The sequence below is a fragment of the Burkholderia sp. ABCPW 111 genome (assembly GCF_000773065.1).
Lineage (GTDB): Bacteria > Pseudomonadota > Gammaproteobacteria > Burkholderiales > Burkholderiaceae > Burkholderia > Burkholderia savannae.
This window is the reverse complement of sequence record NZ_JPWT01000064.1, coordinates 1-55,969: the sequence shown is the minus strand read 5'-3', so window position 1 is coordinate 55,969 and position 55,969 is coordinate 1. Positions and strand designations below refer to the sequence as shown.

The 55,969-nt window shown below is 66.5% G+C and carries 56 protein-coding genes and 1 pseudogene (1 of these 57 cut by a window edge); 16 read left to right on the top strand and 41 right to left on the bottom strand.

Features of this window, described 5'->3' with window-relative positions:
* Window positions 1–225, top strand: partial view of a winged helix-turn-helix domain-containing protein gene (locus X946_RS12870; protein WP_038748142.1) — the 3' portion only. 186 nt of this gene lie to the left of the window's left edge; the window shows 225 of its 411 coding nt (coding positions 187–411); the start codon falls outside the window, past its left edge; it ends in the stop codon at window positions 223–225.
* Between the two features lie 240 nt (window positions 226–465).
* On the opposite strand, the gene X946_RS12865 is transcribed toward X946_RS12870, so the two are convergent.
* Window positions 466–1,059 carry a LysE family translocator gene (locus X946_RS12865; RefSeq protein WP_038748140.1) on the bottom strand — a complete coding sequence of 198 codons (594 nt, stop codon included), beginning with the start codon at window positions 1,057–1,059 and terminating at the stop codon, window positions 466–468.
* Window positions 1,060–1,152: 93 nt separating this feature from the next.
* Between X946_RS12865 and X946_RS12860 the strand changes: the two genes are divergently transcribed.
* Window positions 1,153–2,007: an AraC family transcriptional regulator gene (locus X946_RS12860; RefSeq protein WP_038748103.1), complete on the top strand. Its 855-nt coding sequence runs from the start codon at window positions 1,153–1,155 to the stop codon at window positions 2,005–2,007.
* A gap of 752 nt (window positions 2,008–2,759) precedes the next feature.
* Window positions 2,760–3,791: a helix-turn-helix transcriptional regulator gene (locus X946_RS12855; protein WP_038748101.1), complete on the top strand. Its 1,032-nt coding sequence runs from the start codon at window positions 2,760–2,762 to the stop codon at window positions 3,789–3,791.
* Window positions 3,792–3,867: 76 nt separating this feature from the next.
* Here X946_RS12855 and X946_RS12850 read toward each other — a convergent pair whose 3' ends face one another.
* The 15 genes and pseudogenes from X946_RS12850 to X946_RS12780 form a co-directional block, all read right to left on the bottom strand.
* Window positions 3,868–4,470, bottom strand: coding sequence for a LysE family translocator (locus tag X946_RS12850; protein ID WP_038748099.1), 603 nt, complete (start codon window positions 4,468–4,470; stop codon window positions 3,868–3,870).
* Window positions 4,471–4,507: 37 nt separating this feature from the next.
* Window positions 4,508–4,915 (bottom strand): cupin domain-containing protein, encoded by a 408-nt coding sequence (locus tag X946_RS12845; RefSeq protein ID WP_038748097.1) that lies wholly within the window; start codon window positions 4,913–4,915, stop codon window positions 4,508–4,510.
* Window positions 4,916–4,963: 48 nt separating this feature from the next.
* Window positions 4,964–6,007, bottom strand: a complete 1,044-nt coding sequence (dmpG, locus tag X946_RS12840) for a 4-hydroxy-2-oxovalerate aldolase (RefSeq protein ID WP_038748096.1) — start codon at window positions 6,005–6,007, stop codon at window positions 4,964–4,966.
* The gene (locus X946_RS12835; RefSeq protein WP_038748095.1) at window positions 6,004–6,897 is read right to left on the bottom strand and encodes an acetaldehyde dehydrogenase (acetylating); all 894 of its coding nucleotides are present in this window, start codon (window positions 6,895–6,897) and stop codon (window positions 6,004–6,006) included. The genes dmpG and X946_RS12835 overlap by 4 nt, the downstream gene beginning before the upstream one ends.
* Window positions 6,894–7,736, bottom strand: coding sequence for a thioesterase II family protein (locus X946_RS12830; RefSeq protein ID WP_038748093.1), 843 nt, complete (start codon window positions 7,734–7,736; stop codon window positions 6,894–6,896). The genes X946_RS12835 and X946_RS12830 overlap by 4 nt, the downstream gene beginning before the upstream one ends.
* Window positions 7,733–8,677 carry a branched-chain amino acid transaminase gene (locus X946_RS12825; RefSeq protein WP_038748091.1) on the bottom strand — a complete coding sequence of 315 codons (945 nt, stop codon included), beginning with the start codon at window positions 8,675–8,677 and terminating at the stop codon, window positions 7,733–7,735. Before X946_RS12825 ends, X946_RS12830 begins: the two co-directional genes overlap by 4 nt.
* A 14-nt stretch (window positions 8,678–8,691) precedes the next feature.
* On the bottom strand, window positions 8,692–9,375 hold the full coding sequence (locus X946_RS12820; RefSeq protein WP_038748089.1) for an RraA family protein: 684 nt from the start codon (window positions 9,373–9,375) through the stop codon (window positions 8,692–8,694).
* 7 nt (window positions 9,376–9,382) lie between these two features.
* Window positions 9,383–10,165 (bottom strand): thioesterase II family protein, encoded by a 783-nt coding sequence (locus X946_RS12815; RefSeq protein ID WP_038748086.1) that lies wholly within the window; start codon window positions 10,163–10,165, stop codon window positions 9,383–9,385.
* An 18-nt stretch (window positions 10,166–10,183) separates the two neighbouring features.
* Window positions 10,184–11,089 carry a chlorinating enzyme gene (locus X946_RS12810; protein WP_038748083.1) on the bottom strand — a complete coding sequence of 302 codons (906 nt, stop codon included), beginning with the start codon at window positions 11,087–11,089 and terminating at the stop codon, window positions 10,184–10,186.
* Window positions 11,090–11,183: 94 nt separating this feature from the next.
* Entirely contained in the window at window positions 11,184–11,444 is a 261-nt protein-coding gene (locus X946_RS12805; RefSeq protein ID WP_038748080.1) for an acyl carrier protein, read from the bottom strand.
* Window positions 11,441–13,030 (bottom strand): amino acid adenylation domain-containing protein, encoded by a 1,590-nt coding sequence (locus X946_RS12800; protein WP_038748077.1) that lies wholly within the window; start codon window positions 13,028–13,030, stop codon window positions 11,441–11,443. The genes X946_RS12805 and X946_RS12800 overlap by 4 nt, the downstream gene beginning before the upstream one ends.
* Before the next feature lie 671 nt (window positions 13,031–13,701).
* Window positions 13,702–13,873: pseudogene (locus tag X946_RS36205) on the bottom strand (LysR family transcriptional regulator); the annotation flags it as partial.
* Window positions 13,874–14,128: 255 nt separating this feature from the next.
* Window positions 14,129–14,494, bottom strand: a complete 366-nt coding sequence (locus X946_RS12790; RefSeq protein ID WP_038748071.1) for an ArsR/SmtB family transcription factor — start codon at window positions 14,492–14,494, stop codon at window positions 14,129–14,131.
* A complete protein-coding gene (locus tag X946_RS12785) occupies window positions 14,478–14,939 on the bottom strand; it encodes an SRPBCC family protein (RefSeq protein ID WP_038748068.1) in 462 nt (153 codons plus the stop codon). The genes X946_RS12790 and X946_RS12785 overlap by 17 nt, the downstream gene beginning before the upstream one ends.
* 143 nt (window positions 14,940–15,082) lie before the next feature.
* The gene (locus X946_RS12780; protein WP_038748065.1) at window positions 15,083–15,736 is read right to left on the bottom strand and encodes a DUF1345 domain-containing protein; all 654 of its coding nucleotides are present in this window, start codon (window positions 15,734–15,736) and stop codon (window positions 15,083–15,085) included.
* Window positions 15,737–15,857: 121 nt separating this feature from the next.
* Between X946_RS12780 and X946_RS12775 the strand changes: the two genes are divergently transcribed.
* Window positions 15,858–16,592, top strand: coding sequence for a metallophosphoesterase (locus tag X946_RS12775; RefSeq protein WP_038748062.1), 735 nt, complete (start codon window positions 15,858–15,860; stop codon window positions 16,590–16,592).
* Window positions 16,593–16,679: 87 nt separating this feature from the next.
* Here the strand turns inward: X946_RS12775 and X946_RS12770 are convergent, their stop codons facing one another.
* The 3 genes from X946_RS12770 to X946_RS12760 all read right to left on the bottom strand — a co-directional run bounded on the left by X946_RS12770 (window position 16,680) and on the right by X946_RS12760 (window position 19,295).
* Window positions 16,680–17,387: an RES family NAD+ phosphorylase gene (locus X946_RS12770; RefSeq protein WP_038748060.1), complete on the bottom strand. Its 708-nt coding sequence runs from the start codon at window positions 17,385–17,387 to the stop codon at window positions 16,680–16,682.
* Window positions 17,378–17,797, bottom strand: coding sequence for an MbcA/ParS/Xre antitoxin family protein (locus tag X946_RS12765; RefSeq protein WP_038748057.1), 420 nt, complete (start codon window positions 17,795–17,797; stop codon window positions 17,378–17,380). The genes X946_RS12770 and X946_RS12765 overlap by 10 nt, the downstream gene beginning before the upstream one ends.
* A gap of 589 nt (window positions 17,798–18,386) precedes the next feature.
* Entirely contained in the window at window positions 18,387–19,295 is a 909-nt protein-coding gene (locus X946_RS12760; protein ID WP_038748054.1) for a metal-dependent hydrolase, read from the bottom strand.
* A gap of 2 nt (window positions 19,296–19,297) precedes the next feature.
* Here X946_RS12760 and X946_RS12755 point away from each other — a divergent pair, with 2 nt between their 5' ends.
* From X946_RS12755 to X946_RS12745, 3 genes are all read left to right on the top strand, one after another.
* Window positions 19,298–19,513, top strand: a complete 216-nt coding sequence (locus X946_RS12755; protein WP_038748052.1) for a hypothetical protein — start codon at window positions 19,298–19,300, stop codon at window positions 19,511–19,513.
* 279 nt (window positions 19,514–19,792) lie between these two features.
* Window positions 19,793–20,134, top strand: coding sequence for an FKBP-type peptidyl-prolyl cis-trans isomerase (locus X946_RS12750; RefSeq protein WP_038748049.1), 342 nt, complete (start codon window positions 19,793–19,795; stop codon window positions 20,132–20,134).
* A gap of 46 nt (window positions 20,135–20,180) precedes the next feature.
* Window positions 20,181–20,933 carry a helix-turn-helix domain-containing protein gene (locus X946_RS12745; protein WP_038748047.1) on the top strand — a complete coding sequence of 251 codons (753 nt, stop codon included), beginning with the start codon at window positions 20,181–20,183 and terminating at the stop codon, window positions 20,931–20,933.
* 327 nt (window positions 20,934–21,260) lie between these two features.
* On the opposite strand, the gene X946_RS12740 is transcribed toward X946_RS12745, so the two are convergent.
* From X946_RS12740 to X946_RS36550, 11 genes are all read right to left on the bottom strand, one after another.
* Complete coding sequence (locus X946_RS12740; protein ID WP_038748044.1) at window positions 21,261–22,427, bottom strand: glycosyltransferase family 4 protein; 1,167 nt, start codon at window positions 22,425–22,427, stop codon at window positions 21,261–21,263.
* Window positions 22,427–23,611, bottom strand: a complete 1,185-nt coding sequence (locus tag X946_RS12735; RefSeq protein WP_038748041.1) for a glycosyltransferase family 4 protein — start codon at window positions 23,609–23,611, stop codon at window positions 22,427–22,429. The genes X946_RS12740 and X946_RS12735 overlap by 1 nt, the downstream gene beginning before the upstream one ends.
* Entirely contained in the window at window positions 23,608–25,083 is a 1,476-nt protein-coding gene (locus tag X946_RS12730; RefSeq protein ID WP_038748138.1) for a glucose-6-phosphate isomerase, read from the bottom strand. The genes X946_RS12735 and X946_RS12730 overlap by 4 nt, the downstream gene beginning before the upstream one ends.
* Before the next feature lie 11 nt (window positions 25,084–25,094).
* A complete protein-coding gene (locus X946_RS12725) occupies window positions 25,095–26,234 on the bottom strand; it encodes a glycosyltransferase (RefSeq protein ID WP_038748038.1) in 1,140 nt (379 codons plus the stop codon).
* Between the two features lie 43 nt (window positions 26,235–26,277).
* On the bottom strand, window positions 26,278–27,225 hold the full coding sequence (locus X946_RS12720) for a glycosyltransferase family 2 protein (RefSeq protein WP_038748136.1): 948 nt from the start codon (window positions 27,223–27,225) through the stop codon (window positions 26,278–26,280).
* A 31-nt stretch (window positions 27,226–27,256) separates the two neighbouring features.
* A complete protein-coding gene (locus X946_RS12715; protein WP_038748036.1) occupies window positions 27,257–29,476 on the bottom strand; it encodes a polysaccharide biosynthesis tyrosine autokinase in 2,220 nt (739 codons plus the stop codon).
* A 50-nt stretch (window positions 29,477–29,526) separates the two neighbouring features.
* Window positions 29,527–30,702, bottom strand: a complete 1,176-nt coding sequence (locus tag X946_RS12710) for a polysaccharide biosynthesis/export family protein (RefSeq protein WP_038748033.1) — start codon at window positions 30,700–30,702, stop codon at window positions 29,527–29,529.
* Complete coding sequence (locus X946_RS12705) at window positions 30,696–31,130, bottom strand: low molecular weight protein-tyrosine-phosphatase (protein WP_038748030.1); 435 nt, start codon at window positions 31,128–31,130, stop codon at window positions 30,696–30,698. The genes X946_RS12710 and X946_RS12705 overlap by 7 nt, the downstream gene beginning before the upstream one ends.
* A 20-nt stretch (window positions 31,131–31,150) precedes the next feature.
* Window positions 31,151–32,572, bottom strand: a complete 1,422-nt coding sequence (locus tag X946_RS12700) for a UDP-glucose dehydrogenase family protein (RefSeq protein WP_038748027.1) — start codon at window positions 32,570–32,572, stop codon at window positions 31,151–31,153.
* 45 nt (window positions 32,573–32,617) lie between these two features.
* The gene (locus X946_RS12695; RefSeq protein ID WP_038748024.1) at window positions 32,618–34,000 is read right to left on the bottom strand and encodes an undecaprenyl-phosphate glucose phosphotransferase; all 1,383 of its coding nucleotides are present in this window, start codon (window positions 33,998–34,000) and stop codon (window positions 32,618–32,620) included.
* 160 nt (window positions 34,001–34,160) lie between these two features.
* Complete coding sequence (locus X946_RS36550; protein WP_257790889.1) at window positions 34,161–34,289, bottom strand: hypothetical protein; 129 nt, start codon at window positions 34,287–34,289, stop codon at window positions 34,161–34,163.
* Between the two features lie 139 nt (window positions 34,290–34,428).
* Here X946_RS36550 and X946_RS12690 point away from each other — a divergent pair, with 139 nt between their 5' ends.
* A complete protein-coding gene (locus tag X946_RS12690; RefSeq protein ID WP_038748021.1) occupies window positions 34,429–35,943 on the top strand; it encodes a mannose-1-phosphate guanylyltransferase/mannose-6-phosphate isomerase in 1,515 nt (504 codons plus the stop codon).
* Window positions 35,944–36,021: 78 nt separating this feature from the next.
* Here X946_RS12690 and X946_RS12685 read toward each other — a convergent pair whose 3' ends face one another.
* Window positions 36,022–37,026 carry a transposase gene (locus tag X946_RS12685; RefSeq protein ID WP_038748019.1) on the bottom strand — a complete coding sequence of 335 codons (1,005 nt, stop codon included), beginning with the start codon at window positions 37,024–37,026 and terminating at the stop codon, window positions 36,022–36,024.
* A gap of 196 nt (window positions 37,027–37,222) precedes the next feature.
* On the opposite strand from X946_RS12685, the gene X946_RS35095 reads away from it, so the two are divergent.
* Window positions 37,223–37,486, top strand: a complete 264-nt coding sequence (locus tag X946_RS35095) for a hypothetical protein (RefSeq protein WP_156432569.1) — start codon at window positions 37,223–37,225, stop codon at window positions 37,484–37,486.
* Window positions 37,487–37,609: 123 nt separating this feature from the next.
* On the opposite strand, the gene X946_RS12680 is transcribed toward X946_RS35095, so the two are convergent.
* The 8 genes from X946_RS12680 to X946_RS12640 form a co-directional block, all read right to left on the bottom strand.
* Window positions 37,610–38,191, bottom strand: a complete 582-nt coding sequence (locus tag X946_RS12680; RefSeq protein WP_038748016.1) for a DUF3501 family protein — start codon at window positions 38,189–38,191, stop codon at window positions 37,610–37,612.
* A gap of 28 nt (window positions 38,192–38,219) precedes the next feature.
* On the bottom strand, window positions 38,220–39,557 hold the full coding sequence (locus X946_RS12675; protein ID WP_038748014.1) for a heterodisulfide reductase-related iron-sulfur binding cluster: 1,338 nt from the start codon (window positions 39,555–39,557) through the stop codon (window positions 38,220–38,222).
* A 127-nt stretch (window positions 39,558–39,684) separates the two neighbouring features.
* On the bottom strand, window positions 39,685–40,107 hold the full coding sequence (locus tag X946_RS12670) for a rubrerythrin family protein (protein WP_038748009.1): 423 nt from the start codon (window positions 40,105–40,107) through the stop codon (window positions 39,685–39,687).
* A 281-nt stretch (window positions 40,108–40,388) separates the two neighbouring features.
* Complete coding sequence (locus X946_RS12665) at window positions 40,389–41,435, bottom strand: N-acetylmuramoyl-L-alanine amidase (RefSeq protein WP_038748006.1); 1,047 nt, start codon at window positions 41,433–41,435, stop codon at window positions 40,389–40,391.
* A gap of 632 nt (window positions 41,436–42,067) precedes the next feature.
* Entirely contained in the window at window positions 42,068–43,336 is a 1,269-nt protein-coding gene (locus tag X946_RS12655; RefSeq protein WP_038748004.1) for an RNA polymerase sigma factor, read from the bottom strand.
* On the bottom strand, window positions 43,333–43,872 hold the full coding sequence (locus X946_RS12650) for an SRPBCC family protein (protein ID WP_038748001.1): 540 nt from the start codon (window positions 43,870–43,872) through the stop codon (window positions 43,333–43,335). The genes X946_RS12655 and X946_RS12650 overlap by 4 nt, the downstream gene beginning before the upstream one ends.
* Window positions 43,873–43,893: 21 nt before the next feature.
* Window positions 43,894–44,307 (bottom strand): YciI family protein, encoded by a 414-nt coding sequence (locus X946_RS12645; RefSeq protein ID WP_038747998.1) that lies wholly within the window; start codon window positions 44,305–44,307, stop codon window positions 43,894–43,896.
* Between the two features lie 162 nt (window positions 44,308–44,469).
* On the bottom strand, window positions 44,470–44,823 hold the full coding sequence (locus X946_RS12640; RefSeq protein ID WP_038748132.1) for a YciI family protein: 354 nt from the start codon (window positions 44,821–44,823) through the stop codon (window positions 44,470–44,472).
* Between the two features lie 364 nt (window positions 44,824–45,187).
* On the opposite strand from X946_RS12640, the gene X946_RS12635 reads away from it, so the two are divergent.
* From X946_RS12635 to X946_RS12615, 4 genes are all read left to right on the top strand, one after another.
* The gene (locus X946_RS12635) at window positions 45,188–47,062 is read left to right on the top strand and encodes an ExeM/NucH family extracellular endonuclease (protein ID WP_038747995.1); all 1,875 of its coding nucleotides are present in this window, start codon (window positions 45,188–45,190) and stop codon (window positions 47,060–47,062) included.
* A gap of 834 nt (window positions 47,063–47,896) precedes the next feature.
* The gene (locus tag X946_RS12625) at window positions 47,897–48,277 is read left to right on the top strand and encodes a DUF883 family protein (protein ID WP_038747989.1); all 381 of its coding nucleotides are present in this window, start codon (window positions 47,897–47,899) and stop codon (window positions 48,275–48,277) included.
* A 48-nt stretch (window positions 48,278–48,325) separates the two neighbouring features.
* A complete protein-coding gene (locus X946_RS12620; protein ID WP_038747986.1) occupies window positions 48,326–48,910 on the top strand; it encodes a BPSL1445 family SYLF domain-containing lipoprotein in 585 nt (194 codons plus the stop codon).
* A 215-nt stretch (window positions 48,911–49,125) separates the two neighbouring features.
* A complete protein-coding gene (locus X946_RS12615) occupies window positions 49,126–50,184 on the top strand; it encodes an AI-2E family transporter (protein WP_038747983.1) in 1,059 nt (352 codons plus the stop codon).
* A 245-nt stretch (window positions 50,185–50,429) separates the two neighbouring features.
* Here X946_RS12615 and X946_RS12610 read toward each other — a convergent pair whose 3' ends face one another.
* Together X946_RS12610 and X946_RS12605 are read right to left on the bottom strand one after the other, a co-directional pair.
* Window positions 50,430–50,858, bottom strand: a complete 429-nt coding sequence (locus X946_RS12610; RefSeq protein WP_038747981.1) for a hypothetical protein — start codon at window positions 50,856–50,858, stop codon at window positions 50,430–50,432.
* A gap of 476 nt (window positions 50,859–51,334) precedes the next feature.
* Window positions 51,335–53,380, bottom strand: a complete 2,046-nt coding sequence (locus X946_RS12605; protein ID WP_038747978.1) for a TonB-dependent receptor — start codon at window positions 53,378–53,380, stop codon at window positions 51,335–51,337.
* A 235-nt stretch (window positions 53,381–53,615) separates the two neighbouring features.
* On the opposite strand from X946_RS12605, the gene X946_RS36545 reads away from it, so the two are divergent.
* From X946_RS36545 to X946_RS33720, 3 genes are all read left to right on the top strand, one after another.
* Complete coding sequence (locus X946_RS36545) at window positions 53,616–54,188, top strand: hypothetical protein (RefSeq protein WP_200886429.1); 573 nt, start codon at window positions 53,616–53,618, stop codon at window positions 54,186–54,188.
* 174 nt (window positions 54,189–54,362) lie between these two features.
* The gene (locus X946_RS12600) at window positions 54,363–55,568 is read left to right on the top strand and encodes an MFS transporter (RefSeq protein WP_038747975.1); all 1,206 of its coding nucleotides are present in this window, start codon (window positions 54,363–54,365) and stop codon (window positions 55,566–55,568) included.
* Window positions 55,569–55,575: 7 nt separating this feature from the next.
* Window positions 55,576–55,764: a hypothetical protein gene (locus tag X946_RS33720; protein ID WP_152611706.1), complete on the top strand. Its 189-nt coding sequence runs from the start codon at window positions 55,576–55,578 to the stop codon at window positions 55,762–55,764.
* Window positions 55,765–55,969 lie beyond the last annotated feature (205 nt).

Sequence of the window (55,969 nt, the reverse complement as noted above, 5' to 3'; positions counted from 1 at the left end):
CCAAGGCGATTGACTTCCGCAAAATGCGCGGTACTTCGCGCCATGCTCGACGACGGCGCGCTCGCGGCGGGTTTCACGAGCCCGCAGTGGACGGTCGCGCGAGTATGCATGTTGATCGAGCGAGAATTCGGCATCGCATATAGCAAAACCGGTGGATGGGAATTGTTGCGCACGCTAGGCATCTCGTTGCAACGAATGGAAAAACACCCGCGCGCCGCACGCTGATGCAAGGCCGAAGACGCTCCGCACCGATGCCCAAGCCGACGGGCATCGGCATCGCATCGCGATAGCGCCCGCACCCTTCCGATGCCAACGGGCCGCCTGATCGAATGCGCGCGCCGACGGCGCAAATCTCATACCGCCGACGGCGAACAGCGGATCGGCTCCAACGCCGAATCGGCCGCTCCAACCGAGCCGAGACGAAAACGAAGAGCCGCAATTAATAACGCCCCCAAGGCAATTACTTCATTCGAATAGCGCAATCAGCGAAACAAGCACCAATATCGCCGCCAAGGAAACATTGATGATGCGGGACGCAACCGGATCGTGCAGGAAACGGGACAACGACACGCCTGCCAGCAGCCAGCCGAGATGGATAACGATGATCATCACGCTCAGCAGGGCAATTTTGGCGGCAGCATCCAGGCCATAGTTGCTGGCAACGAGCGTCGTCCCTGCAAACACCGCGCCGATCGCGATGTACGCCTTCGGATTGGCGACGGCCAAAAGGAAGCCGCCCTTGAACGCGGGAGACGAGACGTCTCCTTTGCGCGCGTCGAGCGGTGGCGCAGTCGCAATCTTGTACGCAAGATAGAGAATGTAGACAGCGGAAATGATGTTGAGCATCCTCGCGCCGTTCGGCATCGACATCACGAAAGCCGTCACGCCCGTCGACACGAGAAGCAGCACGGCGACCGTGCCGGCAATGAGGCCCCAAGCATATTTGAGCGACCTGCGCACCCCGTAGGACGCGCCCATCGCCGTCGCACTGACCGTCGACGGCCCGGGGCTGCCCATCACCACGGTCGCCGCAAGGAGCAGGGCCAGAAGTGAGCGCAACATATCCGAAACTAGATCGACTTGGTTTACCATCGAGGCTCCAATGCACCATTTTTTGAACAGGTAGCTTATGGAAGCGCCACGGAGGCTGTCTTGAACGATTGTGCACGCGACACCGCGCCCGACAGGAACCACATTCGGATCGGCTCCGGCGCCACGGGCATCGAGCGCGCAGAGGCGCACTTCCTCGATCACGCGTTCACGCCCCATCGTCACGACACGTACGCGATCGGCATCACGCTCTCGGGCGTGCAGACCTTCCGCTATCTCGGCGAAACCCACCACTGCCTGCCGGGGCAGTGCCATATCCTTCACCCGGACGAACTGCACGACGGCCGCGCGGGAACCGACGAAGGCTTCGGCTACCGGATCGTCTACGTTGACCCCGCGCTCGTCCAGGAAGCCCTTGGCGGACGCATGCTTCCGTTCGTCCGCTCACCGATCGTTCAGGCGCCCGCCGTCGCCGAAGGACTCGCAGCCGGCGTCTGGAACCTGGACGAGGAAATCGACAACCTGTCCCGCTTCGACATCGCCGTCGCCGTCGCGAACCTGCTGACGGCCGCCGCCGCGAACAGCGGCGCGCCCAAGACCGGCACGCTCGCCGTGGCCGAATTGACGCGCATACGCGATATCATCGCGTCCCGCCCGCACACGGCGATCTCGATGGACGCGCTCGAACACGCCTCGGGGCTCGACCGCTGGACAATCGCCCGCCAGTTCCGCACGCTGTTCGGCACGAGCCCGAGCCGCTTTCGCACTCAACGGCAGCTCAATCTCGTGCGCAAACTGTTGATGGAAGGCGAATCGCTGTCGACCTCGTCCACCGACGCGGGCTTCTCCGATCAAAGCCATATGTCGCGGCACTTCAAGAGCACTTACGGCATCACGCCGGGTTCGTGGATTTCCGCGGTCCGCGGCCGGCGCTCGCAGCACCAGGCAGACCACTAAAGACATTCGACCACCCGGCGGCGGCCGAACACCCCTCGCCCCGCCTCTTCCGACCGCCGCATCCGCCCACCAGGTGGATGCGGACGTCCTCGTCCGAGCGCTTGCGCGCACGCGCGGCCCATCCGGCCGCGCTCGACATTCGGCGCGCCGTCGGCGGCATATCCGCCTGGCTTCGCATAAACCAACCAGCGAGACAAACGTTGCGAACCGCTCGTTACTCGACATCCATCGCGCTGGCGCATCTCGATGACGGCAGCCAACGCCGTTCGAGCTCACGCCATCGGAACGCATGGCCGGCGAAGTCGCGTGCCAGCACATATGGGGATCGTGTCGCCAGAGAGACGATAGGAACTCGTCCGTCGATGATTGAGTGCACAACCATCCATTCACGTCGAGACGGGAACCGCACGCATCGCCGGAAGAATCGCCTCGTCGAATCTCGATGTGCATCTGCGGATCGAATGGTCATCTAGGAATTTTCCGATTCGATTTCCATCGATTTTATTGGCCACCAAAAAAACTAAATTTACAAATCTCAAATTACTCATTCAGAGCGATACAAGTAATTAAAAGTTTGTATTGCCAACCAATCTATAGTCGCAGTAAGTTAAAGGACATAATTCGGCATATGCCTCCGACCCCGCACACCGCGAGCAATTTCCCGTCGCGCCCGTCGCCATCAGCTCGGCGCTCCGGTAGGTCGCGGCGAATCGTCATGAAGTTCGGAATCCTCGAAGCACGGCCTGGCGCGTATGGCTCGAAATCGCACCGTATTTCCTATCGAACACGCGCGAATGGACGTCACCCAGGAACGCAACGGCGTTGTCGGCGACAAACAGATATCGCTCAGGATATGTGGCGACGCGGCCCAAGGATACTTGCTCGAGCGACACCACGCGGCGCCGCGCCAGCCATCGTTCGTGCAACGTCTGGATTTATTCGACGGCGCGACCGTTACGTCGTTCATCGAACACGATCCTTATTCGGTGGAGCTCGAAAGTCTATATCGAGCAGTAGTTGGCGTTCCCGAAAACACCGTGGAATCCACCGAATACAAGGCGATTCAACCCGAATTCGCGTCTGAATGCGTCAGCGAAAGCGGCTTACTGACTGTAATGCGCAACACAGCCGCCGAATGTGGCGCAACAAACTGTTTTTACCATTACTTCAGAATCGACGAGAAAACCGGAAACTTGAAGAACCACGAATTATTAATCGGCGGAACGCCCGTTTGGGCACACCGTTATGTGCATCGCCATTGGTATTTGAACGATCCCGCCATCGCGCATGCACGCAACGACACGCGCCCGCTGCGTGCGTCAACGCTCGCAACGCTGCCGTCCGATCATTGGCTGAATCAGCAGACGCAATTGCTCGGCCTGGCCAGCAACGTGTTCTTTCCTGCACACCGCCGCGACGACGACACGATCGGTTTGTTGCACGTCAGTTCGTCGCTGCCGCCCGCGCAAGGCGAAGAAATCATCTGGCGCAACCGGCGAACGCTGCGCGGACTAGCGACCGAGATGCTCGAATGGAAAGTCACGGCGCAGCGCCAGATGCTTGCCCGAGAAATGTCGCTGAGCCGTCGCGAACTCGTCGCGTTGCGGCTCGTCGGCAGGGGCGGCAACGCGCGCCACGTCGCCGAGGAACTACAGCTCGACGAACATGCGGTCTATCAGCTGTTCACGTCGATCAACAAGAAGATGAATAGCAGCCACATCAAGACGAGCGCGAACAAGGCGAAGCAGCTCGGTTTCCTGGCGGAGGGCTACATCTCCGAATGAACGGGGCGCGGCGCACGGCCCGCCCGTCTCTCCTATCGTCGATGGCCGCTCGCGGGCCGCCCGCCCGCGAGCGGATTCAGCGCCCCAACACCGAATACGCGAGCGATCCAGAAAACGTCGCGAGCACGAGCGACGCGCAGCGCATGAACGTCGACGTATGCTCGGCCCACGAGCGCTGCGACGTCAGCAGCCCGCCCAGGCTCGACCAGCCGACGCCGATCGGCGCGAGCACGATCAGGAACACGACGACCGCCCATCCGAAGTAGCTGAGCGACCGGAACGCTTCTAGCGGAAACATCGTGCTCGCAAACAGCAGTGCCTTCGGGTTCATCAGCGTCGCGACGAACAGATCCGCGAAACTGATCGGCCCCGCGGTCAGCTCGTGCAGCGCGCGGCTCTTCGTCCACATCTTGACCGCGAGCCACAGGATGTACGCGGCGCTCAGCAGCTTGATCGCGCCGAAGAGCCAGGGCCGGCTCGCCGCCACCGACAGCAGGAAGAACCCCCATAGCGAGATCGCGACGACATAGCCCAGCGCCTCCGCGATCACGAGGTGCCAGGTGCCGCGCAGGCCGGCCTTCAGGCCCGACGACAGCAGCAGCGTGTTCGTCGGCCCCGGCACGATCAGCACGAGCGACACGTATAACGACATCTTGAGCAATGCATCCTGGATGAGCACGGCGCCTCCTCGGTTCGTCGGCTTCGATGGTGGTCGTTCATCGGCCGGCCGCCGGCGCGGACGAAGCCGCGGCCGGTGCGCCGGCGAAGTAGCGATTGCCGTCCGGCGCGAGCCAGTCGGCCCGCGGCGGCGTAAACACGTCGAGATCGACCGCGTCCTCGAGACACAACGCGTTGTGCGGCACGTTCGCCGGAAGATGCAGGATCTCGCCGGGCCCCACCTCGACCTCGTGCTCGAGGCGCTCGCCGTAACGGAACAGCAGGCGTCCTTCGAGGATGTAGGTGAACTGCTCGTTCGGATGCGAATGCGTTCCGACGAACGCGCCTTTCTTCAGGAACAGCTTCGCCAGCGTCAGCGCGTCGCCCGAGACGACCTGACGCTCGATCCGATCGGTCAGCACTTCGCGCTCGACTCGATCCCATGCACCAAAACCTCGTTCGCTCAAACCTGTCACGATTCCCTCCTCGTTCGATCGTGTGAAATGCGTCCGCGCTCACGCGGACAGCTCGCGAATCCGCACGCCGTCGCTCGCGCGCTGCACGTCCCGCTCGCGCGCGAGACGGCTCGCCTCCTCGATGATGATGTCCTCCTGGCCGGCGACGAGCTTGCGTTCCGCGAGCCGCTTGTACAGATCGAACTCGTTGACGCCGAACTCCTGCGCCGCCTTCTGGATGTGCGGCACATAGCCGGAAAAGAGGCCGTACAGGCCGCTCGCGATGTTCGCCGGCTGGATGTGCGGCGTCTTCGGATTCAGGAAAGCCTCGGTGCTGCGCGCGAGCGTCATCACGCGCTCGAACGTCGTTCGCGCGCCGTGCCCTTCGCGTTCCATCGCGGCGACGAGCGTCTCGAGCTGCGTGTTGCCCGCGCCCGCGCCGAAGCCTTTCACGCAGGCATCGACGATGCGCGCGCCTGCCTCGAGCGCGACGAGGCTGTTCGCGACCGCGAGCCCGAGATTGTTGTGCGCATGAAAGCCGACGTCGATATCGAGGCCGTCGACGAGGCGCTCGACCTTCGCGCGCACGAGCGACGGCGTCGAGTAGCCGGCGCTGTCCATCAGCACGACCGCCTGCGCGCCGTAACGCTCCATCAGCCTCGCTTGCGCGAGCAGCACGTCGGGCGGCGCCATGTGCGACATCATCAGCACACCGAACGCTGTGCGGCCCGCGTGTCGCGTCTGCTCGATGAAGCGCGCGGACACGTTCGCTTCGGTGCAATGCGTCGCGACGCGCACGACGTCGACGCCGATCTCGAGCGCGAGCGCGATGTCCGCCGCCTTGCCGAGCCCGGGAATGAAATGCACGCCGAGCCGGCTCGTGCGCAGCGCGGCGCGCGCGGTCTCGAGCATCAGGCGATCGCCGATGGGCGTCTGTCCGAGCAGGCACGACGAACCGCCGAGACCGTTGCCGTGCCCGACTTCGACGACGTCGATGCCGGCCTCGTCGGCCGCGCGCGCATACGCATGAATCTGCGCGGCGCTCAGTTGATGGCGAATCGCGTGATTGCCGTCGCGCAAGGTCGCATCGCTGATCAGTATCATTGTGTGGCTCCTTGTCTGGCGGTTGCATGCCGATGCGAGGCGACCGCGAGCGCCGCGCAATTGATGATGTCCAGATTGCCCGCGTACTCGGGCAGGTAGTCGCCGCGCCCGCGCACCGTCAGGCCGATCGTGATCCTGCCCTGGCTTTCGAGCGGTTCGACGACAAGCCGATAGCCGGGCACGTATTCGCGAACCTTCTCGACCATGCCGGCGACGCACGCACGCACCCGATCGAAATCGCGATAGCGCGCGTACGCATAGAGCGTGGTCTGCATCCGCACGCCGGGCTCGGCGGGATTGATGTTGAGGATCGCCTTCGTCTTCTTCGCACCGCTGAATTTCGCGAGCGCGTATTCGGTCGTCGTCATGTATTCGTCGATGTTCTCGCGCGTCGCGATGCCGGCGCTGCGCGACGCGATCGCCGACACCACCTCCAGGTATTCGATCTCGTCGACCGCCTGCTTCAGTGCGTACGCAAGCGGCAGGCTCGCCTGCCCGCCGCAGGTGATGAGGTTCACGTTCTGCTCGGCGCCCATGTCGTCCAGATTGATGCACGGCACGCACAGGCGGCCGAGCTTCGCGGGCGTCAGGTCGATCACGAACTTGCCCGCGTCCGAGAAGAAGCGATTGTTGATTTTGTGCGCGGCGGCCGACGTCGCGTCGAACACGAGGTCGTACGCCCCCTCGTTCTCCTTCAGGAAGTCGAGACCGTCGCTCGACGTCTCGACGTTGCAGCTGCGCGCGAGCTTGAGTCCGTCGCTCTGCGCATTACGCCCGACGACGAACCTCAGATCGAATTGTTCGGATGCCTTCACTTTGAACATCAGATCGAGCCCGATGCTGCCCGACCCGAGGATCGCCACGCGCGTGCGCGATGATTTGTTCTTCATATGCCGCTCTCCTCCGTCAAATGACGCATGCGCGCCGCCGAACCGCGCATGCCGCTTTGCACACCCGCCGCTTCGCGTGCGAGCACACGCTCCAGCTCGCGGCCGATTTCGCCGAGCACGCCCTCTTCTTCGCCGTGCATGAAGAAATGGCCGCCCGAAAAACCGACGTAGCGCGCGGCTCCGCTCGTCTCGGCGAGCCAGCCCGACAGCCCGGCGTCGCTCACGAGGCCGTCGTTCGAGCCGTGCAGCACGAGCAGCGGGCAATCGAGCGGCGGCGCTTCGACGTATCGGTACGTCGCGGAGATCGTCAGATCCGCCCGCAGCCGGGGCAGCCAGAGGTCGCGCAGCGCCGGATCGGCGATCAGCGCGTCGGGCGTGCCGTTGTAGTCGCGCACCGCGGCGATGAACGCATCGTCGGGCAGCGTCTGAATGCCCGCGTCCCGCCAGCGAAAACGCGGCGCGCTGCGGCCCGACGCGACGAACAGCGAAGGCTTGGCGAAGCCGCGCGCGCGCAGCAGGCGTGCGAGGTCGAACGCGATCAGCGCGCCCATGCTGTGGCCGAAGAACGCGTACGGCAGATCGAGCAGCGGCGGCACGACCTCCGCGAGCGCCGCGACGATCGGCTCGGCGTCCTCGATCAGCGGCTCGCCCAGCCGATACTCGCGGCCGGGCAGTTGCACCGCCACCACTTCGACCCAGTCGGGCAAGCCGCGCGGCCACGTCCGAAAGATCGACGCGGTCGCGCCCGCGTAGTGAAAGCAGAAGAGCCGTACGCGCGCATCCCGCGCCGCGTGGACGATCAGCCACGGCGAAGCGGCCGCCGATTCGCGCGCGCTCATGACCGCGCTCCGTCGCGCGCCGGCACCGGCACGGGCGTAAGCCAGTTCCATTTGTCCGCGTGCGTGCCGCGCACGATGCCGAAGTACTGATCCTGGATCGCCTTCGTCACGGGACCGCGCTTGCCGCCGCCGACGAACATCCTGTCGACCGAGCGCACCGGACAGATCTCGACCGCGGTGCCGGTGAAGAAGATCTCGTCGGCGAGATAAAGCATCTCGCGCGGAATGCTCGTCTCGGTCACGGTGTAGCCGAGGTCGCGCGCGATCCGAATCACGCAATTGCGCGTGATGCCGCTCAGGATGCTGCTGCCGATCGACGGCGTGAAGATCTCGTTCTTGTAGACGAGGAACACGTTCTCGCCGCTGCCTTCGCTCACGAAACCGTTCGCGTCGAGCGCGATGCCCTCGCTCATCCCGTTCTCGTGCGCCTCCATCACGATCGCCTGGCCGTTGACGTACTGGCCGCCGATCTTCGCGAGCGTGCTCGCCGCGCCCGCGCCGTTGCGCCGCCAGCTGCTGACCTGCACGTCGACGCCCTGCTCCAGCGCCTCGTCGCCGAGATACGCGCCCCACGGCATCGTCACGAGCAGCGCTTCGGCCGGGCATTGCCGCGCGTCGAGCCCGAGCGACTCGCCCGCGCCGCGATAGACGAGCGGCCGGATGTACGCGCTGCGCTGACCGTTCGCGCGCAGCGTCTCGACCGTCGCCTCCATCCACTGCCCGACGCTCATCGGCGATGGAATCCGCGCGACCTTGCAGCTGAACAGCAAGCGCTCGAAGTGCTCGCGGCCGCAGAGAATCGCCGCCTTCTCGCCGATCTCGTAGGCGCGCACGCCCTCGAACACGCTGGTTCCGTAATGCAGCGCATGGCTCATCACGTGCACCTGCGCACGCTCCCACGGCACCAGTTCGCCGTTCTTCCACACGTAGCTCGCTTTCATCGCTGTTGCGCTCCTCACATGACGTTGTATTGATTGAATGCGTCGACGACGCTGCGGCCTTCGACGATCGCGTCGCGAACCTTGCGTTCGAGCCGGTTCTTCGCGATCGCGCGGTTGATCACTTCCTGCTCCGCTTCGCGCGGAATCACGCAGACGCCGTCACCGTCGCCGAAGATCAGGTCGCCCGGCCGGATTCGCACGTGGCCAACGGTGATCGAACAGCGATAGTCGACGACGTTGTGGCGCCCCTGCAGCCCGTATGCGTACGTGCCGTGCGCGAACGCCGGCAGGTTCAGATCGGCAATCGCGTTCGCGTCGCGCACGTGCGCGTTCAACACGACACCCGCCGCACCGAGATTGCGCGCGCGCGTGACAAGCAGATCGCCGAGCCGCGCGACAGCCGTCGGGCCGCCGCTCGCGACGTAGACCTCGCCCGGACGCAACGCCTCGACCGATTCGAACAGCAGTCCAAACGGTTTCGCGTCGTAACGCTTGAGACCGCCGTGCGGCACGGGCGGCTCGTCCTGCACGGGCATCGCGCGGCCGATCATCACCATGTCCCGCCGCAGCGGGCGGATCTCCGGCGGCAGCATCGGGTACGCGAACCCGAGCTGCTCCATCACGTCGCTGACGGGGCAGGTCGAGAGCTCGGCGCGCATCAGCGCGAACAGCTCGTCATCTGAATTCCACTGCGCCATTTGTCTGTCATCCGATTAGAGTGGAGCTCGCATCGCTCAAGAGCGGCTCGAGCTCGCGGTTGATGTGGTCGAGTACCGACGCCTCTTCGTCGTGAATGAAGAAGTGGTCGCCGGCAAACCGGTAGCGTGCGAAGCTTTGCCGCGTCTCGCTCGCCCAGCGTGCGAGCCCGTCTTCGCGCACGAGGCCGTCGTGAACGCCGTGAAAGACGACGATCCGGCAATCGAGCGGCGCTTGTGGCTCGTAGCGGTACGTCTCGAACACGGCGCCGTCCGCGCGAATCCGCGGCAGCAGCAGCTCGAGCAGCGCCGGGTCCTGCAGAATCGCGTCGGGCGTGCCGTTGCAGCCGCGCAGCACTTCGACGAACTCGGCATCCGACAACCGATGCCGAATCACTTCCGGCTTCACGTCGGGCGCGTTCTGCGCGGACGCGATCAGAAGCCTCGGCTGCGGATATCCGCGAGCGCGCAGCACCCGCGCGACCTCGAAACCGATCAGCGCGCCCGTGCTGTGCCCGAAGAACGCAAACGGCCGGTCGAGCAGCGGAGCGAGCGCGTCGACGAGCGGAGACGCGACTTCGTCCATCGAGTGCAACAGCGGCTCGTTCAGCCGGTTCTCGCGGCCGGGCATCTGCACCGCGACAAGCTCGACGCCGTCCGGCAGCGACTCGACCCAGTGTCTGAAGATCGAGCCGCCGCTGCCCGCGTAGTGAAAGCAGAACAGCCGGATTCGTACATCGGGTTTCCGTTCGTCGGCGCCGAACAGGAACCAGCGGGCCTCGCATGCATTCATGTCGGCGCCTTCCTTCGCTTACGCGATCGCCGCAACTGCGGCGAGCGGCTTCGTCACGCGGTTATGGCCATAGCGGTCCTCGCCCGCCACCAGCACCGTCGAGTAGCGGTCGAGCGGCAGCACTTCGCCGAAGTGGTGGAACGACTCCTGGCCCGAATACACCTTCACGTGCGTCGGCACGAAGCGCGTCGCCCAGCCGAAACGCACCGAATCCTTGCTCGTGTTCGGATTCGAGCCATGCATGCAGCGCGACGTGAAGATGAAGAACTGGCCCGGCTTCACTTCCATGTGCACCGCGCGCGACTCGTCCGGCTTCCAGCTCGGATCGAGCTTCAGCTTCTCGTAGTCGTAGCCGTAGAAGCCTGATTTCTGGCCGTCGTCGAGCACGCGCTTGTTGAAGTTCTCCGGCTCGAACGGGATGTTGCGCTTCTCGTCGAAGAACCAGGTGCGGTGGCTGCCCGGCATCAGCTTCAGGCAGCCGTTCTCCTTCGTCGCCTCGCTCATCGCGATCCACGCGGTCAGCTCCCACGGCCGCCCTTCTTCCGCCGCCGTCGGCTCGAGCTTCTCGGTGCCTTCGAACTCCACGAAGCTCTCGGCCTGGTGCCAGTCGGTACCTTCGTCGCCCGGGTATTTCGGAAACCACTCGGTTCGCCAGCTCAGCACGTCCGGGCCGAGGATGCTCGAGATCCGATCGACGATCTTCGGATGACTAATGATCTGGTTCAGATCGGGCATGTCGAGATGACGGTCATAGTTGAGCCGGCTGTTCGGGAACGCCGCCTTCGTCGCATCGAGCAGGTCCATCCGCACTTCGTTCCAGACGCGGGTCATCTCCTCCGGTTCGTACAGCGTGAACGGGCCGGCGAAGCCGTTCTCGTAAAAAGAATTCTTTTCGGCTTCCGACATGTGAAAACGCTTTTGCATCTCAGTTCTCCTAAATATGGCGTAAAGAGCCATGTCTTGAAAAATCCGCTTGTCGCGGCCGCCGCTTTCGCGGCTCGTGAAACGCCCTCCGGAATCAGCCCGCGACCGGGGCCTCGGCGCCGCTGAGCTCGCGCAGTGCGTCGATTTCGCCGCTCAACGCCGCCACCGTCGAGCGCGTCTTGTCGAAAAACAGCCTCGGCGACGGCGCGACGCCCGTTTTCGCCTTGATCTGCTTCAGCACTTCGACGAGATTGAGCGAATTGCCGCCGATATCCAGAAAACGGGTATCGCCCGTCACCTTCTTGACGCCGATCACGCTCTCCAGAATCTGAATCAACATCGTTTCGGTCTTCATGGATTCACTTCCTCCTGGTTACTTTCATTGACGCGGTGTTGCAATATCGACAGAAGCGCTTTGCGATCCGTCTTTCCCGATGACAACTGCGGAAACTGCTCGAGAACCATGACGTGGCGAGGCACCATGTAGGCGGGAAGCTCCGCCGCGAGGCGCCGCCTGATTTCGTCGACCTTCGAATCGGCGTCGAGCGACGCGCCGCGCTCGAGCAGCACGCCCGCGGCAAGCAGCGTCTCGCCGTAGCGCGATTCGAGCAGCACGACCTCCGATCCATGCACGTGCGGCACGCCGTTGACGACCCGCTGGATTTCGCTCAGATGAATCCGGTAACCGCCGATCTTCACTTCGTTATCCTTGCGGCCCATGTAATACAGGCTGCCGTCGGCGAGATACGTGCAAACGTCGCCCGTTCGATAAAACGGCACGCCGTTCATGCGAACGAGCCGCGCCGCCGTCTCCTCGGGCAAGTTCCAATAGCCCTGCATGACCTGCGTGCCGCCGATCATCAGCTCGCCCGGCACACCCGGCGCCGTGATCCGCTCGCCGCGCTCGTCGGCGAGCAACGCCCTCACGTGCTCGAGCGGCTTGCCGATCGGATAGAGCGCGCGCCGCTCGGGCTCGACCTCTCGGATCACGTGCGCGACCGCCGCGCATGTGGCCTCGGTCGGACCGTACGCGTTGATCACCTGCACGCCCGCGTTTTTCTTCAGCCAGCGCTGGATCGTCTTCACGTCGGGCACGTCGGTGCCTGTAAGGATCGTCTTCAGGTGCGGCAGCGGCGCGGCTTCGAACGCGTCCGCCTGCGCGATCAGGCCGAGCATCATGCCCCACGCGGAGAAATGCGTGACGTCGTGCGCGCGGATCGCGTCGAACAGCAAGTCAGGCGCGTTCACGTCGTCGTGCACGTACAGCGACGCGCCCTGCGCGAGCGGAAACATCATGTCCATCAGATACACGTCGAAATGCAGCGGCGAAAAGCTCGCGCATCTCGATTGCGACGTGACGTCGTAGACGGCGCGCGTACCTTCGAAGAAATCCGCGATGCTGCGGTGGTTGATCAGCACGCCCTTCGGACGGCCGGTCGAGCCGGAGGTGTAGATGCAATATGCGATCGCGGTTTCGTCGAACGGCGGCAGCGGCAACAGCTGCACGAGCGCGTCGAGCCGTGCCGAATCTGCGTCGGCGAGGAGCCGCTCGAGCTCGCTCAGCGGCAGGATCGGCGCGGCCGACGGCAACGCGTGCTCGAGCGCTTCGGTCAGATCTTCGTCGGCGATCACGAGCGCCGGCGCGACGTCGTGCAGGATGTATCGCAGGCGGTCCGTCGGCATGCGCGGATCGAGCGGCACGTGCACGCAGCCGGCCTTGAACACGCCGACGATCGCCGCGACGAGCAACGCGCGGCGGCTCGCGAGCATCACGACGCGATCTCCCGGGCGGCAGCCCAGATCCTGCAGGCGCATCGCGAAACGGGTGCTGAAGCTGTCGAGATCGGCGTAGCCGAGATCGCCGCGAGAATCGGACAACGCGCATTTATACGGCGTGGCGAACGCATGAGACTGGATTGCTTGAACGATGTGTCTGGCCATCTGAATGAATCCTCTTTGCGATGTCTCTTTACGGGCACCTTCGAGATTCAGGCGGCATTGCGCACCGGCTAACGGGCGAACGACCCTGCATGCGCGCTTGCGATGCACGTTCGTTCGCCGTCGACTACCGGCCCCTCGTCATTTGACTGCGTGCTGCTTTCTCTCAGACTGCTGGCTGCTTGTTCGAATCGTTCTGCCGCTGCACCGCCGATCCGCCGATGAAGCGGACGCGCCCGCACCCGGATGCAATGCCGGCGAGCGCACGTCGAACAGGCGGAATGCGCGTTGCTCGACGTCGGCTCGAATGCGTGTCGTTCGTCGCCGCATTCGTTGATTGATAGGCTAGATGAAATTCCCTGCGGAAATACTTAGATCACTTCCAGAATATGTCCGCACGATTTCAGCGCGATTCAAGAATAAGCTCCGAACCTGATATTTAAGCGTTTGTTGATGTATTTTTGGCTGCCTAAATAAATGGATGATTCAAAGCATGCCGCTGCGCGCGGTTGAATTCTTTAGCAAGAGCGGAAAAGCGCGGTTTCGCGTTGAATGCGATCGTAAAAGAGGAGGCAAGCGCGTGTCGCTGCAGGCCCGACGCATTCGCCGATTAGGCGCCCGGCACTTCCGCGCCGAGCGCGTTGCGATCCGATGCGTTTCATCTCGTCAGATGTCAGACAATCGACGAACGATGCGATACGCGACGAGATCGCCGTATTGCGGCGATAGACTGCGTGAACCGGCTGCAGCACGTCGTGCGTCTGGCGCGTGAGCAGCTGCACGAGCCGCCCTTCATCGATCGCGATTCCGTGCGGTCATGAAATCGGACAGGCAAGCGATGCCCGCGCGTCTCGCCACTCGATTCGGCGTCTGCCGCCGAGCGCGCCGGATGAGCGCGGCGAGCGGGACTGTCTCCATGCGCCAGGCGGAGCGCGCACGACGGCAAGTAGCCGCGTGGCGAGATATTTCGCGAGACGTTCGCGACCGCTTCGAAACGGCACTCGCATCGGCCGTGCGCGAAACGGTTCGTCCATCGACGATCGTTCGTTTAACTGACCGTTCCCGCCGCGAAAGCGAAGCGACGCGCCGCAAGCGTAGCCATCATGCCTGAACTGCGTGCTCGAGCCGCAGCAACGCCTGATCCCACTGCCGGCCGATCGCGTCGAGCGCCGCCCGCGCGATATCGATCTGCGCGGGCTCGAAGCTCCACAGCCGCTCGCGCCCGAGCTTCGCGTCACGCACGAGCCCCGCGTCCGCCAGCACCTGCAGATGCTGCGTGACCGACTGGCGCGTGATGTCGGTGCCCGCGGTGATCCGCGCGATCGACAGCGCCGTGCCCGCGCACAGCGCGGCGACGATGCGCAAGCGGGTCTCGTCGCCGAGCGCGGCGAACACCGTCGCGCAATCGCGCAACTGCGCGCGCTTGAGCGGCGCGCGCGGCGGCCGGCCGTCAGCGCGCGTCGACATGTACGGCGATGTTCTTCATCTGCTCGTCCCAGCCGCCGCCGTTCATCCGGAACGCATCCGCGCGGCGCTCGATGGGCAGCTTGTCGAAGCCCGATTCGATGATGGTGAGCAACGTGCCGGCTTCGACGTCGGCGAGCTCGAACGCGACGAGCGTCGGCGTCTCTTGCGAGTAGTCGAGCGCGGGATCGACCGCGGCCGGATGCCAGCGGTACGAGAAATGATGCTCCGGCTCGATCCGCTCGATCCGCATCTGCAACACTACATGCTCGTAACCGGGATACGTGATGCGGCCTTCGACGTGGCGTCCCGCCTCGAAGGTCTGCCCTGCGAGATCGACGCGAAACCACGCGCCGAACTCGTCGGCGTTCGTCAGCGCGCGCCACACGCGCGAGCGCGGCGCGCTCAGCACGATCCGCCTTTCGATACGATCGGTCGATGTGTTCATATGCAGCCTCCTGGCTGCACATTAGGCCGCGCACTCGTGAAATGCAAGGAAACGGCTGCCTGTCCGGAAATCGCATGCGCCGCCTCGCCGCGCCGGCGCGAATGCGCCGGCTGACGCGGCATGCGGCGTCGGCGCAATCGAATTCAGCTCAGGAGCCCCGCCGCGACGTTGACCGACAGCCCGAGCACCGCCATGTTGAAATAGAACGACAGAATCGACTGCGCGAGCGCCGCGCGCCGGATCGATCGCCCGCGCAGCGATACGTCGGACGTCTGCGACGCGACCGCGATCGTGAACGAGAAATACAGGAAATCCCAATAATCGGGCTCGAGATCGCGATCGGGAAACGACAGCGCGCGCGCGTCCTTCGGCGACAGATAGTAGAGCCGCGCGTAGTGCAGCGTGAAGATCGTCGGAATCAGGAACCATGCGCCGAACATCGTCGCGCCCGTCACCGCGTAATGACCGAGGCCGTAGCGGAATCCGACGCTCTTCGCGCTGACGAGCTCGAGCACGATCGCGGCGATGCTCGCGACCGTTGCGAAACAGATGATGGTCAGCACGATCGTCGCGTTCTCGTCCTCGCGCATCGCGATCTCGCGCACCCTGTGATGTTGCGCGCGCACCATCCGCACCCACATCAGCACGAGATACAGCCAGATCGTGCAATCCCAGCCGATCAGCACACGCGCGAACGGCCGCAGCGGATACGGGAACAGCAGGCCGAACGCGACGCCGGCGGCGGCCGCGATCATCATGCGCGGACGATTGCGCAGCACTTGCGGATAAAGCGTCATGATTCCTCGTCGAGACGATCGAAAGTCGAGTGAAAGACCGCGCCGCTGCTGCGGCGCGTCGCAGCGATTATCGTCATGTTGTCCCGCTGCGCCAAGGGCGGCTGTGTCCTAAGATGGGCGAATGGACACCGCTCCCCTGATCCGTCGCCATACCGCGAACCATGCCGGCCGCGATTTCGTCGTCGGCGATCTGCACGGCTGCGTCGAACCGCTGCGCGTGCTGCTGCACACCGTGCGCTTCGATCCGGCGCGCGACCGGCTGTTCTCCGTCGGCGATCTCGTCGACCGCGGCGCGCAGTCGGAAGCGGCGCTCGCGCTGCTCGAGCGCCCGTGGTTCCACTGTGTGCTCGGCAATCACGAGGACGTGCTGTGCTCGGTCGCGGACGGCAGGCTGCCGATGAGCGTCTGGAAGCGCATCGGCGGCGACTGGGCGTCCGACCTGCCCGTCGCGACGCTCGAATGCTATGCGCGACGGCTGCGCGAACTGCCGCTCGTGCGCGTCGTCGGCGAAGGCGGCGAGCGCTTCAACGTGCTGCACGCGGAATTCTTCGGCAGCGACGCCGACCTCGATCGCGGCGACTACGCGCCCGACGTGATCACACGCCTGCTGTGGGGCCGCGAGCTCGCGTACGGCCGCACCGACCCGGCCGCACGCCAGATCGGCATGTCGACCACGTATTGCGGCCACACGCCGATGCACGACGTCGTGAGAATCGGCGCGCAGACGTTCATCGACACCGGCGCGTTCGATCCGTCGGGCCGGCTCACGCTGCTCGACACGCGCAGCGGCGAAAGCTGGTCGCTGTCGGTCGCGGCCGCGCGCCAACAGGGCGCGGCGGACGTGCCGCTGCCTTGATGCGCGGGCCGCGGCGCCACCGTGGAGCCGCGACGGCGCAACGATGCTGCCTTGCGCCGGGCGTCCCGCCGCGCGCCGCCCGCATCGTCAGCCGATCTGACTCAGCTCGAACACCGCGTCGATCGCCGCGCCGTTCCAGTTGTATTCGAGATACGCGGCGTGGTGACAATCGCGCAGCAGCAGCGTCCTGAACGCCGCGAGACATTCGCCTCCCGGGTCCCGCACCGACGGATACGCGACGCCCGCGCCGCCCGCCTCGCGCACCGCACGGCCGAACGCCTGCCCGGCTGCATAGTCGGCGGGATCGAGAAACGCCGGATCGCGCTCGCGCCACGCGCGCAGATCGGCGACCTCGCCGTGCGCGGCCACCGTGTAGAGACGCATCTGCTGACGCATCGGCGGCTCCTTCGTCGCCGCGAGGAACAGCGACGCGTGATAGCGCGTCTCCGCAATCGCCGTGTTGCGCGTGTGCGCGCAATAAAACACGCCGTAGCTGCCGTCGGAGAAACGGCTGCCGTTCGGATTCAGGTGCGTGAACGCGGCCATGATCGGCCCGTAGCCCGGCCCGAAGCGCCGCTCGTCGGGCGGCACGAGACCGAGCACGCCCACCTCGGTACGCACGCGATCGTTGGTCAACGCCTCGAGCGCGTACAGCGCGTCGAAATCCTCGGCCGACGCGACGCGGTCGAACAGATTGATCGCGGGAAAGCGCGTGGGGATCACGCGGTAGGCGGGTGCCCAGTCGAGCGCCGCGACGGGCCAGTTCGTCTGCCGTTCGGGAAAGATCACGCCCATCCGCCTCGCGTCGCGTCGAGATATTGGCGCACCGCGACGAGATCGCTGACGTTCCCCGCGAGCATCCGGTCGAGCGCGCGCCTGCCGTTGAACGGCGCGGCGTCGTTCGGCCGCTTGACCCACGCGTCCGCCGCGGCGGGCTGCGGCAGCAGGATCTGCAGCGCCTTGTAGATGCCGAGCACGAGCGACAGGCGCTCGAGCGTATCGTGCGTGAGGCGCGCGGTTTGCGGCGACGCCTTCCATTTGAAGAACGTCGAGCGGCCGGGCGAGCCCAGCAGGACGATCTGCTCGTCGGTCGACAGCTCCCAGTCGCGCGCGATGTTGAAGAACGCGCGCAGGCCGGCCGCCGACATTTGCGCGACCGTCGCCTCCGGCGGATTCGGCAGCGGCTTCAAAGCAGGACGGGACATGGCAGTTAGTCTCAAAATGAATCTACTAACAAGATTAGTCCATTTCGGGATCTTTACAAGGAAAATAATGGCTGATCCCAATAAGCTGCGGATTGGGTGAATTAGTGGGGTCGGAATTCATATGCGGCCTTCCGCGCCGCCGCCCTCGCCGGCTTGCGCGCCCGTGCGCGCGGCACTCGCAGCGAATCGCGCGTGCCGCCCATTCGACGCCGGCACGCGAGACGGCAACGCGCCTGGCGGTCGAGCGTCTGCCTCCGCTCGGGCGACGAAAAATGCGGATCTCACGCGCGCGAAATGTCCGGATGCGTTCGCGCGTGCGCGGGATGAGCTGAAGCTGCCGGAAGAGCAGCCGGCGAGAAACGGAATCGGGATGAAGGGAGGCCGATGCAGCGCGCTCGCGGATATGTTTCCCGGCGCGCCGTGGAGCGCGTGGAGCGTAAAAAAATAGGCCGGAGCGCGCGCGAGTGCGAACGAAAAACGCATGAAGAACGCACGCCGCGCGTTACGTGCAGCCCGCGCGGCCGCCGCGCGCCGCGATGCCGCACCGGACAAGCCGCCAGTGCGACGGCCCGCCTGCGAGCTCACCGGCTCACGCCGGCTCCGCGCTGTCGAGCTCGATCGGCGGCAGCGTTAGCGCCGCGCGCGCCTGCGTCGCCGCGACGATGCCGTCGACGCGCGCGAGATGATGGCGGTTGTCGTAGTCCCATGGATGGAAGCCCGGCCGGAGGAAACTCAGCCACTCGCGCGCGATCTTCGGAAACAGTCCACGACGCGGCCCGTACAGCAGGCCGACCACGCGCCAAAGGCCGCGCACGCTCTTGTCCGACGTGCGGTCCCAACGGATCAACTGCGAATGGATCAGGAACACGTTCGGCCAGAACGTCATCGTCGTCAGCAAATACACGCCGATGCGGATCAGGTATCGCTTCGGCCCTGGCTTCATCACCGCATTCCAGACGTCGAACGACACCGCCTTGTGCTCGGTTTCCTCGAGCGCGTGCCACTGCCACATCTGCTTGTAGCCTTCATGCGAGCCGGCCAGCGCGGACGGCTCGGTCAGCAGCCAGTTGGCCAGCATCGCCGTATAGTGCTCGGCCGCGACCGTGTGCGCGAGCTGCACCGAATGCGGCAGCACCTTCTTCATCCAGCCCGTCACTTTCCACACGCGCCTGTCGATCGTGCGCGCCGGCAACCGGTGCGCCTGCATCAGATCGTTGTACTCGACGTGCTCGCGCGTATGCATCGCCTCCTGGCCGATGAAGCCGAGCACCTGTTTCTTCAGCACCGGATCGTCGATTCGGTCGCGGTAGTTGCGCACCGAATCCATGAAGAAACGCTCGCCCGCCGGAAACAGCAGCGACAGCGCATTGAAGAAGTGCGAGACTTGCGAGCCCTGCCCATGCCAATCCGTCGCGCGCTCGACCGGCAAATTGAAGCGCAGGTCGCGGCGCACGGGCATGACGAACACGGGGTCCGTCGACTTCGCGGGTTGATTCATCGATGTCTCCTGTCTGGGCGGCCGAGGACGGCGTCGATGCGAGCCATGCCCGGCATCCGGCCGGCGTCGCGCTCGTCGCGTTCGTCGGCGAACGCTCGCGCGGCCGACGGATCGACGTCGATCGCGCGCTTCCGGCTCCGCACGCCGGGGCCGCCGCATCGAGCGGCCCGGCCTCGCGCGCCCGCCGTGCGGCCACCGACCTTTACATTAATAACTGAAACAATATGGCGAGGAGCCGCGGATAGGCAAGGCGCGAGTTAGTGGCGGCCTTCCAAACGCCGGCCGCGCGAGAAGCGCCGTGCGGCCGGCCCGTGAGCCCCGTGCGGCGGGGGTTTCGGCGCGACGGCGCGGGCCGCCGCCCGGGCTTGCAAACGCGATCGCCGGGCGCATTTTTGCCGCATCGCGCGAAGCGGCGAACGCGGCGCGCCGCGAAATCCGGCCGAGTTCGCGCGGCTCCCCTACAATAGCGGTCATTTCGTTTCAATCAGGAGCATTTCATGACAGCCGTCACTACCGAATCCGGCCTCAAATACGAAGACTTGACCGAAGGCACGGGCGCGCAAGCGCAAGCGGGCCAGACCGTGAGCGTCCATTACACCGGCTGGCTCACCGACGGCCAGAAGTTCGATTCGAGCAAGGACCGCAACGACCCGTTCGCGTTCGTGCTCGGCGGCGGCATGGTCATCAAGGGCTGGGACGAAGGCGTGCAGGGGATGAAGGTGGGCGGCGTGCGCCGCCTCACGATCCCGCCGCAGCTCGGCTACGGCGCGCGCGGCGCGGGCGGCGTGATTCCGCCGAACGCGACGCTCGTGTTCGAAGTCGAACTGCTCGACGTCTGACGCAGGCGCCGCCCGTCGCCCCCGTTTCGCCGACCGTCGCCGCATCATGGCCCGCTTCGCTTCGCCGACTCTCTCGCTGCGCCGCTACGGCGCCGTGCAGGAATCGGACGTGCACGACTTCCATCAGATCGTGCTCGGCGTCGACGGCGCGATGACGATGATGGTCGACGGCGTCGACGAGCGGATCGACCGCCGCTCCGCATGGCTGATTCCGGCCGGCTCGCGGCACGAATACGCGGGGCTCGCCGACAACAGCCAACTGGTGCTCGACCTGCCGCTCGGCTCGCTCGCCGTGCCCGAGCGGCTGTTCGAGCGCGCGAAGACGATCGCGATCGATCCGGGCCTCACGGCGCTCGTCGGCGAACTCGCGGCGCGCGTCGACGCGCTGTCGGCCCGGCGCCTCCATTGGCAGGCGGCCGCACGGCTATGCGGCGCGCTCGTCGGCGAATTGGGCGGCGCTTCGTCGATGCAGCCCGCCGCCGGGCTCGACTTCGCGCGGATCGATCGCTGGCTGCGCGCGCATCTCGCCGAGCCGCTGCGCATCGCCGATCTCGCCGCACACTGCGGCTTCGGCATGCGCCGCTTCCATCAGCTCTTCTGCGACGCGTTCGGCGAGACGCCGCATCGCTATCTGCAGCGGTTGCGGCTCGACGCCGCCGTCGTATTGCTCGGTGATCCGAAGCGTTCGCTCGCCGACATCGCCGGCGAAATCGGATTCGCCGATCAGAGCGCGTTCACGCACGCATTCACGAAACGGTTCGGGCTCGCGCCCGGCCGGTGGCGCGGCGGCCGGCACTGAGCCTTCCGGCGCGAGCGTTCTTGCTCGTGCCGCGTGCCGAGCGGCGAGCGCGCGCGATGAGCAGGCTCCTGCTCGCGTCCAAGCGCTCGCCCATTTCGTCGTCGATCATTCGAGCGGCCAGCGGAGCGGCATTGCACCGCGAGGCACACCGCGCCTCCATCCGGCGTTCTCATCCGGCGATTGCGGAGCACCGCGACAAAGCCGCGCGGCCCGTTCGCCCGCGACGCGCATCGACCCCGGATGCGCGAACGCTCGGGCGCCACTCAAGGAACCCGGATGCGCGAACGCGCCCAGGCACCACTTCCGCGCCCTGCTACCGCGCACCGATCAGTCACCCGCTCGAATCGCCTCCTCGTAGACCTGCGCAACGCGCCGCGCGATCACCGCGTTGTCGAAATGCTCGCGCGCGTATCGCCGGCAAGCGTCCGCATCCGGCAGCACGAGCGAGCCCGACAGCGCGGCCGTCAGCCCGTCCGCGATCGCGTGCGCGCCGATTTCGGGCAGCACGAGCGCATCCGACAAGCCGGCAACCGCCTCCGGCAGCCCGCCGACGGGCGTCACGAGCACCGGCGTGCCGGACGCGAGCGATTCGACGGTGATGAGCCCGAATCCTTCGAGCGCGACGGTCGGCACGACACTCACCGTCGCCGCGCGATACAGCGCGGCCAGATGGTTGTCGGGCACGAAGCCGAGCAGCTTCACGTTGTCGCCGAGTTCGGCGTCGTCGATCCGCTTCTGCAATTCGCTTTCGAGCCGCCCCTTGCCCGCGATCAGCAGCAGCACGTCCGGATGCCGACGGCGCACGATCTTCACCGCGTCGATCAGATCCTCGAGCCCCATGCGCCGCACGAGCCGCCGCACCGCGAGCACGATCGGCCGGTCCTGCGGCAGTTGCAGCTTGCGGCGCGCGTCGGCGGGCATCATCGGCAGATCGAACTGCGCGGTGTCGACGCAGCCCGGCACGACGCGCACGCGGGCCGGATCGATGTTGTAGCGCGACGTGAGAATCTGCCCGAACGCGCGCGACAGCACGATGAACCGCGACGAGCGCGAGTAGACCGCCTGCTCGAGCCGGTGCTTGACCTTCTGCCCAAGCGAATCCGCGCCCTCGACGTGGCTCTCGTCCGCCCACGGCCCCTGAAAATGCGACACCTGCGGAATGCCGCGCGTCACGTCGAGCCCGGGAAACGTGTACAGCGCGAAGTGCGACGACACCACGTCGGGCCGCTCGGCGCGGATCACGTCGCGCAGCGCGTGGCGCGCGGCGATCATCCGGCGCGGCAGCGACGACGTCGCCGGCCCGAAGCCGCGAATCGCGCCGCCCGTGTCGGCCGCGACGCGCTCGGAGCCCGCGACCACGCCGCGCACCGCGACGCCCGCGCCCGGCAGCGCGCCGACGAGTGCGTAATACATGCGATCGAGCCCGCCCGCCCGCTCGGGAAACCAGTGCATGCCGATTTGCAGCGACTTGATCGACGTTCCTGTGTGATTCATTACGATGGCTCCTGCGTCACGGCATGCTCGGCGCCGACGAGCGACGGCGACTGCGACGACTGGCGCAGCCGGCGATACAGCGCAATGTATTGCGCGCCCATGCGCGCCCAACCGAATCCGTCCATCAGCTTGCGTGCCGCATCGCCCATCGCGCGACACGCGTCGCGCGAGCGCGCGAGACGGCCGATCGCCTGCGCGAGCGCGGCCGGATCGTCGGGGTCCTCGAGCACGATCCCGCAATCCGGCGTGATGATCTCCGCCCCGCCCGCGGTGCGCGCGGTCACGACGGGCAGCCCCGCCGCCATCGCCTCGAGCAGCGACAGGCTCATCGCTTCGTAGCGCGAAGGAAACACATACGCGTCGACCGACGACATCAGCGTCGGCATGTTCTTCACGAGCCCGAGAAAGTGCACGCGCGAATCGATCTTCAGCGCACGCGCCTCGTCCGGATACGGACTGCCCGGCAAAGATCCCGCGACCGCCAAGTGCACGTCGGGCGGCAACTGCGTCAGCGCCTTCAGCACGGTGCCGAGGTTCTTGCGCGGCGTGCGCAGATCGCCGACGAACAGCAGCATGAACGGTTCGGACGGCAAACCGAATGCGCGGCGATCGGGCGTCGCGCTCGCAAACGCCTGCGCGTCGACGCCGTTGTAGATCACGCCGATCCGGTCGCCGTCGATGCCGATCCGGCGGATCTCGTCGGCCACCTTCTGCGACACGGCCGTGATCGCGCGCGAGCGGCGATACGCCCAGCGTTCGAGCAGCGTGTTGGTTCGCGTATAGACGTACTGATACGCGGACCACACTCCCTTCGTGAGGCCGAACGGGTAATAACGGCTCGCGAACCAGCCGCCGTGGACGAAATGCGCGGTGTTCACGTCGGCGCGCACCCAAGCGATGAAGCCGTTGACGTGAAGCACGTCGTACGCATCGCGATGGCGGCGCAGCCACCATGCGCTCTTGATCGCGAACACCTGCTGCTTGACGAGGGTCGACGGCCAGAAGCGGCCGGATTTCACCGGAATCCAGCGCACGCGCGCATCGGCGAGCAGCTCCGGCGCGACGTGCGACGCGACGAGCGTCACTTGATAGTTCTCCGCGAGCGCGGCTCGCGCGATCTCGTAATTGACGCGTCCCTGGCCGTCGTTATGCCGCACGACGTGCGTGACGATAGCGATTCTCATTGTTCGGCTCCCGGAAAACGCGCGGCGCTCGCGCGCTGTAGCTTTTGCCAGTGCGCCGCGGACAAGATCGAAAATATGCTCATGAACAGCAACAGCCCTCCTGTGCCGATGAACGAATTGGTAAAGACGAGCATCGCGAAGACAGACAAACTGAGACTCAGGCACGCGGCGACGAACTTGTCGCTGCGCAGCCTGAACGACACGCGCAGCGCACGGGCGAGCAGCCAAACGAGCCCGAGCAGGTAGAGCAGCGTGCCGGGCCAGCCGAGCACGAACGGCACGTTCATCACGCCGCTGTCGAAGCTGCCGTACTTGCCGAGGTTGCCGCTGTCGCTCGACAGTTTCGTCGACGCGCCGGTCGCGCCGAGCCCTTCGCCCGCGACGTCGGTAAACGCGGTCTGCGCGAACGTCGCGTAGAACTTGTTGCGATCGTCGTAGCTGCGATCGTCCTTCAGGTTCGTGATCGTCTGCAGACGCTGGCCGAGGCGGTCCGCGACGGGGCCGACGGTCAAAAGCGGCACGCACAGCGCGGCCAGCACGATCGCGCTGCCGATGATCCGCACGCGCACGCGATTGCTCGATTTCGCGAGCTGGATAGCGAGCGCGATCACCCAGCCGCCCCACGTCGAACGCACGAGGCACAGGCAGAACGAGATGAAGCCCGCCGCCCCCGCGAGCCAGCGCACGCGCTCGGTCGCGGCGATCATGAACACGAGCGCGCCCATCATCGCGAACGCGAACGGGCCCGACGAATTCATCGTGCTGAACACACGCACGCCGTACGGCACCGGATCACCCTGCGAATTCATCTGCGAGCCGATCATCCACAGCGCATCCCATTTCGGCATCGCGAAGAACTGCACGATCCCGTAGATGCCCATCACGAACATCCCCCAGACGAACGTCGACAGGATCACCTTGCGGTACTCGGGGTAATCGCGCGAATGCACGACGATGTGAAAGCCGATCACCACCGGGTAGAGCCAGTTCGCGAGGTCGTAGGTCGCGGCGAGCGGGCCGCTCGACACGACGCCGACGAGGAACGCGTACATCAGGCCGAACAGGATCAGCAGCACCGGCAGTCCGCGCCGTTCCGCGAGCACCCGGTAGTGGCGCAGCAGGCCGAGCCCCGCGATCATCGTGACCGCGAGCGGCGCGATCTGGATCAGGCTCGTGGGCGTGTACGCGCCCTTCGACCAGTCGGCGAGACGCCGCACTTCCGGACTCAGGAACCACATCCACCACATGAAGCCGACGTAGCGCGCCGGGTTCACGAAATACAGCCACAAGCCGGTTGCCACCGCGAGGCACGGAAAACCGTACGTCAGAAGCGTGCCCTGATGCGCGGCGATCAGCAGCCCCGTGACGGTCCACAATCCCGCCTGCGCGACCCAATGCTTCGGATCGCCAAGCAGCTTTCGCCGGCTCGCGCCGCCGCCGGATGCGGGAACGGGCAGGGTCGTCACGCTCACCGTCGCGGCCCTCACCCGTTCGAGCGCGAACGCGAATCCGCGAACGACAGCGCCGCCGCGGCCGTCGCGTGCGCGCGCCGGCGCTTGAGCAGATCGCGCGTGATCCGAACGTGCTGCTCGGCGAACTGCTGCGTCGTCAGATCGCGCGCCTTCAGCCGGCGCGCGGCCGCCCGCGCGCGCGCGAGCGCCTGCTCGGGCCGCGCGGCGAGCGCATCGGCCGCGCGCCGCAACGCACCAGCGTCGAACGGCTGCACGTATGTCGCCGTACCGTGCGGGAAATAGTCGCGCAGCCCGCCGACGTCGCTCACGATCATCGGTTTCCCGACGGCCGCCGCCTCGAGCATCACCGTAATGCCCGACGCATGATGATTGGGCCGCAGCGGCACGACGATCAGATCCGCCCAGTCATATAGTTCGCGCTGCTTGACGATGCCCGAAGCAGGCGCGATCTCGACGTTCGGCGCGTGCAGCGCGCGCGAAATCCGGCGGCGCGTGGCGAGCCGCACGTCATAGCGCGAATCGCCGCCGAACGCGGTGACGAACGTCTTCCAGTCGCGATCGCGATCATTGCCGATCGCGGCGATCCGCAACGGCCGATGCGGCGACCATGCGTCCGGCACGCGCACCGGAAAATCCTGCGTGTTCAGCCCGTAGTACACGTGCAGTGCATCGCGCCGCAGGTAGCGGCGGCACAGCTCGGCGTTGTTGCGCGCGAGCGTCGTCAGCACGTCCGCGCGGCCGATCAGCATCCGATACGCCCAACGGCGCACGCCGCCGTAGTCGGGCCATTTGTCGAACAGCCACACGCTTTGCGCGAGCAGCAGCGGCTTCGCGCCGCGCGCGCCGGACAGCTTCAGCACGAGCGCCACCGCAAGATGCTCCTGTTCGGTGTGCGTCCAGATCACGTCGGAACCCAGCAGCTCGGCGCGGTTGCGCCACGCATGCATCAGATCGAAGCCGAGCACGTACTTCAGCGCACGACGGCCGACGCTGATGAGCCTGTTCTCGCGCGCATCGCGCGAATACGTCAGTGCGAACTCTTCGGACTCCGCATGGTGATAGCCGTACAGGCAGCCGATGTCGTCGCCCTTGCGATAGGTGCGCGGATCGGCGCCGTAAAAGAGATGAACGTGAACCTTCGTGGCGATCATGCGGTAACTCCAGCCCGAAACAAGTGAATCCGAAACGTGTCGCTCATCGCGCGACGCCGGCGTGCGGCGCGGGCGTCACGCGCCGCGCGTCGTGCGCACCTCGCCGCACGGCACGCCATCGCGCGCGCATGCTCGCGCCGTTCTTCGCCGCGACGGTCAGCGCGACGTGCGCGAGCCCCGGATACACGCGGGTGCCGACGAACGTCCACCACCACCACGCGATCATGCGCCGCGCGGGCGGCAAATGCTCGCGCAAGGTCAGATGCAGGTTGTATGCAGCGTTCGACAGCGCGGCCATCGATGCGGCGTCGCGGCGGTCGTCATCGAAGCGCTCGGCCGGATAGTGATCGACCGCGACAGCCGGGTCGTAGACGAGCTTCCACCCCGCGCGCTTCACGCACATGCTGAACGACGTGTCGTTGTGCGTCTGCGCGCCCGCGCCGCGAAGGCGCGTGTCGAAACGCAGGCCCTCGATCGCCGCGCGGCGATAGCTCATGTTCGCGCCTTTCAGCGTATCGACTTCGCGCGCGCCGCCTACGCCGAGATGATGATTGCCGATGATCTTGCCCGACACGGTGAGCCGGCCGACGAGCGGACGTTCGCCGTCGAGCAGGCAGCCTTTTTCGTGCACCCAGTCGCGGCCGCCTACCGCGCCGACGCGCGGATCGGCGGCGAATATCGCGCCGATCCGTTCGAGCCAGTCGGCGCGCGGCGCGGCATCGTCGTCGGTGATCGCGATCACGTCGCCGCGCGCCGCGTCGAGCCCACGATTGAGCGCCGCCACCTGCCCCGGCACGTCGACCGCGACCACGCGCAGCGCAAGCGCGCCGCACACGCCCGGATCGGCGAGCCGCTCGTGGGTCGCGTCGTCGTCGGCGCGCGCGACGACGATCACCTCGTCGGGCGCGACGCGCTGCCGCTGCAACGCGATCAGGCAGCGCGCGAGATCCGCCGGACGCCGGTAGGTCGGCACGAGTACGGAAATTTTCATCGTCACCTCGTCGATCGGAGAATGGCCCACGTCACGCGCTCAGGTATTCGTGCACGGCGGCATAGCCTCGGCCGTAGCCGCGCGTGCGCGCCGGCACGCCGTTGAAGATCCCGCCTTGCAGCTGCACGCCCGCGGTACGCAGCCGCTTGATCGCGTCGCCGATCTCGCCCTCGGTGTGCATGCCGGAGCGCAGCACGAGGAACGTCGATCCGGCGAGCTCGCCGAAGATCGTCGCGTCGGTGACGGCAAGAATCGGCGGCGAATCGACGATCACCATGTCGTAGCGCTTCGCGAGGCCGTCGAGGTATTGCGACAGACGCGGCGACATCAGCAGCTCCGACGGGTTCGGCGGACGCGAGCCGGACGGGATGAACGACAGCCCCGGCACCGACGTTTCGCGAATCGACTCTTCGAGCGCGACCTGATCGCTCAGCAACTCCGACAAGCCGTTCTTCTCGCCCATGCCGAAGTAGCGGTCGAGCGTGCCGCGCCGCATGTCCGCATCGATCAGCAGCACGCGCTTGCCCGAATGCGCGACGAGCGCGGCGAGATTCACGGCGAGGAAGCTCTTGCCGATGCCGGGCGTCGGGCCCGTCAGCACGATCACGCGGTTCTTCGCGTCCATCAGCGCGAACTGCATCGCGGTGCGCAGGCTGCGCAGGCTTTCGACGCTCATGTCCTTCGGGCGCGCGCACGCGAGAATCGGCCGCACGCGGCTGCCCTTGTCGGCGGCGTCGAAGCGCGCCTGCTCGGCGCTCATCGGCACGAGGCCGTACAGCGGAAGATTGAACGCGCGCTCGACGCGATCCGGGTCCTCGATGCCATGGAACAGGTTGCGGCGCAGGAACACGACGCTCGTGCCGAGAATCAGGCCGAGCAGCGCCGCCGCCGACAGGATCAGCACCTTCTTCGGCTTGACCGGCACGCCCGGGCGCAGCGCCGCGTCGACGAGCCGGATGTTGCCGCCCGTGCCGGCCTTCTGCACCGACAGCTCCTGCACGCGGTTGAGCAGCAGCACGTAGATGTCTTCCGCAACCTTCGCGTTGCGCTGCAATGCAACCGCCTTCACCTCGGTCGCCGGCAGCCCGCGGAACTTGCCGTCGTACTTCGCACGCTCCCCTTCGAGCTGCGCGAGCTGCTGCTTTGCCGCGACGACGAGCGGATGCTCGTCCGTGTAGCGCTGCGCGAGCGCCGCGAGTTGCAGCCGCTGCGCGGCGATCTGCTGCTCGTACTGGACGCTGCCTTCGAGGTAGACCTTCGCTTCGTCGCTCGCGTTGATCGAGCCGGACGTGCGCTGATATTGGGTGAGCTCCGCCTCCGCGCGCTCGAGGTCCGATTTCAGACGCGGCTCCTCGTTCTTCAGGAATTCGAGCATCTTCGTCGCTTCCGCCTGCTTGCTCGTCACGTGCTGATGCAGGTACGACTGCGCGAGCGCGTTCGCGATCTGCGCGGTTTGTTCGGGGTCCTTGCCTTCGAGCGAGATCTGGATCACGCCCGTCTGCTTGCCCTGCTCGGCCACCTGAATCGCCGACTGGAACGCGGTGATCGCATCGAGATCGTTCTGCCGGACCACCGTGAAGCGGGTGCCGGGACGCGCGACGAGCTTCGATACGTTGATGGTCACGCCGCCGCCCTGCTCGCTCTCGCCGACCTTGCCGCGCACGAGCACATTGCCGTCCGGATCGGCCAGCGTGTAGCCGCCGTCCGTGCCGGCCGTCAGCGTCAGCTTCTTGCCCTCGAGCGCGGGCGACACGTCGATCGAATCGACGTTCGCGTCCTCGCCGCCCCACGCGTACGACGACAACCCGAGCCACGGCTTCGCCGGATGGTCTGGTGCCGCGAGCCGCGCGGCGATCGCGCCGAGAATCGGGAACGTGTCCGGCGTGACCGACGCGTTCAGCTTGAACTGCTCGACGACGGGCGCGACGACGCCGCGGCTCTTGATGATCTCGATCTCCGCATCGGTCGGCGGCGTGGGCGGCCCGCTGTTGATCATCGCGCCTGTCTGCGTTTGCGTGAGGGCCTGAGACGTGTTGTCGCCCACCTCGACGCGCACCTGCGCATCGGCCGAATAAACCGGCTTCGCGACGTAGCAGTAGAGCCCGGCGAGCGCGATCACGACAAACGCGATGCCGAGAAGCAGCCAGATATCGTCGAGAATCACCTGGATCATCTGTCCCAGGACGACGTCTTCCTCGTCGGTCTTCACCGCGAGGTCGGCATAAGGATGTTTCGCTTGCGTATTCACCATGCATTCCCGCTTGAGGTTGAGGCGGGCCGCGCGCGACGGCCCGGGACCGATCAGCGCGTGATCTGCTTCATGTAGTAAATCGACTGGATCGTCGGGAAAATCTGCTGCAGCAGGCGGTTGAAGCGCACCGATCCCGACGTGCCGACGTACACGACGTCGAGCGGCTTCAGCTGGAAGCGGCTCGACAGCATCAGCGCGTCGGGCTGCGTCATGTCGAGACGGAAGATGTCGGGCGTGTTCGGCTTGTCCTGCAAATCGCGCAGCACGTACACCTGGCGCGGATTCGCGTCGGTGTCGAGGATGCCGCCGCCCGCCGTCAGCGCGTCGGCAATGGTCAGGCGTCCCTTGAGCATCTGCACTGTCGCGGGCGTTTTCACTTCGCCCATCACGAACACGCGGCTGTCGCTGCGGTCCGGCACGTTGACGATGTCACCCGGCTGCAGCATCACGTTCTGCGTGACGTCGCCGCGATCGAGCATCCCGTTTGCGTCGAGCTGATAGAACTTGCCCTCGCGCGTGAGGCGCACGCGCTGCAGGTCCGCCTCGTTCGTCGAGCCGCCCGAGCGCGTGATCGCGTCGACGAGCGTGAGCGGCACGTCGGTGATCGCGAGCGGGCCGGGCGTCTTCACTTCGCCCGTCACCTGCACCTTCTGGCTGCGGTACGACAGCACGCGCACGTCGACCTGCGGATTCTTCACGTAGCGCGCGAGCCGCGCGGCGAGCTCGTCACGCACCTGGCCCACCGTCTTGCCCGCCGCGTGCAGGCGGCCGACGAACGGAAAGTAGATCGTGCCGTCGGACATCACCGTCTGCCCGTACGGATCGGCCTGGCCGGGCAGCGCATTCGCATACGGCTGCTGCAGCGCGCCCGCGACCGTCTGCGTCGTGTTGCCGCCGCTCGAGAACGATTGGCCTTGCGGCGTCGTCAGCTCCGGGTGATCCCAGACGGTGACGCCGAGAATGTCCTGCGGCGCGACCCGGTACACGTACTGCATCGGATCGACGAAGCGCGACGGCGGCAGCGGCCGCTCCTTATGCTGCGCATCGGCCTGCGACACGATCATCTGCGCGGTGATGAGCTGCACGTTGTAGTGCTCGGTCGACTGCGCATCCTTGTCGTCGAGACGCGACGTGTCGAGGTAGTTGCCGGGCGCCATCGCGCACGCCTGCAACAGCACGGCGGCGGCGACGGCAAGCGCCAGAGGTCTAAGCGAACGATTCAGCATATCTTTTGCAGCCATCCTTGAACCAGACGTTCGATCAATGTGTAGCTATCCCGATAATCGGCTTCGGGACCGCCGTAGGGATCGGCGATCTCCGCGCCCTCCCATTTGCCGAGCAGATGCACCTTGCCGCGCGCGATCGGATCGATCGCCTCGACTTCGGAAATCTGCCCGCGCTCGGTGACGAGGACGAGATCCGCGGCGCGCACGAGCACGCGGCTCAGCCGCCGCGAACGATGCGGCGCCGCGTCGACACCGCGCGCCGCGAGCAGGCGCGACATCGTCGGATCGATGCCGTCGCCGTCGTTCGCGTCGATGCCCGCCGAATGGAACGAGAGCGACGCGCGCGGCGCCATCGACTTGAACAGCAGCTCCGCAGCCGGGCTCCGGCACACGTTCGCGCGGCATACGATCAGAATATTGCGGAACATGGTCGAACTCGCGTCGTTGCTCACGCGCCGGCGCGCGCCGCGCGCGCGCGGCGCCCGTCGCTCTTAGCCGCGTGCGGCGCGGCGCCCGGCCGCCCGATCGGGTAATACTCGATGCCGAGCTCGCGCATCGCGATCGGCTCGTACAGATTGCGTCCGTCGAAAATCACGGGCGTCTTCCAGCGCTTGCCGAGCGCCGCGAAATCCGGGCTCTTGAACGCCTTCCATTCGGTGACGATCACGAGCGCGTCCGCGTCCTGCGCGACTTGTGCTTCGTCGTCGGCGAACGCGAGCCGCGCGAGCGCATCCGGTCGATCGTGCAAGTCGAGCGCGAGCACGCGTTGCGCTTCGGCCTGCGCGACCGGGTCGTACGCCGTGACGTGCGCGCCGCGCGACAGCAGCTCCGCGATCAGCGCGCGGCTCGGCGCCTCGCGCATGTCGTCGGTGTTCGGCTTGAACGCGAGCCCCCACACGCCGAAGCGGCGGCCCGTGAGGTCCTCTCCGAAACGCGAAACGACCTTCCGCGCGAGCACATGCTTCTGCTCGTCGTTGACGGCCGACACCGCCTGCAGCACACGCAGCGCCTGCCCATGCTCGGACGCGGTGCGAATCAATGCTTCGACATCCTTCGGAAAGCACGAGCCACCGAAGCCGCAGCCCGCGTACAGAAAGTGATAGCCGATGCGGGGATCGGAGCCAATCCCGCGGCGCACAGCCTCGATGTCGGCACCGAATCGGTCCGCGAGATTCGCGAGCTCGTTCATGAACGAAATGCGCGTAGCGAGCATCGCGTTCGCCGCGTATTTCGTGAACTCGGCCGAGCGCACGTCCATGTAGAGCGTGCGCTCGTGATTGCGATTGAACGGCGCATAGAGCTTCTTCATCAGCTCGCGCGCGCGTTCGCCGGGCACGTCGTCGTCGCAGCCGATCACGATCCGGTCCGGCCGCGTGAAGTCCTCGACCGCCGCGCCTTCCTTCAGGAACTCCGGATTCGACACGACCGAGAACATCGAATCGTCGCCGCGCGCTTCCAGTTCCTCGGCGACCACCGCGCGCACGCGCTCGGCCGTGCCGACGGGCACCGTCGACTTGTCGACGATCACCTTGAAGCCCTTCATGTGCCGGCCGATGTTGCGCGCGGCCGCGAGCACGTACTGGAGATCCGCGGAGCCGTCCTCGTCGGGCGGCGTGCCGACCGCGATGAACTGCACGTCGCCGTGCGCGACGGCCGCCTCGACGTCGGTCGAGAATTGCAGGCGGCCCGCCGAACGGTTGCGTGCGATGATCTCCTTGAGGCCCGGCTCGTGAATCGGCACGCCGCCGCCGTTCAGGATGTCGATTTTCTTCCGGTCGACGTCGAGACAAAACACGTCGTGGCCGATGTCGGCGAGACAGGCGCCCGTGACGAGCCCCACGTAACCGCTGCCGATGATAGTCAGATTCATCTGTCGAACCTCTTACCCAGTGAGTCGAAAAACGCGTTGCCGCGCTCAGTACGCGTTGCTGCCCGTGAAGCCTTTCCACAGCGTCAGCGCGACGATCTTGATGTCGAGCCAGAACGACCAGTTCTGCATGTAGTACAGATCGAGCTTCACCCGGCCCATCATCTTCTCGACGCGATCGGTCTCGCCGCGAAAGCCGTTGATCTGCGCCCAGCCGGTGATGCCCGGCTTGATCCGGTAACGGAACATGTAGCCCTTGACGAGATCCTTGTAGATGTCGTCGTGCTCGAGCGCATGCGGACGCGGGCCGACCACCGACATCTCGCCCTTCAGCACGTTGATGAACTGCGGCAGCTCGTCGAGGCTCGTGCGGCGCAGGAAGCGGCCGACGGGCGTCACGCGCGCGTCGTTCTTCTTCGCCTGCGTGATCCTCCCCGCCGCCTCGTGATGCACCTTCATCGAGCGGAACTTGTAGATCTCGAACTCGTTGCCGTCGATGCCCTTGCGCTTTTGCCGGAAGAACACGGGGCCGGGCGACGTCAGCTTCACGAGCGCCGCGATCGCGAGCATCGCGGGCGACAGCATCATGAGCGCGGCGAGCGCGAACAGCCGGTCGAACACGAACTTCGGCAGGATGCGCACGTCGGTGATCGGCGACGCGGCGAGATTGATCGCGGGCACGCCGAGCAGTTCGATGACTTCCTGATTGAAGAACGACAGGCTGCGCACGTCCGGCACGAAGCGAATGTTGACGAAATCGTTTCGGAACTCGGTCACGATCCGGTGAATCTGCGGCTCCTCGGACAGCGGCAGCACGAGCCACAGCTCGCGGATCTCGCGGCCGCGCACGAGGCGCACGAGATCGCCGAAGCGGCGCTCGATCGCGACGCCTTCGATCTCGGCGAGCGCCGCGTCGTCGTGCTCGTCGTAGATGCATACCGGATTGAAGCCCGCATCCGGACGCGCCCGCATGTGGGCGACGAGGCGCTTCGTCGCGGCCGCATCCGCGCTGCCGACGATCGCGACCGACTTGTGATTGAAGCCGCCGCGCCGCAGTTGCCGCAGCACCGCGTAGACGCCGGCCTTCGAGGCGACCAGCAGCGTGATCGTCGCCATCGCCCAGTAGCCGAGCCACAGGCGCGACAGCTCGCCCGCGTGATGAACGCTGAAGCTCATCAGGATGCCCGCGCCCTCGACGACGAGCCACGCGACCGACACGCGCCACATGAGCCCGAACAACGGCTTGCCGCGCCACGACTGATAGATGCCGAACGCCGGAAAGAACACGACGACGAGCATGCAGTCGAACACGACGACCGTGCGCTGAAGGTCGTCGAGCCACACGAAGCCGCCGTGATGGATCATCGCGGCGAACAACGCGCCCGCCACGGCCATCGCGATATCGATCATCCTAGCCAGCACGCTCAACATGACTCTTCCTCGTGAGACGGAAACCGGCCGCACACATCTCGTCGACGTGCATCCGATTTAAACATTGCATGGCGTTATTGAACCGGGAAGAAAATTCCTCCCGCAAGCGCACAAGTATTTCTAAAAATAATCGGAAATTTTTTCGGTCGCGCGATGCTTTTCAGGCAGCATGTTTTTCCGAATCAATCACTTCGATAGAGAACCATAAGATCTGAAGATCGAGATGAAACCCTTGTCCGGCAAGGGCACCAAGGACCCGCACCCAATATTTTTTTAATTTTTTATTCATTACTTATCGCGCATTCGATGCAACTTGTTTGCACCGCACGATAACAAGCCGCCAATCGGGTGCATCCGTGCGATTCTTTTATTGTCGATTTACGTCGTGCTACAACCTCGGGACTGTCTTGTATTCGAGGAGCGCCATCATGAACGCCACGCCCGCCGCCGCCGCCGGCCCCGCCACCGCCGCCGTCGGCGCGCGCCTTTCCGTGCAACCCGTCGTTCTGGCCGGGGGGTCGGGCACGCGGCTCTGGCCGATGTCGCGCGAGCGTCATCCGAAGCAACTGATCAACCTGCTCGGCAACGAATCGCTGCTGCAATCGACCGCGCGCCGTCTCGACGGCCTGTCGGCCGATCATCCGGTATCCGAACGAATGATCGTCGTGTGCGGCGAAGAGCACCGCTTCACGACCGCCGAGCAATTGCGGCTCGCGGGCAAGGACGCGACGCTCGTGCTCGAGCCGCTCGGCCGCGACACCGCGCCAGCGCTGACGATCGCCGCGCTGCATGCGGCCGCGGGCGGCGGCGACGCCGTGCTCGCCGTGATGCCGGCCGACCACGCGGTGGCCGACGTCGCGCGCTTCCAGCAAGCGGTCGCGGCCGGCGTGCGCCATGCCGAGCAAGGGATGATCGCGACGCTCGGCATCGTGCCGACGCGCGCCGAGACGGGCTACGGCTACATCCGCGTCGGCGCCGCGAGTGCGGGCGACGCCGGGCTCGGCGTCGCGGTCAGGAAGCTCGAGCGCTTCGTCGAAAAGCCGCATCTCGAGCTCGCTCAGCAATACGTCGCATCGGGCGAGTACTGGTGGAACAGCGGCATCTTCATCGTCCGCGCGTCGGTGTGGCTGAAGGCGATCCGCCACTTCCAGCCGGAGATCCACGAAGCCTGCGCGCGTGCGGTCGCGCTCGGCAGAGACGACGGTCCGTTCTTTCGCGTCGACCGGGACAGCTTCGCCGCATCGCCGTCGAACTCGATCGACTACGCGGTGATGGAACCGTTGTCGAACCTGCCCGCCGTTTGCGAGAGCGTGGTCGTGCCACTCGACGCCGGCTGGTCAGACGTCGGCTCGTGGGACGCGCTCTGGCAGATCAGCGACAAGGACGCCGACGGCAACGTCGCGCGCGGCCGCGTGTGCTTCGAGCAGGCGTCGTCGACGTTCGCGCATTCGGAAGGACGCCTGATCGCCTGCGTCGGCACGCAGGATCTCGTCGTCGTCGAAACGCCGGATGCGATCCTTGTCGCCGATCGCGCGCACGTGCAGGACGTGAAAAAAATCGTCGGACGCCTGAAGGCGGAATCCGGCGCGGAAACGTCCGATCACCGCAAGGTGCATCGCCCGTGGGGGCATTACGATTCGGTCGACAGCGGCGAGCGCTTCCAGGTGAAGCGGATCGTCGTCAAGCCGGGCGCGCGCCTGTCGCTCCAGATGCATCACCACCGCGCCGAGCACTGGATCGTCGTGCGCGGCACCGCACGAATCACGCGCGGCGACGAAACATTCCTGCTGTCGGAGAACGAGTCGACCTACATTCCGCTAGGCGTATCGCATCGGCTCGAAAATCCCGGCAAGATGCCGCTCGAACTGATCGAAGTGCAATCGGGCTCGTATCTCGGGGAGGACGACATCGTCCGCTTCGAAGACAACTATGGAAGACACTGACGGTAACGGGACGGCCGCCCCGCAGCGGCCGCGCGGTCCGCGACCAAGCGGGCCGCGCGGCGACGGGCGCTACGGCATTCAACCGACGCGATATGCGTATTCGTGCCGGTCGACCTGCACTTGCGGCGCATCGCCGCGTCCCTCTGCCAGCGCGCGACGGCGCTCGGCCGCGAAATGCTTGATGTTGGTTTCGGCCATCGCGAGCGCGGACAGCCCGGCGATCGTCGGCACCGACTTGCCCGCCGCCCCGTCCGCGGGCGCAGACGCTTCACGCTTGCTCTGCGCGCTCCCGGATTGGCGATCGATCCATTGACGCGCCCAATCGAGCGCGTACTGCTCCGCCGATTCGGCGTCGGTGAAGCGCGGGCCGATGAGTCCCGAGCGCTCGACGCGCCGATCGTCCTGCACGATCTCCGCCCATGCCCGATACATCAGGTTCTGCACGGGCTGCGCGATGCCGTACACGGTGTAGCCGCGATAGGTCTCGGTTTGCGGCGCGTGTGTCGCGAAGCTGAACGAGGCGGGATGCGCGCGGCCATGTCCATGGTCGCGCACGGCCGCGCCGGGCACGGCGAAGCCGTCGCGATGCGATTTCTCGACGTCGCGCGGCTCGTCTTCCTCGTCGTCGCTCGCGAAGCGCCGAACGTTCACGCCCGCGCCCGAGCGGCAGACGTTCGCTTGCGCGACGGGCAGTTGCCACGACTCCGGGTTTTGCCAGAACACGCCGCGCAGCCGATCGCAATCGGCTGCGGGCTCCGCGCGCCGCACGGGCGTGACGGACTCGGGCGGCGGCGGCACGTACGCGAACGCGCGGCCGCTTTCTTCCGACAGCACTCTCACCATCTCGCCGAGCGTGCCGCTCGCGAGCCATTCTTCGAAACGGCGCCGGCACGTCGGACCGGACGGATAGCGACCGGGCAGCTTCGACCACGGTTCGCCCGTGGTGAGTATCCACAGCACCGCGTTCGCAACGACCCGATTCTCCGCGCGCGGACGACCTCGTCGGTTCAGTCGGATGGGTTCATCGGCGATCAACGTCGACAGACGGGCCCACTCTTCATCGTTTAGCTCATCGAAGAACATAGATCTCTCCACGCAGCCAGGCCGGGCTGCGATTGGCGGCACGGCCACGAGCGTGTCGCTCTCGTGACCGCGGCCAGGTTGCACATGGACCGCTATTCGGTTGTGCACGCCGGCGCGCTAGGCACAAACAAGGTGCCGCGACTCCCGACGATGAGGCACGAACCACTGTCTCACTCGTATGCGATATTTTTTGTGCATGAAGCATACCATCATCAGGGTTTATCTCAATATGACACCGGCGTCATGTTACGCACTGAAACAAGAAAGTGGTCAAGCAGGGTCAGCTTTTCCTTCATATTTTTATGAATTTCTTATCTCGAGTGGCCACAAAGCCCCGTCCAGCAAGGCTGAAGGGAATATGAAAAGTATATTTCAAGCGGTTCCGGCGCAAGCTCCCAGCATGAGTGGAAGCATTTTCCGACGTCGTTGCAACATCGGTAAATTAAGGGAAAATACGTGACAAATTGTTTATTGTTCGGTAATTAAATCCTTTTCCAATCGTTATACTTTTCATTACACGCAATCTCATAATTGATTAAATGCGATCGATGCCAGCTCGTTCGGCCGCGTGCCGCGCGCTCGCTCAATCCAGATCGCCGGCGAGCGACGCGGCGACGTCCGGATCGATCCGCATCGTTTGCACCGGGTAGTTGGGATGGTCGCAGCCAATCGACAGCGGCGCGCCCGCCTTGAGCCTCGCCTTCATCGCACCGCTCAACTCGAAGCGCAGGAAGTGCACGGCGGACGTCTTCTGCGCCGTTTCGCGTTCGAGATCCTCGTCCGCGATCGCATAGACAGGCGTCTCATCGCCGACGACGAGAAAAACGCGATCCTCGATGCCGATGAGGCGCGTGAGCGCCGCGCGCCGCTGCGTTTCGTTTTCGTATTCGATCTGCATCGTCGCTTTGAGATTGCTGCCGTCCGGCACGAGCGGAAGATACGCGTCGAGCTCGGCCGAGATGCCGTCCTCGTCGAAGATTTTTTCGACGTGTAGCATCTCGTGGATCTGATAGCGGATCGTCGTCTCGTCCTCGAACAGCAGGCGCAGATGATTGCCGACCGGCACCGCGCGGCGCTTCTTGTGCTCGATCACGCGAGCTCGTTCCTGGCGGCGCACCTTCGCGTACGCTTCGAGCGTCAGCAGCGAGTCGCGGGTGAGCGTCATGTCGTGGTCCTCGTTCGGTGGGCCGCGCTCAGATGCCGTATGCCTTGCGCAGCAGCGTGAGCGGATGCGCGAAGGGCGGCGGCTCGACGCCTTTCGCGCCGATGCCCTCTTCGATATGGTGTCCGGCGAGCGCGCAATCGGACGACATGTAGTCGGGCGCCTGCTCCGCGATCGACTTGAACACCGGCGCGCCGATCCTCAGCGCCTGCGCATGGAATTCCCTCTTCACGCCGAACGTGCCCGCGTGGCCCGAGCAGCGCTCGACGACGTTTACCTTCGTGCCCGGCACGAGCGACAGCGCGTCGGCCGTCTTGCGCCCGATGTTCTGCACGCGCGCATGGCACGGCACGTGATACGACACGGTGCCGAGCTCGTGCTTGAAATCGGTCTTCAGCAGTCCGTCGCGATGGCGCGCGATCACGTATTCGAACGGGTCCCAGAACGCGTCGGCGACCGCGCGCACGTCGGGATCGTCGGGGAACATCGACGGCAGTTCGCTCTTGAACATCAACACGCAGCTCGGAATCGCGCCGATCAGCGCATAGCCTTCGCGCGCGTAGCGGGCGAGCACCGGAATGTTCGCGTCCTTCTTCCGTGCGACGCCTTCGAGATTGCCCTGTTCGAGCAGCGGCATCCCGCAGCATGCTTCGCTCGAGACGAGTTCGTACGGAATGCCGTTGTGCGCGAGCACCGCGAGCAGATCGTGGCCGATGCCCGGTTCGTTGTAGTTCACGTAGCAAGTCGCGTAGATCGCGACGCGCCCCGGCGTGCGCTCGCCGTCACGCGGCGTCGGGCCGGGCGAGCGCTGCGCGGCGCGGCGGAACTTGCGCGGCGCGAACGGCGGCAGCCATGCGTGCCGGTCGACGCCGAGCGTCGCCTCGAGCGCGCCGCGCAAGGGCTGCGTGCGATTCGCGGCATTGACGGCCTGCGTGACGATCGGGATGCCGGCGAAATAGCCGAGCATGTCGGTGTTCGACAGCAGCTTGTCGCGCAGCTTCACGTCGTTGCGCTTGTAGCGCGCGGCCCTCGCGCGCAGCATCAGATGCGGGAAGTCGACGTTCCATGGATGCGGCGGCACGTACGGGCATTTCGTCATGTAGCAGAGGTCGCACAGATAGCACTGGTCGACGACCTTGCCGAACGATTTCGGATCGACCGCATGCGCTTCGCCCGTGTCGGTCTCGTCGACGAGATCGAATAGCGTCGGAAATGCGCCGCACAGCGACACGCAGCGCCGGCAGCCGGCGCAGATCTCGAATACGCGGGTGAGCTCGGCGTCGATCGCGGCTTGATCGTAGAACGCATCCGATCGCCAATCGAGCGGATGCCGGGTGGGAGCCTCCAGACTGCCTTCTCGATGGGACATGGGGCAGCTCCATCATGTTGCGCGCGGACGCGCGCGTGGCGCCCGCCCCGCGGCGACGCGCTCGCGCGCGGCCGCGTCCGGCCGGCGATGCGGCGGGCGAACGCTCGCGGGCCGGCGAGCGGCGCGCTCAGTCGACGAGCCCGTCGAGCGCTTTCGTATACCGATTCGCGTGGCTGCGCTCCGCTTTCGCGAGCGTCTCGAACCAGTTCGCGATTTCCTCGAAGCCTTCTTCGCGCGCGGTCTTCGCCATGCCCGGGTACATGTCGGTGTACTCGTGCGTCTCGCCCGCGATCGCCGATTGCAGATTCTGGCGGGACGTGCCGAACGGCAAGCCGGTCGCCGGATCGCCGACCGCTTCCAGATATTCGAGGTGGCCGTGCGCGTGGCCGGTCTCGCCTTCGGCGGTCGAGCGGAACAATGCGGCGATGTCGTTCTGTCCCTCGACGTCCGCCTTCGATGCGAAATACAGGTAGCGGCGATTCGCTTGCGACTCGCCCGCGAATGCGTACTTCAGGTTCTCTTCGGTCTTGCTGCCCTTGAGCTGTGCCATCTGCGCCTCCGTGTCCGATGCCGGCGCGCGGCGCCGGACCGGATGAACGATTGTGGGGAACGATGCGCAACTCGGCTGCCGCCGCTGGGGCACCGTGCATTTCAATCTAGGCGCTTCCGTGCGCATCCCCCAATAGGCTTTTTCAATGCCGTCGATAGTCGTGGCGATGACCTTCGAAGGCCGCGGCTCGGCGGACGGCGGTCTCACCGCACGGCGCGGCGCCGCACCGCACCGTGGCGTACCGCGCCGCGTCTCGGCACGGTACGCGCGCGTCTGCGACGTCAGCGCGGCGACGCCGGCGCAAGCGGCCATACGTCGCTGCCCTTCTCTCCCGCCGGCGCGGTCGCGCCCGGCAGCACCTGCTTGCTGATCGCGCGGCTGCGGTTGAAGTACTTCTCGAGCAGCGCGTCGAGGATCGCGACGGTTTCGACGTCCGGCGCGCCGTCATAGCGCGACGGCCTGAAGTGCATCTGGAACGCCGACACGACGTTGACCGTCTGTGCGTCGAGCGTGCCCGTCTGCGGCGTGTCGTAGCCGTATGCGAGCAACTTCGACTGCAGGCTCGCGACATCGCCCGAAAAAGGCCGGTTGGTCCGGTAGTAGTCGACCGCCTCGGCCTCCGGCCACGCGCCGATCTTGTATTGATCGTAGAGCTTCTTCCACGGGAACAGCGGCCCCGGATCGGTCTTGCGGCCGGGCGCGACGTCCGAATGCCCGACCACCTTGTGCGGCAGCACCTGGTGCCGCGCGACGACGTCGGCGGCGAGCGCGCCGAACACCGCGACCTGCGCGTCCGGATACGAATACCAGCGCCGGTTCATCAGCGGCAGGTTCTCGTCTTCCGGCGGAAAGCCGAGATTGACGATCTCGATGCCGACCGAGCCCGCGTTGAGCATCCGGTCGCCCTGCCAGTAGCTGACGCCCGCATGCCACGCGCGGCGCGCCTCCGGCACGAGCTCGAATACCTTGAAGCGCTGGCCGTCGTCGGCCGCGTCGGGCACGAGATAGTGCGAGCTGACCTGCCGCTGCGGACTGGTGAGCGATGCCAACGAATCCGCGAGCGTCTGCGCGGTGTAGTGCAGCACGAGCGTGCGCACGCGCGAATCCTGATTCGGCGACTGGATCGAGCGATCGATCGTGTAGCCCGCGCCGCCCGTCGAGCCCGACGATTGCGACGCATCCTGCGCGTGCGCGGACGACACGACGCCGTCGCCATCGCCGCAGCCGGCGAGCGGCAGCATGAGCATCCCCACCGGCCATGCCGACGAACGCGCGAGAAAACCGCGCCTGCCCTCGTTGATGATTTTCGCTTGTTGTTCTTCAGCCATACCCTTTTCCGTTCGAGTCGTAACTTGCGATTGAGAATCGGCGCGGCGCGCCGAGCGAGTAGGTTGCGCGATGAAGCGATGCGCGACCGTGGGAGTCGTCGACGCGGCGCAAGTTCCTGTTCGGACTGCGATGCATTATCGGAAAACGGGAAAGCTTCGAAATGAAATCGACGATGGGGAGGGCTTGAAAATGCTTCGCTTGTCGATTCTTTGCCGGGCGGTTGGCGGTTGGCGGTTGGCGGCTGGCGGTTGGCGGTTGGCGGTTGGCGGTTGGCGGTTGGCGGCTTTCGGCTTTCGGCTTTCGGCTTTCGGCTTTCGGCTTTCGGCTTTCGGCTTTCGGCTTTCGGAAGACTACGTGAAGCGGTTCACCAGATGTCCGAATGAAGCGGCGCTGTTCCGACACATACCAACGCAGCGCAACGACTCACATGTGCATCGTCGCCCCGATCGACATCGACATGTGCGTCGCGCGACGTCGTGGCACACGCCCGCGCGCCGCGCGCGTCGAAAGCCCGTCAAGCCGCGTGCTCGCACATCGAGCGTCGGACATCCCGCATCCGCAGCGCGCGCCCGCTCGACGACACGCCGCGCATCACGCATCGAAAATCGAAAATCGAAAATCGAAAGCACCATCATCGCTCCATCGCCCGCGCGAGCAGCATCTCGCGCTCGCGCGCATTGAGCGTCATGCCGGCCGCGCGTCGAAACTCCGCCCGCGCTTCGTCGCGCCGCCCGAGCTTCGCGAGCAGATCGCCGCGCACGCTCGGCAGCCAGTGATAGCGCGCGAGCGCCGGATCGGCCGCGAGCCCGTCGACGATCTCGAGCCCCGCCGCCGGCCCGAACGCCATGCCGACCGCGACCGCGCGATTCAGCTCGACGACGGGCGACGGCGCGACTTGCGCGAGCGCGTCGTAGAGCGCGACGATCTGCTCCCAGTCGGTGTCGGCGGCGCTGCGCGCACGCGCGTGGCACGCGGCGAGCGCCGCCTGCAGCGCATACGGGCCGCTCGCGCCGCCGAGCGCTTCCGAGCGCGCGAGCGCGGCGAGCCCGCGCCGGATCAGAAGCGGGTCCCAGCGGCTGCGGTCCTGATCGAGCAGCAACACGGGGCGCCCCCGCGCATCGACGCGCGCATGCATCCGCGACGCCTGGATCTCCATCAACGCAACGAGCCCGTGCACCTCGCTCTCGCTTGGCGCGAGCTCGGCGAGCACGCGCCCGAGCCGCAGCGCCTCGTCGGTCAGCGCGGGACGCATCCAGTCGTCGCCCGCCGTCGCCGAATAGCCTTCGTTGAAAACCAGATAGATGACTTCGAGCACCGAAGCGAGGCGCGACGCGCGCTCGGGCGCGCGCGGCACTTCGAACGGCACCTTCGCGGCAGACAGCGTGCGCTTCGCGCGCACGATCCGCTGCGCGATCGTCGGCTCGGGCGTGAGAAACGCGCGCGCGATCTCGCCCGTCGTCAGCCCGCCCAGCAGGCGCAGCGTGAGCGCGACGCGCGCGTCGGTCGACAGCACCGGATGACACGCGGTGAACACGAGCCGCAGCAGATCGTCGCCGATGTCGTCGTCGCGCGCCGCCTCGAGCACGTCGGCGACGTCCGGCGAAACGTGCGCGCCGAGCGCGTCGAGATCGAGGCCGATCTGCTCGTGCTTGCGCGCATGCAGCGCGTTCTGTCGCAGATGGTCGAGCGCGCGGCGCTTCGCGGCCGTCATCAGCCATGCACCGGGATTATCCGGCACGCCGCCGCGCGGCCAGTGCTCGAGCGCGGCAACGAGCGCATCCTGCGCGAGCTCTTCGGCCACGCCGACATCGCGCACGAGCCGCGCGACATGCGCGATGATTCTCGCGGCCTCGATCCGCCAGACGGCGTCTATCGCGCGATGAACGGCGTTCCCCGTCATGCGCGTCCTTCGGCGAGCGCCTTCAGGTTCGCGAGCCCCGCGGAAAAATCCGCGCCGACCATCTTGTCGATGCTGAAGAACACTTGCATCAGCTTCGACAGGAACGGCGACGGCCCGCGCATCGCCCACGTGACGACCGTCGCGTCGCCCTCCGGCCGCAGCGTGAATTCCGCGACGTTGTGTGCCTCGAACGGCTTCTCGAAATCGAGCCGCATCGTCACGTGCGAAGGCTCGTCGAGTTCGGTGATCTCGAAGCGGCCGATGCCCACTTTCTCGCTCGTCCACGCATAGCTCGCGCCGACGCCCGAGGTCACCGCGCCGTATTCGCCGCGCAGCGTCGGGTCCTTGCGCTCGTACGGATTCCACGTGTTGAAGCGGCGCAAGTCCGCCACGTATGGAAAGATGCGCGCGGCGTTCGCGTCGATCCGCGCGCTGCGCTCGACGCTAAACGTGCCCGGCCGCGACGCCGCATACAGCATCAACAGCAGCGCGAGCGCAATCACCACCGCGCCGGCGATCACCACGATCTGGACCATTGCCGTCTCCTGTCGCCGGCGTCAGCCGAGCTTGCTCTCGAGCTCGCGGAATCGCTCGACCGCGCCGCTCGGCTCGAAATCGTCGAGCTCGAACAGTTGCCGCACTTCGATCTCGCCGTCCTCGCGCTCGCCGAACGGCGCGGGAAAACGGCGGGCCCATTCGAGCGCCTCGTCGCGCGAGCGCACCTGAATCAGCGTGTAGCCGGCGATCAGCTCCTTCGTTTCGGTGAACGGACCATCGACGACGGTGCGCCTGCCGCCCGAATAGCGCACGCGCCAGCCTTTGGACGAAGGCTGCAGGCCGGACGCGTCGAGCAGTACGCCCGCCTTCGCCAGTTCTTCGTGATACGTCGCCATCGCGGCGATCAGCGACTCGTCGGGCATCGCGCCGGACTCGCTCGTCGCGTTGGCCTTCACCATGATCATGAAACGCATCGCGCTCTCCTTCGGCAGATGACAGGACGCCTGACCTGGCGTCCTGCCCCTACGACGGACGACGCGATCCCCGCTCGACATCAAGGATATCGAATCAGGGAAAACCCCAGATTCATGCGGCGCACGGCTTCCGGCGAGCGTTGCGCGCGCGCTCGCATCCGGTCACGAGAAGCACGGGCCGATCTCGCGCACTTCGACCGAGCACCACTCGGCTGCGGGGCAATCCTTGGCGATCGCGAGCGCCTCGCCTTCCGTCGCGACGTCGAGCAGGAAGAAGCCGCCGACCATTTCCTTCGCTTCGGCGAACGGCCCGTCCACGAGCCGCACTTCGCCGTTGCGCACCTGCACGCGCGTCGATTTGTCGTCGGACACGAGCGATTCGGCGCCGATCAGTATGCCGCGCGACTGCAACTCGCTGGCGTAGTGGCGCATCCGCTCGTACAGGATCTCGCCTTCGGCTCGCGCGCGTGCCGCGCGTTGGCCCCGCGGTTCGACGATCAACAACATATAGCTCATTTGCGTCACCTCCTATGACGTGGCCCTCCGGAATCGCGCGATGCGGCCACATCGCGCCGCCGATCACGGACGGCTGCGCTTCTATTTTGAGCGGCCAACGAGCGGCGGTCCATCGGAATCGATGGCTGCCCGCGCGCGGCGAAGCCGTGCGGCCATTCGCTCGCCCGGCGCATGAGCGCAACCGGCTCCAGCGGCCCGGACGATGGAAACGGTTCGCTCGCGCGCCGCCGCGCCCGCGCCGCCGATGCGCTGGGCCATTGCTCGAAAAAACCTGGCCAGATTACATATCCATATCTATTCTTTACGCAAAACTGTCAACATGCACCATTAAGCTTTCAGGATTCCCACACAACGGACTGTCCCCATGCGCACTCCGACGCCCTTGCTCACCGCCCTGTCGCTTCTGTCCGCCATCGCGACCACGCCCGCCCTCGCGGCCACGGCCGCGCCCGTCAGCACGAACTGCGGCGGCAGCGCGACGCCGATCGCCGAGATTCAAGGCGCCGGCGCGCCGTCGCCGCTCGCCGGCCGGAACGTATCGATCGAAGCCGTCGTCACGGCCGACTTCGGCGGCGCCGACGGCTTCGGCGGCTTCTTCGTCCAGCAAGCCGATCCGCAGCGCCGCAATCAGCCCGGCGTCTCCGAGGGGCTGTTCGTCTACGCGCCGAAAGCGCGCGCGCAGGCGGGCGACCTCGTGCATCTGACGGGCAAGGTCGAAGAGAAATACGGGCAGACGCAGCTCACGCTGTCGGGCGGCATCGCGGTCTGCGCGGGCGGCCAGTCGGTCACGCCCGCTACGCTCACGCTGCCCGTCGACAGCCCGGGCACGTTCGCCGCCTATGAGGGCATGCTCGTGCGGCTGCCGCAGACGCTGACCGTCACCGAGGTCTACGAGCTCGGCCGCTACGGCAGCGTGCTGCTCAGCAACGGGCGTCTGCGCACGCCGACGAGCGTCGTGCCGCCCGCGCAGGCGAACACGGTGGCCGACGCGAACGCACGCAACCGGCTGATCCTCGACGACGGCTCGAACAAGCAGAATCCCGCGACCGTTCCCTACCCGGCGCCGGCGCTCTCCGCCGCGAACACGCTGCGCGCGGGCTACACGGCGGCGAACGTCGAAGGCGTGCTCGAAATGCGCTACGGCACGTGGCGCCTGCAGCCGGTGCCGGGCTCGCGCACGCCGGCGTTCGCCGCGAATGCGAACCCGCGCACGTCCGCGCCCGCGCGCGATCCGCGCGCGAACCTGCGGGTCGCTTCGTTCAACGTACTGAATTACTTCAACGGCGACGGCACGGGCAAGGGCTTCGACGATCCGAACAACCGCGGAGCGAAGAGCTATGAAGAATTCGTCCGGCAGGACGCGAAGATCGTCAGCGCGCTGAAGGCGCTCGACGCCGACGTGATCGGCCTGATGGAAATCGAGAACGACGGCTACGGCGAGTTGAGCGCCGTGCGCCAGCTCGCGGCGAAGCTCGGCGACGGCTGGCGCGTCGTCGATCCGGGCGTCGCGCGGCTCGGCGGGGACGCGATCGCGGTCGCGCTGATCTACGACAGCCGCAAGGTCAAGCCGGTCGGCGAGCCGGCGACGCTCGCGATCGACGACAAGAACCGCCAGCCGCTCGCGCAGACGTTCCGCCCGGTCCGCGGCTCGCGCGCGGTGACGGTCGCCGTGAATCACCTGAAATCGAAGAACTGCCCGAACGCGGCGGGCGACGACCTCGACCAGGGCGACGGTCAGGGCTGCTGGAACGCGACGCGCACGCGCGCGGCGGCGAAAGTCGCCGACTGGCTCGCCCGCAATCCGACCGGCGCGCACAGCGAAGGCGTGCTGCTGATCGGCGACCTGAACAGCTACACGTATGAAGACCCGGTTCGCGCGCTCGAGTCGCGCGGCTACCTGAATCTCGTGTCGAGCAAGATCGGCTCGGGCGCATACAGCTATATGTACAACGGCGAGGCCGGCTATCTCGATCACGCGCTCGCGACGGGCGCGCTCGCGTCGCGCGTGAAGGCCGTGCACGACTGGCACATCAACGCGGACGAGCCGGTCGCACTGCAATACACGCTCGCGTACAAGAGCGCGGAGCAGCAGCGCACGTACTACGCTCCCGACGCGTATCGCTCGTCCGATCACGATCCGGTGCTGATCGACGTCGCGCTCGCCGACGAATACGCGGCGGCGGCCTCGCGCCGGGGCGCGGAAATGGCGGGGGCGCATAGCCGCCGCGCTTCGCGGTAACGCTTTCGATGTCGCGCTGCTCGCCGCTCGCCGTTCGCTGCGCGCGGCGGACGGCGGACGGCGGATGGCGTGCGATGCGCAACGCGCCGCTATCGGCGTTCACGCGAGCGACGCCGCAAACCGGGCTGGCAACGTGCCGGCCGTCGGCGGTTGTGTTCTCGATGGCGAGAAGTGGCGGGCGCGCATGCCGCTTTTCATCGCGTCATGCCGCGGCCCGAACGCGGATCTCGAACACGTTCGACAGCCGCATCGGCGCCTCCGGGCACCGTCGAATCGGCGCATAGGCGCATAGGCGCATCAGCGCGTCGGTGAATCGTTGAATCGTTGAATCGTTGAATCGTTGAATCGTTGAATCGTTGAATCGTTGAATCGTTGAATCGTTGAATCGGTGAATCACCGATTCAACGCATCGACGACTCGACCGATGCTGCCGACATCGAATCATCGATGCACATGCGCGCATGCGTATCCGAAAACGACGGAATCCTCACGATCTCGGCGCGAGCGCCCGTCTGGCGACGCGCATCGCAACGATGCGCAAAACGCGCGAACAAGAAGAAAGCCCCCCCTTCTCCCGCACGCGACGCCAGTCACATTTACCGAAATCCGGCACACCGATCCGCAAAAACTTCCACCATCGATTCGAACGCGCAGCGGCGCTGCGCCCGATTGCCGCACAAACTGTTGCATTTTCCGCCAAGCCCCGCCCCGCAAAGGCTTCGGCCCCACCGCGCCGGCGCGCCGCCGCCGCCGCGCGAAACTCGGGGCCGGATAGCGGATCACATAGGGGCAACGTCCGCACCTTTCCCTCAAACCCTCAGGAGAACGATCATCATGGCTCTTTCCGACTCCGTCGAATACAAGCTCGACCGCGGCCTCTCCGAAGCACGACGCGCCGGCCGCCGGTTCGCGCACGATGCGCGTTCCGCGGCGCGCGACCTGAACGGCGACGTGAAGGACAACATGCGCTCGCTCGTCGACGAGCTCGACGCGCTGCTCAAGGAAGACGTCGACATCGAGGCGCTCCGCAAGCGCCTGCACGGGCGGCTCGAAGCCGCGCGCGACACGCTCGACGACGCATCGTGGCACGCGTCGCGCCGGCTGCGGCAGTCCGCGCAACGCGTGTCCCGGGTTGTCCACGACAATCCGTGGCAGACGGCCGGCATCGTCGCCGGCCTCGCATTCGCGGCAGGCATCCTCCTTGCGCGTCGATAAGCGCGGCGCTGTCGCCCGACGTTCAACCTTCAAGATGGAGGAAGCATCATGCGCAAGACTCTCGTTATGAAAGCCGCGATCGCGGCCATGCTCGGCAGCCTGGCGCTCGCGGGCTGCACCACCACGCCCGACACGCCGTCGACCGCGGCGTCCAATGCGTCGACCCGCGAAGCGATCGACGCGCGCGTGAACGCGACGCTGTCGCGCCTCTACTCGACGGTGCCGGGCTCGCACGAACTCGTCGCGAAATCGCGCGGCGTGCTCGTGTTCCCGAACGTGCTGCAGGCGGGCTTCATCTTCGGCGGCCAGAGCGGCAACGGCGCGCTGCGCGTCGGCGGCGCGACGCTCGGCTACTACAACACGTCGTCGCTGTCGGTCGGCCTGCAGGCGGGCGCGCAATCGAAGGCGCTCATCTTCCTGTTCATGACGCAGGACGCGCTCGACAAATTCCGCGGTTCGCAAGGCTGGGCCGCCGGCGCCGACGCGTCGGTCGCGCTCGTCAAGATGGGCGCGAACGGCGCGGTCGACACGTCGACCGCGACAGGCCCGGTCGACGTGATCGTGCTGACCAACGCCGGCCTGATGGGCGATCTGTCGATCAACGGAACGAAGGTCACGCGCCTGAAGCTCTGACGAAAGCGGCGCAGCGCATCGCGCATTCGCGCCGTGTCCCCGCCCGCGCCGCGGCGTTGCGCCGCGGCGCTTTCGATCGCAGCCCGAACGATGTGCGCTCAGGGCGCGGCAGCGCACGCTCGCCGTGCGGCACGCGTCAGGCATAATCCACGCATCAAGGCGGGCCGCCGCGACGCGGCTTGCCCGGCCGATCAACCATCCTCCCCGAGCACACCATGGATAGCGGGCACGATCACCAGAAATTCTTCCACCTGCTGCTTTTAGTCGTCACCGTCGGCCTTTGCTGGATATTGACGCCGTTCTTCGGCGCAATCTTCTGGGGGACCATTCTCGCGATCCTGTTTCAGCCGGTGCAGCGCTGGCTCGCCGCGCGCTTCGGCAAGCGCCGCAATCTCGCCGCGCTCGTCACGCTGTCGCTCATCATCCTGATCGTGATCCTGCCGCTCGCGTTCGTCGCCGGAACGCTCGTGCAGGAAATCGCGTACGCATATCAGCAGATCAAGGCGATGCAGCCGAACATGACGCAGTACTTCCAGGAGTTCATGCACGCGCTGCCGACGTCCGTGCACCGGGTGCTGCGCAACTACGGGCTCACCGACATCGCCGGCATCCAGAAGAAGCTCACCGACGGGGCCGCCGCGATCAGCCAGTTCGTCGCCGCGCAGGCGCTCAGCATCGGACAGAACACGTTCCAGTTCGTCGTGAGCTTCGGCGTGATGCTGTATCTCGTGTTCTTCCTGCTGCGCGACGGCGGCGAAATCGGCCGCCGCGTGCGGCGCGCGCTGCCGCTCGACGACGAGCACAAGCAGCATCTGCTCACGAAGTTCACGACCGTCGTGCGCGCGACCGTGAAGGGAAACATCGCGGTCGCGGCCGTGCAGGGCGCGCTCGGCGCCCTGATCTTCTGGATTCTCGGCATCGAGGGCGTGATCCTCTGGGGCGCGCTGATGGCGTTCCTGTCGCTGTTGCCCGCGATCGGCGCGGGGCTCGTCTGGGTGCCCGCCGCCGGCTACTTCGCGATCACGGGGCAAATCTGGAAATGCGTGATCCTCGTCGCGTTCTGCGTCGGCGTGATCGGGCTCGTTGACAATCTGCTGCGGCCGATCCTCGTCGGCAAGGACACCAAGATGCCCGACTGGGTCGTGCTGATCTCGACGCTCGGCGGGATGGCGCTCTTCGGAATCAACGGCTTCGTGATCGGCCCGCTCGTCGCCGCGCTGTTCATGGCGAGCTGGGACATCTTCGCGCGCACGGAGCAGGCAGACCTGGAATGATGCGTGGCGCGGGCAGCGGCAGCTTGGCGCGCCGCCCAACAGGCAATCCGATGCGCGACCCGATGCTCGTCGGCATTCCAAACGAAAAAACCCGGCCTCGGCCGGGTTTTTCTTTGGCGACGCCGAAGCCCGCTGCGGTCGCCCCCCCAACGCGTGCCGGCGAGCCGATCGAGCCTGAGCGGCAGCGGCATCCGCATGTGCGACGCACGACGCATCGCCGCGGGCGCCGCCGCGCACCGCCCCCGTTACTCGAAGCTGAAGCGCAGATCCTTGACGACGGGCTCCTTGCCCCAGTTGAACGAGCACACGCGCCCGGTCTCGAGGCTCACCGCGTCCGCGCCCTTGCCCTGCGTCTCGCTGATCGGCTCGCAGCCGCCCGCAATCGTCACGGTCGGCGTGCCCTGCTTCGACAGAGGGAACTCGATCGCGCCGTCCTCCGGCACCATGTGCGTCAGCGCGACCTTCTCGACGTAGTCGTCGGGCAGCATGAAGATCGGCGAATCGTCGACCCACAGCGTGTAGTAGTCGTGCTTGAACGGCGTCTGCTCGACGCACATCTTCGACGTGTGCGCGCCGAGCTTCTGCGTCTGGCACAGCGGCGCGGCGGCGCAGACCGAACCCGCGACGAGCAGCGGCACGAGCGCCGCCCAGCTTTTCTGGATTGTTCTTTTCATGCTCGACTCGAAAAGGAATGGCGGAAGAAAGTCATGCCGTTTCGCACGACGCCGCGCGCGCCCTCAGCACCGCGCGCGGCGACCGCTATCTTACAAACGAACGGCCGGGAACAGAAGAGGGGCTGCGGGGACGTCGGGTTTTGTGCGTTTTGTGGGTTCCGTGGGTTTTCCGAGCCTTGGGCGTTTGGCGTTTGGCGTTTGGCGCTTGGCGTTTGGCGTTTGGCGTTTGCCGTTTGCCGTTTGCCGTTTGCCGTTTGCCGTTTGCCGTTTGCCGTTTGCCGTTTGCCGTTTGCCGTTTGCCGTTTGCCGTTTGCCGTTGGGCGTTGGGCGTTGGGCGTTCGCCCTTTGACATTCGACATTCGGCGTTCGGCGTTCGGCATGAGGCACCAAGCGGCAAGACTAGCCAATCATCAAGTGCGCCCCCGCGCTCAGCCTGGCCGCCCCTCGCCGCCGGTTCCCCGCCCGCACACGCGCGCTCAAAACGTCGTGCGCATCCCGACCGTCACGCTGCGTCCGCCCTGCGGCGCGATGTTTCGCACAACCGAACTCGCGTAGCGGATATCCTGGTTCGTCAGGTTGTCGCCGCGCAGGTATGCGAGCCAGTTCGTCGCGCCCACGCGGAACTTGTACGTCAGCACGACGCCGAGCGACGTGTAGCCGTCCGTCGCGAGATCGTTGTCGGGCACGCGGTGCTGCGCCCATGCGTGCGTGACCTGCGCACGCGCGCCGAACGGCCCGTAGCCGTAATCGGCCGCGAGCGTCGCGCGCAGCGGCGCGATCCGCGGCAGCGGCTCGCCCGTGTCCGCGTTGCGCGCGTGCGTGTAGTCGGCCGTCAGCTCGAGATCCACGCGATGCCCGCGCTTCTCGAACGCGCGCCACTTGCCTTCGAGCTCGACGCCGTAGAACTCCGCGTGCACGCCGCGATAAACGGCCTCGCGCAGCGCGTCGGCGGAGCCGGCCGCGACGAGCGCGCCCTCGTCGTCGACGAGCCGCCCGGTGTCGTATTCGGCGAGATAGTTCCGAAAGCGGCTGTAGAACACGCCGACGCTGCCGCGGTTCGGCCCGCTCGCATAGCGCAGCGCGAGATCGGTCGACACCGCCTTCTCCTTCTGCGCATCCGGCAGGCCGATCAGGTATTGCCCCGTCGCGCCGTGCGGCCCGTTCGCATACAGCTCGTAGAAGGTCGGCGCGCGCTCCGTGTACGACACGTTGCCCGCGAGCGCCCACGCAGGCGCGAGCTGGTACAGCGCGCCCGCCGACACGCTGCCCGCATTGAAGTCGCGCGAGCGCGCGAAGCCGAACTTGTCGTCGCCGTTCGCGCTCGGGTCGAGCCGCACGTGCTCGATGCGCGCGCCGGCGGACAGCTTCAGCGCGTCGCTCGCCTGCCATTCCTCGAGGCCGAACAGCGCGACGCTCGTCGTGCGCGTCGTCGGCGCGAGCGCCTCGCCGCCGAGCGCGGAGAACGTGTTCTGGCCGACCTGCACGCCGAGCGCGCCCTCAAACGGGCCTAGCTTGCGGTGACGCGCCTCGACGCGCGCCTCGTAGCCGTGGTTGCGGAACGTCGTGCCCGTCACGCCGTCCTCGATTTCCTTGTGCAGATAATTCGTGTAGCCGAAGTCGAACTTCAGTTGCGAGAACGGCCCGCGCAGATTGCGCACTTCCGACGCGACCGCGGCGCGTTCCTGCCGCATCTGCAGCCGCGCGTCGGTCTCGGCGACCGAGCCGTAATTCGATTCGTAGCCGCTGTACGACGCGCCGACGTAGCCGTCGGCCCACGTGTACGAGCCGCCCGCCGCGCCGCCGTAGCGGCGTCCGTCGCTGTTCGGCAGCTTGCCGTACGGCTCGCTCGCGTCCTCGCCGTCGAGCGCGCGCTGGCGCGCCGAGTGCGCATAGCCGGGGATTCTCAGCTCGTCGGTCTCGCGGCCGAACGCGTCGAGATGGAAGGCGAAGCGGCCGTTGCCGCCCTCGACGAGCGCCGCGCCCGCGCGCGCGTTGTTCGCGCCGCCGTAGCTCGCGTCGACCGCGCCCGAAACGCCGTTGACCGCCTCGCGCGGAATCCGGTTGTCGATGGTGTTGACGACGCCGCCGACCGCGTTGCCCCCGTACAGCAGCGCGGCCGGCCCGCGCACGATCTCGACGCGCTCGACGGTGAGCGGCTCCTGCGGCACCGCGTGGTCGTACGACAGCGACGATGCGTCGTACGCGGCGACGCCGTTCTGCAGCAGCCGGATGCGGTCGCCGTCCATGCCGCGGATGATCGGGCGGCCGACGAGCGGGCCGTAGGTCGTCGTCGACACGCCGGGCAGGCCGTTGAGCGTATCGCCGAGCGAATCGGCGCGGCGCAGCGTCAGCGCATCGCCGGACAGCGACGCGGTTGGCGACGTGAGCGCCGATGCGCCGAGCGGATTGGCGGTCACGAAGATCGGCGAGAGCGTCGTCGCCGGCGGCTCGTTCGACGGGCGATCGGCGGGCGGCGCGAGCGTCTCGCCGTGTGCGAGACTCGCGGCGAGCAGCAGCGACATGGGATGCAGCCTGCGAACGAAAGGCGGCGCGGGGCGTCGGTGGTCATCCATTGCGGTAATCGGTGTGGTGTTGTCGGAGTGGACGGGATCACGGACCGAATCGCGCAGCGCCATCGAAACGATATAACGTATCAAATCCTGCGCGCACGTAGGCCGTGGCGAAACGCATCGACAGCCGATCCGGCTGGCTGCGACGGTGCAGTCGCGGCTCGCGGCGGCTTACGATGGGATAGATATGTTATATCATTTCAATTTAAGCAACAAATGCCTTACGGTGCGTTTGGGCGCGGTCAGGGCGGTGGTGACATCGATAGTGGCGACATCGGTAGCGGCGGCATTGGCTCGGCATTGGCTCGGCATTGGCTCGGCATTGGCTCGGCATTGGCTCGGCATCGGCTCGGCATCGGTGGCGGTGGCCGTGGCCGTGGCGGTGGCGGTGGCGGTGGCGGTGGCGGTGGCGGCATCGGTGATGGTGGCATCGGCAAGGCCGTGCCTGCATCCTCGGCGACGACAGCCGCCGCCGCAAGTCGCGCCGGCACGCAAAACCGACGATGCGCGGAATCAGTCCAGCGTGATTGCCGCATTCATCCACCGAGCATGCGCTGCGCCGGGCCGTCATTGCGCGATTGACACGCTGTTCATGCCGGGCCGCTCGCCGCGCGCCTCGCCATGCCGTTCAAGCGCCCTCGACATCGTCACGACGCATGGCGCGCGCGAGCGCGCTCCGCACCCCGCGCTCCAGGTTTCGGCCGGCTTTCCTCTTGCCGCACATACATACACAAGCGCCGCTGCATTGCTGTGCGCATAGTTGATGCGTGGATCGCGCGCCGCCCCGCGCCGTAGACTCGCGGAGTCGAACTCGGAACGTCGACCGCCAAGCGCTTGCGCCCTCGTCGTCGCGAACGTGCGCCGCGCGGGCCGCGCGCGTCGACGTGGTATCGTCGGGCGCTCGCAAACCGACAAAATCCTTTCAGTTTCACGCATGCATCCTCTTCGATCGATTTTCCCGCTGGCCCTGTTGACGGCCGTCGGGCTCCTTGCAACCGACCTGTATCTCCCCGCCGTGCCGTCCCTGCCGCAGCAGCTCGGCGGCTCGATCGAAAGCGCGCAGGCGACGCTCGCCGTGTTCTCGGCCGCGCTCGCCGTCTCGCAGCTCGTCTGGGGCGCCGCCGCCGACCGCCTCGGCCACCGCCGCACGCTCGCATTCGCGGTGCTGCTGCAACTCGCCGCGGGCGCCGCGTGCGCGCTTGCGCCGTCGATGGGCGTGCTGATCGGCGCGCGGGCCGTGCAAGGCTTCGGCGTCGGCGCGGCGACGGTCATCGTCCCCGCGCTCGCCAGGCAATCGTTCGGCGACGGCGGCGCGGTCCGCGCGCTCGCGTGGCTCGGCATCATCGAAAGCGCGGTGCCGGGGCTCGCGCCGGTCGTCGGCGCGGCGCTGCTCGTCGTCGCGGACTGGCGAATGAGCTTCTGGATCATCGTCGCGCTGTCCGTCGTCGTGGCGCCGCTCGTGTTCCGCGTGGTGCCCGCCGCTTCGCCGGCGCCCGCCCCCGCGAACGCGAACGGACGCGCGGGCGGCTATCGACGGCTGCTGCGCTCGCCCGTCTATCTCGGCTATGCGCTCGGCCACGCGCTGTGCTTCGCCGCGCTGCTCACGTTCGTCGCGAGCGCACCGCAGGTCGTCGAGATCTGGCTCGGCGCGGGGCCGTCGACGTTCAGCCTGTTGCAGGCATGCGGCGTCGCGGCGTTCATGCTGACCGCGGCGCGCAGCGGCAAATGGACCGACGCGCTCGGCCTCGACCGGATCATCTCGCTCGGCGCGCTGCTGCAGTTCGCGGCCGCCGCCGCGTTCCTGCTGCTCGCGCATCTCGAGCTGCGCTCGACCGCGCTCGTCGTCGCGTCGTGGATGCTGTTCTGCGGCTCACTCGGCTTGCGCGGACCGGCGTCGATGGCGCGCGCGCTCGCGGCCGAGCCGTCGATCGCCGGACGCGCGGCCGGACTGCTGATGTTCTTCGGCCTCGGCGGCGCGGCGCTCGCGACGCAGGCCGTCGCGCCGTTCCTGCATCTCGGGCTCGCGCCCGTCGCGTGGATGTGCACGGGCTTCACGCTCGCGAGCGGCGTGGTGATCCTGTGGGGAATCGCGATGCGCGGCAAGCACGAAGACGTTGCGGCGGGGCCGGCGGCGTCCTGAGCGCCGCATGAGCGGCGCGCTGCGGCATTTTCTTGAATCGGAGGATGCGGTGAATTCGAGCGGCGGCGACCGTCGCGCGCGCCGCGGCCGGCCGCGGCTCGACTGCCGGCGCCGTGGCCGCGCGTGCGGCCGCGCGGCTTCTTTCGGTGTTTCGGTGTTTCGGTGTGTCGACATTCGCGGCGCGCGCATCGATTGAAGTAATCGATGCATTCGCGAGGCTCGAAGTCGACGCATTGAAACCGCAAAGGCTGGCGAAGCATCCGAAAACTTCGAGGCGACTGCGAACGGCATGCGGTTGAAGTTGTCGATGCGGTCGATGCGGTCGATGCGGTCGATGCGGTCGATGCGGTCGATGCGGTCGATGCGGTCGATGCGGTCGATGCGGTCGATGCGGTCGATGC

Coding starts and splice junctions, on each gene's coding strand:
- X946_RS12625 (WP_038747989.1), top strand. CDS start 47,897: ATGGCTCTTTCCGACTCCGTCGAATACAAGCTCGACCGCGGCCTCTCC.
- X946_RS12610 (WP_038747981.1), bottom strand. CDS start 50,858: ATGAAAAGAACAATCCAGAAAAGCTGGGCGGCGCTCGTGCCGCTGCTC.
- X946_RS12635 (WP_038747995.1), top strand. CDS start 45,188: ATGCGCACTCCGACGCCCTTGCTCACCGCCCTGTCGCTTCTGTCCGCC.
- X946_RS36545 (WP_200886429.1), top strand. CDS start 53,616: ATGTTATATCATTTCAATTTAAGCAACAAATGCCTTACGGTGCGTTTG.
- X946_RS12720 (WP_038748136.1), bottom strand. CDS start 27,225: ATGAAAATTTCCGTACTCGTGCCGACCTACCGGCGTCCGGCGGATCTC.
- X946_RS12665 (WP_038748006.1), bottom strand. CDS start 41,435: ATGGCTGAAGAACAACAAGCGAAAATCATCAACGAGGGCAGGCGCGGT.
- X946_RS12770 (WP_038748060.1), bottom strand. CDS start 17,387: ATGGGCGTGATCTTTCCCGAACGGCAGACGAACTGGCCCGTCGCGGCG.
- X946_RS12830 (WP_038748093.1), bottom strand. CDS start 7,736: ATGAGCGCGCGCGAATCGGCGGCCGCTTCGCCGTGGCTGATCGTCCAC.
- X946_RS12775 (WP_038748062.1), top strand. CDS start 15,858: ATGGACACCGCTCCCCTGATCCGTCGCCATACCGCGAACCATGCCGGC.
- X946_RS12800 (WP_038748077.1), bottom strand. CDS start 13,030: ATGGCCAGACACATCGTTCAAGCAATCCAGTCTCATGCGTTCGCCACG.
- X946_RS12700 (WP_038748027.1), bottom strand. CDS start 32,572: ATGAATCTGACTATCATCGGCAGCGGTTACGTGGGGCTCGTCACGGGC.
- X946_RS12655 (WP_038748004.1), bottom strand. CDS start 43,336: ATGACGGGGAACGCCGTTCATCGCGCGATAGACGCCGTCTGGCGGATC.
- X946_RS12695 (WP_038748024.1), bottom strand. CDS start 34,000: ATGTTGAGCGTGCTGGCTAGGATGATCGATATCGCGATGGCCGTGGCG.
- X946_RS12680 (WP_038748016.1), bottom strand. CDS start 38,191: ATGACGCTCACCCGCGACTCGCTGCTGACGCTCGAAGCGTACGCGAAG.
- X946_RS12715 (WP_038748036.1), bottom strand. CDS start 29,476: ATGGTGAATACGCAAGCGAAACATCCTTATGCCGACCTCGCGGTGAAG.
- X946_RS12670 (WP_038748009.1), bottom strand. CDS start 40,107: ATGGCACAGCTCAAGGGCAGCAAGACCGAAGAGAACCTGAAGTACGCA.
- X946_RS12855 (WP_038748101.1), top strand. CDS start 2,760: ATGGCTCGAAATCGCACCGTATTTCCTATCGAACACGCGCGAATGGAC.
- X946_RS12815 (WP_038748086.1), bottom strand. CDS start 10,165: ATGAATGCATGCGAGGCCCGCTGGTTCCTGTTCGGCGCCGACGAACGG.
- X946_RS12645 (WP_038747998.1), bottom strand. CDS start 44,307: ATGCGTTTCATGATCATGGTGAAGGCCAACGCGACGAGCGAGTCCGGC.
- X946_RS12710 (WP_038748033.1), bottom strand. CDS start 30,702: ATGCTGAATCGTTCGCTTAGACCTCTGGCGCTTGCCGTCGCCGCCGCC.
- X946_RS12600 (WP_038747975.1), top strand. CDS start 54,363: ATGCATCCTCTTCGATCGATTTTCCCGCTGGCCCTGTTGACGGCCGTC.
- X946_RS12825 (WP_038748091.1), bottom strand. CDS start 8,677: ATGAAAGCGAGCTACGTGTGGAAGAACGGCGAACTGGTGCCGTGGGAG.
- X946_RS12620 (WP_038747986.1), top strand. CDS start 48,326: ATGCGCAAGACTCTCGTTATGAAAGCCGCGATCGCGGCCATGCTCGGC.
- X946_RS12750 (WP_038748049.1), top strand. CDS start 19,793: ATGACAGCCGTCACTACCGAATCCGGCCTCAAATACGAAGACTTGACC.
- X946_RS12780 (WP_038748065.1), bottom strand. CDS start 15,736: ATGACGCTTTATCCGCAAGTGCTGCGCAATCGTCCGCGCATGATGATC.
- X946_RS12790 (WP_038748071.1), bottom strand. CDS start 14,494: ATGTCGACGCGCGCTGACGGCCGGCCGCCGCGCGCGCCGCTCAAGCGC.
- X946_RS12820 (WP_038748089.1), bottom strand. CDS start 9,375: ATGGCGCAGTGGAATTCAGATGACGAGCTGTTCGCGCTGATGCGCGCC.
- X946_RS12835 (WP_038748095.1), bottom strand. CDS start 6,897: ATGAAGAACAAATCATCGCGCACGCGCGTGGCGATCCTCGGGTCGGGC.
- X946_RS12685 (WP_038748019.1), bottom strand. CDS start 37,026: ATGTTCTTCGATGAGCTAAACGATGAAGAGTGGGCCCGTCTGTCGACG.
- X946_RS12725 (WP_038748038.1), bottom strand. CDS start 26,234: ATGATCGCCACGAAGGTTCACGTTCATCTCTTTTACGGCGCCGATCCG.
- X946_RS12735 (WP_038748041.1), bottom strand. CDS start 23,611: ATGAGAATCGCTATCGTCACGCACGTCGTGCGGCATAACGACGGCCAG.
- X946_RS12640 (WP_038748132.1), bottom strand. CDS start 44,823: ATGAGCTATATGTTGTTGATCGTCGAACCGCGGGGCCAACGCGCGGCA.
- X946_RS35095 (WP_156432569.1), top strand. CDS start 37,223: ATGAAGCATACCATCATCAGGGTTTATCTCAATATGACACCGGCGTCA.
- X946_RS12805 (WP_038748080.1), bottom strand. CDS start 11,444: ATGAAGACCGAAACGATGTTGATTCAGATTCTGGAGAGCGTGATCGGC.
- X946_RS12760 (WP_038748054.1), bottom strand. CDS start 19,295: ATGAATCAACCCGCGAAGTCGACGGACCCCGTGTTCGTCATGCCCGTG.
- dmpG (WP_038748096.1), bottom strand. CDS start 6,007: ATGATACTGATCAGCGATGCGACCTTGCGCGACGGCAATCACGCGATT.
- X946_RS12785 (WP_038748068.1), bottom strand. CDS start 14,939: ATGAACACATCGACCGATCGTATCGAAAGGCGGATCGTGCTGAGCGCG.
- X946_RS12675 (WP_038748014.1), bottom strand. CDS start 39,557: ATGTCCCATCGAGAAGGCAGTCTGGAGGCTCCCACCCGGCATCCGCTC.
- X946_RS12605 (WP_038747978.1), bottom strand. CDS start 53,380: ATGTCGCTGCTGCTCGCCGCGAGTCTCGCACACGGCGAGACGCTCGCG.
- X946_RS12690 (WP_038748021.1), top strand. CDS start 34,429: ATGAACGCCACGCCCGCCGCCGCCGCCGGCCCCGCCACCGCCGCCGTC.
- X946_RS12745 (WP_038748047.1), top strand. CDS start 20,181: ATGGCCCGCTTCGCTTCGCCGACTCTCTCGCTGCGCCGCTACGGCGCC.
- X946_RS12705 (WP_038748030.1), bottom strand. CDS start 31,130: ATGTTCCGCAATATTCTGATCGTATGCCGCGCGAACGTGTGCCGGAGC.
- X946_RS12740 (WP_038748044.1), bottom strand. CDS start 22,427: ATGAATCACACAGGAACGTCGATCAAGTCGCTGCAAATCGGCATGCAC.
- X946_RS12765 (WP_038748057.1), bottom strand. CDS start 17,797: ATGTCCCGTCCTGCTTTGAAGCCGCTGCCGAATCCGCCGGAGGCGACG.
- X946_RS12810 (WP_038748083.1), bottom strand. CDS start 11,089: ATGCAAAAGCGTTTTCACATGTCGGAAGCCGAAAAGAATTCTTTTTAC.
- X946_RS12755 (WP_038748052.1), top strand. CDS start 19,298: ATGTCTCCTGTCTGGGCGGCCGAGGACGGCGTCGATGCGAGCCATGCC.
- X946_RS33720 (WP_152611706.1), top strand. CDS start 55,576: ATGAGCGGCGCGCTGCGGCATTTTCTTGAATCGGAGGATGCGGTGAAT.
- X946_RS12615 (WP_038747983.1), top strand. CDS start 49,126: ATGGATAGCGGGCACGATCACCAGAAATTCTTCCACCTGCTGCTTTTA.
- X946_RS12650 (WP_038748001.1), bottom strand. CDS start 43,872: ATGGTCCAGATCGTGGTGATCGCCGGCGCGGTGGTGATTGCGCTCGCG.
- X946_RS36550 (WP_257790889.1), bottom strand. CDS start 34,289: ATGAATAAAAAATTAAAAAAATATTGGGTGCGGGTCCTTGGTGCCCTT.